The organism is Streptomyces sp. NPDC093094, assembly GCF_044754345.1.
Classification (GTDB): Bacteria; Actinomycetota; Actinomycetes; order Streptomycetales; family Streptomycetaceae; genus Streptomyces.
This window is the reverse complement of the sequence record NZ_JBIVOX010000016.1, coordinates 113,824-164,385: the sequence shown is the minus strand read 5'-3', so window position 1 is coordinate 164,385 and position 50,562 is coordinate 113,824. Positions and strand designations below refer to the sequence as shown.

Below are 50,562 nucleotides of genomic sequence, written 5' to 3'. Positions count from 1 at the left end.
GCGGAGTCCAGGCCCGCCTTCACGCACTCGTCCAGGAAGACCGAGTTCAGCAGGATCCGGGCGGCCGGGTTCAGCCCGAAGGAGATGTTCGACAGACCCAGGGTGGTCTGCACGTCGGGGTGGCGGCGCTTGAGCTCGCGGATCGCCCCGATGGTGGCGATGCCGTCCTTGCGGGACTCCTCCTGCCCGGTGCAGATGGTGAACGTCAGGGTGTCGATGAGGATGTCCTCCTCACGGATGCCCCAGTTGCCGGTCAGGTCCTCGATCAGCCGCTCGGCGATGGCGACCTTGTGCCCGACGGTGCGGGCCTGGCCCTCCTCGTCGATGGTCAGCGCGATCAGCGCCGCCCCGTGCTCGCGGGCCAGCGCGGTGACCCGGGCGAAACGGGAGTCGGGGCCGTCACCGTCCTCGTAGTTCACCGAGTTGATCACCGCACGGCCGCCCAGCTTCTGCAGGCCGGCCTCGATCACGTCGACCTCGGTGGAGTCCAGCACGATCGGCAGGGTGGAGGCGGTGGCGAACCGGCCGGCGAGTTCCTCCATGTCCGCGACACCGTCACGGCCCACGTAGTCCACGCACAGGTCCAGCATGTGCGCGCCCTCACGGATCTGGTCCCGGGCCATCTCCACACAGTCGTCCCAGCGGGCCGCCAGCATCGCCTCACGGAACTTCTTCGACCCGTTGGCGTTGGTGCGCTCACCGATCGCCAGGTAGGAGGTGTCCTGACGGAACGGCACCGTCTGGTACAGGGACGCGGCACCCGGCTCGGGACGCGGACTGCGCTCGGCGGGGGCGAGGTCACGGACGCGTTCGACGACCTGCCGCAGGTGCTCGGGGGTGGTGCCGCAGCAGCCGCCGACCAGCGACAGCCCGTAGTCCCGGACGAAGTTCTCCTGCGCGTCGGCGAGCTCGGGCGCGGTGAGCGGGTAGTGGGCGCCGTCGGAGGTGAGCACGGGCAGGCCCGCGTTGGGCATGCAGGACAGCGGGATGCGCGCGTTGCGGGCGAGATAGCGCAGGTGCTCGCTCATCTCGGCGGGGCCGGTGGCGCAGTTCAGGCCGATCATGTCGATGCCGAGCGGCTCCAGGGCCGTCAGGGCGGCGCCGATCTCGGAGCCGAGCAGCATGGTGCCGGTGGTCTCGACGGTGACGGAGACGATCAGCGGCACGTCGTAGCCGGCGGTGGCCATGGCGCGGCGGGCGGCGACGACCGATGCCTTGGTCTGGAGGAGGTCCTGGGTGGTCTCCACCAGCAGGGCGTCGGCACCGCCGGCGAGGAGGCCCTCGGCGTTCTTCTGGTAGGCGTCGCGGATCGCGGTGAAGGTGGTGTGGCCGAGGGTGGGCAGCTTGGTGCCCGGGCCGATCGAGCCGAGGACCCAGCGCTGCCGGCCGGTGCGCGCGGTGACGTCGTCGGCGGTCTCGCGGGCGATGCGGGCACCCGCCTCGGACAGCTCGTGGACGCGGTCGGCGATGTCGTACTCGCCCAGCGCGCTGAGGTTGGCGCCGAAGGTGTTGGTCTCCACGCAGTCCACGCCGACGTCGAAGTACGCCTCGTGCACGGAGCGCACGATGTCGGGGCGGGTGACGTTGAGGACCTCGTTGCAGCCCTCCAGGTTCTGGAAGTCCTCCAGAGTGGGGTCCTGGGCCTGGAGCATCGTGCCCATGGCTCCGTCGGCGACCACCACACGGGTGGCGAGTGCCTCGCGGAGCGCGGACGCGCGGGTCCGGCTGTCGGCGGAAGGGGTCGGCGGCACAGAGGCCATGAAGGGCTCCCTCGGATGCGACGGCTGTCGGCTTCGCGCCCTTACTAGGGCCTGACGGACCAGGCCATAGCGGTGAAGCCCATGGGGAGCTTCCCGAGGAGGGCGCACGCCGTCAGGGTAGCCGGGAGCGTGCGCCTGTGTTCAGGGGCGTCCACCACCCGGACGAGCCGGTACGGCCGATCGACGGGGCCGGACGGGTGACGAGCGGGGGGCGCGTGGCTCACCATGTGGCGACCGGAATGACGACGGACCATTAGCGGTGGGTCGGCATGGACCGGTAGTGTTCGACATTGCCGAACGATGAGCAATGTTGAGGAATGACAGCCGAGACGACGACGGCAGCGTCGCGGCGCCGAGCCCGGCGCCCACGTCACGGATCGGCGGTCGAAGGGGACGGAGGCAGGACGGCGATGTCACGGAACATCCAGTCGCTGGAGCGGGCTGCGGCGATGCTGCGCCTGCTCGGAGGCGGCGAGCGGCGGCTGGGCCTGTCGGACATCGCCTCCTCGCTGGGCCTCGCCAAGGGCACCGCGCACGGCATCCTGCGCACCCTTCAGCAGGAGGGGTTCGTCGAGCAGGACGAGGCGTCGGGCCGCTATCAGCTGGGCGCGGAGCTGCTGCGTCTGGGCACGACCTATCTGGACGTGCACGAGCTGCGCGCGCGGGCCCTGGTGTGGACGGACGACCTGGCCCGCTCCAGCGGGGAGAGCGTGTATCTGGGGGTCCTGCACCAGCAGGGCGTGCTGATCGTGCACCACGTCTTCCGGCCCGACGACAGCCGTCAAGTGCTGGAGATCGGGGCGATGCAGCCCCTTCACTCCACGGCGCTGGGCAAGGTGCTGTCGGCGTACGACCCGGTGGCGCACAGCGAGGCCGTGGAGGCCGACCGCAAGGCGTTCACGGACCGCACGGTGTGCGATCTGGAGTCCTTCGAGCGGATCCTCGACGTGACACGCGCGCGCGGCTACGCGGCGGACGTGGAGGAGACATGGGAGGGCGTGGCGTCGGTGGCCGCGCCGATCCACGACCGGCGGCGCATGCCGGTGGGGGCGGTGGGCATCACGGGCGCGGTGGAGCGGCTGGGGCGCGACGGCGAGCTGCGTCCCGAACTGATCGCCGCCGTCCGGGACTGCGCCCGCGCCGTGTCGCGCGATCTGGGCGGCGGGCGCTTCTGAGCCGCGCGCGACAGGGCGCGCAAAAGACCTGATCAGGGCCGGGACACCGTTCGGCGTCCCGGCCTTCGGCATACCCTGAAACGGGCATAGCGCCCGAAGTCGCGCAGATTGAGTACAGACAAGGGCACACCATCGATAAGCCCAGTCGATCAATAACGATCCCGCTTTCGATAACAGAACCCTTGACGGGCGCCTTATGCCGGGACAAGACTCCCGTCCATCGGTCGGCAATGCCGAACACCTACCGGCAATACGCGTTAGAGTGTGGCAACGCCAAGGGACCGGCACAGCTCTCACCCCCGAGGGCGCAGCACCCCCGAAGGGACTCGGGGATCTGCTTCCCCTGGACGAAGGACAAAGGAGTCGCGGGTGTCCAGCTCCGACATCTTCATCGGCGAGACCATCGGTACCGCCATACTCATCCTGCTCGGCGGTGGCGTGTGCGCCGCCGTGACGCTGAAGGCCTCCAAGGCCCGTAACGCCGGCTGGCTCGCCATCACCTTCGGGTGGGGCTTCGCCGTGCTGACGGCGGTCTACACCTCGGCGCCGCTGTCCGGCGCCCACCTCAACCCGGCGGTCACGCTCGCACTCGCGATCAAGGACAACGTCTGGAACAACGTCGCCACCTACATGGGCGGCCAGCTCCTCGGCGCCATGATCGGTGCCACCCTGGTCTGGGTCGCCTACTACGGCCAGTTCCAGGCGCACCTGACCGACAAGGAGATCGTCGGCGGTCCGGGCGCGCAGGCCACGGCCACCAAGGCCGTCGAGGCCCAGGAGAAGGGCGCGGGCCCGGTCCTGGGCGTGTTCTCCACCGGTCCCGAGATCCGGAACGTGGTGCAGAACCTCGCCACCGAGATCATCGGCACGATCGTGCTGGTGCTCGCCATCCTCACGCAGGGCCTGAACGACAACGGCAACGGCCTCGGCGTCCTTGGTGCTCTGATCGTCGCCCTGGTGGTCGTCAGTATCGGTCTGTCGCTGGGCGGCCCGACCGGCTACGCGATCAACCCGGCCCGTGACCTCGGTCCGCGCATCGTGCACTCCCTCCTGCCCCTGCCCAACAAGGGCGGCTCGGACTGGAGCTACGCCTGGATCCCCGTCGTCGGTCCGCTGATCGGCGCGGCGATCGCCGCAGGCATCTACAACGTCGCCTTCGCCTAAAAGGGCCGCTGCGAGAGCAAGGCTTCTTCGACAAGCACATTCGAGAACAAGCACTTCGAGCTCGACAGCACGCGCCGTACGTACAGCCCCGTATCCAAGGACTCCCAGGAGTACACAGTGACCGACGCACACGCCGGCCCCTTCATCGCCGCCATCGACCAGGGCACGACCTCCAGCCGCTGCATCGTCTTCGACCGGGACGGCCGTATCGTCTCCGTCGACCAGAAGGAGCACGAGCAGATCTTCCCGAAGCCGGGCTGGGTCGAGCACGACGCCACCGAGATCTGGACCAACGTCCAGGAGGTCGTCGCCGGAGCGGTCGAGAAGGCCGGCATCACCCGTGACGACATCAAGGCCATCGGCATCACCAACCAGCGCGAGACCACCGTGCTGTGGGACAAGAACACCGGTGAGCCCGTCCACAACGCCATCGTCTGGCAGGACACCCGCACCGACGCCCTGTGCAAGGACCTGGGCCGCAACGTCGGCCAGGACCGCTTCCGCCGCGAGACCGGCCTGCCGCTGGCGTCCTACTTCGCCGGCCCCAAGGCCCGCTGGCTGCTCGACAACGTCGAGGGACTGCGCGAGCGCGCCGAGGCCGGGGACATCCTCTTCGGCACCATGGACACCTGGGTCATCTGGAACCTGACCGGCGGTGTCGACGGCGGCAAGCACTACACCGACGTCACCAACGCCTCCCGCACCATGCTGATGAACCTGCACACGCTGGAGTGGGACGAGAAGATCGCCGAGTCGATCGGCGTGCCGCTGGCCATGCTCCCGGAGATCCGTTCCTCCGCCGAGGTCTACGGCGAGATCACCGGCGGCAAGCTGGGCGACCTGCTCGGCGGCATCCCGGTCGCCTCCGCGCTGGGCGACCAGCAGGCGGCCCTGTTCGGCCAGACCTGTTTCGCCGAGGGCGAGGCCAAGTCCACGTACGGCACCGGCACGTTCATGCTGATGAACACCGGCGAGAAGATCATCAACTCCTACTCCGGACTGCTGACCACCGTCGGCTACCGGATCGGCGACCAGGCTCCGGTCTACGCCCTGGAGGGCTCGATCGCCGTCACCGGTTCGCTGGTGCAGTGGATGCGCGACCAGATGGGCCTGATCTCCACGGCCGCCGAGATCGAGACGCTCGCGCTCTCGGTGGAGGACAACGGCGGCGCGTACTTCGTGCCGGCCTTCTCCGGCCTGTTCGCCCCGCACTGGCGCTCCGACGCCCGCGGCGTCATCGCCGGCCTGACCCGGTACGTCACCAAGGCGCACCTCGCGCGCGCCGTCCTGGAGGCGACCGCCTGGCAGACCCGTGAGATCACCGACGCCATGACCAAGGACTCCGGCGTCGAGCTGGCGGCCCTCAAGGTCGACGGCGGCATGACCTCCAACAACCTGCTGATGCAGACGCTCTCGGACTTCCTGGACGCCCCCGTGGTGCGCCCCATGGTCGCCGAGACCACCTGCCTCGGCGCCGCCTACGCCGCCGGTCTCGCCGTCGGCTTCTGGACCAGCACCGACGACCTGCGCGCCAACTGGCGCCGGGCCGCCGAGTGGACCCCCCGCATGGACGCGGATTCCCGCGACCGTGAGTACAAGACCTGGCTCAAGGCCGTCGAGCGGACCATGGGCTGGATCGAGGACGAGGAGTAAGAAACCACATGACCACGCAGTCCACCCTGCAGTCCGTGCCTGCCCTGGGATCGCGCCCGGCCTCCGGCTCCCGCCCGAGCCGCGCCGAGACCCGGGAGCAACTCTCCAAGGCGTCGTACGACCTTCTCGTCATCGGCGGCGGCATCCTGGGCATCTCCACCGCCTGGCACGCCGCGCAGTCCGGCCTCAGGGTGGCTCTGGTCGACGCCGGCGACTTCGCCGGCGCCACCTCCTCCGCCTCCTCCAAGCTTCTCCACGGCGGTCTGCGCTACCTGCAGACCGGCGCGGTGAAGCTGGTGGCGGAGAACCACTTCGAGCGCCGTGCGGTCTCCCGTCAGGTGGCCCCCCACCTGGCGAACCCGCTCACGTTCTACCTCCCTGTGTACAAGGGCGGGCCGCACGGCGCCGCGAAGCTCGGGGCGGGCGTCTTCGCCTACTCCGCGCTCTCCGCGTTCGGTGACGGCGTCGGTCACCTCCTGTCCCCCGCGAAGGCGGCGCAGGACGTGCCGGAGCTGCGTACCGACAACCTCAAGGCCGTCGCCGTGTACGGCGACGACCAGATGAACGACTCGCGCATGGCGCTGATGACGGTCCGCGCGGCCGTCGAGGCGGGCGCGGTCGTGCTCAACCACGCCGAGGTCACCGGCCTGCGCTTCACCAAGGGCCGGGTGACCGGCGCGGAGCTCAGGGACCGGCTGTCCGGTGACGAGTTCGGTGTCGGCGCCCGTCTGGTGCTGAACGCGACCGGCCCGTGGGTCGATCACCTGCGCCGCATGGAGGACCCGGACGCCGCGCCGTCGATCCGTCTGTCGAAGGGCGCGCATCTGGTCCTGAAGCGCACCGCGCCGTGGAAGGCCGCGCTGGCCACCCCGATCGACAAGTACCGCATCACCTTCGCCCTCCCCTGGGAGGACATGCTGCTGCTCGGCACGACCGACGAGGAGTACGAGGGCGACCCGGGCGAGGTCGCGGTCAACGACAAGGACATAGCGCAGATCCTGGACGAGGCCGCGTTCTCCATCCGCGACCAGCAGCTCGACCGTGATCTGATCACCTACTCCTTCGCGGGTCTCCGGGTGCTTCCTGGCGGTCCCGGTGACACCGCGAAGGCCAAGCGGGAGACGGTGGTGACCGAGGGCCGGGGCGGGATGCTGTCCATCGCGGGCGGCAAGTGGACGACGTTCCGGCACATCGGCCGTACGGTGATGCAGAAGCTGGAGACGCTGCCGGGCCGTCCGCTGGGCGAGGACTTCGAGCCGATCTCCTCGCTGCCGAAGAAGCTGCCGCTGCCGGGTGTCGCCAACCCGCGCGCGGTCGCCCACCGGCTGCTGACGGACCGTCCGGCACCGGGTCCGCGGATGGCGGCGGACACCGCCCGGCATCTGGCCACGCACTACGGTTCGCTGGCCTTCGACATCGCCCGTGTGGCGAACGAGAACCCCGAGCTGGCCGCGCGCGTCCACCCCGACGCGCCGGAGATCTGGGCGCAGGTCGTCTGGGCCCGTGACCACGAGTGGGCCGAGACCGCGGACGACGTGCTGCGCCGCCGCACCACCCTGACCATCCGCGGCCTGGCCACGGACGAGGTGCGCGGCAAGGTCCAGGACCTGCTCGACAAGAAGTAGGGCCGGTACAGGATCGACGGCCGGACGGTCCTACGTCATGAAGGGGGCGGCTCCCCGCACGGAGCCGCCCCCTTCCCGTGCCCTACGGCTGTGCGGGGCCGCCGGCCTTCAGGAGGACCTCGGCCAGCAGCCGCCAGGAGGGCATCGAGGTGCCGCCCGGCCGGGTGCCGACGACCTGGACGGCGACATGGTCGGCGCCCGCCTCCAGATGACCGCGCAGCCGGGCGGCGACGCTCTCCGGGTCGCCCCAGAGGACCAGGTCGTCGACGAGGCGGTCGCTGCCGCCGCCGCTCAGGTCGTCCTCGCCGTAGCCGAGCCTGCGGAACTTGGCGAGGTTGTACGGGGTGTCGAGGTACGGCACGAGGTGCTCGCGGGCGATCGCACGGGCCGTGCCCGGGTCGGTCTCCAGCAGCACGGCGTGCTCGACGCCGAGGAACGCGTCCGGCCCGAGGATCTGCCGGGCCTCGGCGGTGTGGGCCACGTTGACGTGGTAGGTGTGCGCGCCGGCCGTGCGGTCGCGGGCGAGCGCCAGCATCTTGGGCCCGTAGGCGGCCAGCAGCCGGCGTGCCGGGGACTTCAGGGGCGCGGAGGGCGGCGCCTGGAGGGTGTCCATCTCGTCGAGGTACGCGGCCATCGCCGCCAGTGGCTTCACCCCGGCGTGGGGGCTGCCGCCGTAACCGAGGCCGAGCACATGCCGGTCGGGGAAGGCGTCGGCCAGGAACAGCGCCGCGCCCTGCGCGCTGTGGGCCTGCCGGGTCCAGATCTGCGCGATGCCGTTGATCACGTGCAGCCGCTCGGTGGCCGCGAGGAGCCGGCCGGCCAGGGTGAGCGGCTCACGCCCGCCCACTTCGGGGAACCAGACGGCTTGCCAGCCGAGTTCCTCCAGTTCCCGCGCCGACTCGGCGATCTGCGCGGCCGGTTGGTGCTCGAAGTCGAAGGTGTAGATGCCGAAGGATCCGGGGTTCAGTCCGTCGATCGTCGCCATGCATCGAAATATCGCAGATTCTCGATTCGAACGGCAACGGGAACGCCGCCACGGCTGGGGCGAGTTGCCCTACAGGGTCCGTCCGAGCTCCGCGACCAGCGCGGCTATGCGCTGCTCGTCGCGCTTGTAGTGGGTCCACTTGCCCACCCTGGTGGCCCGTACCAGTCCGGCCCGCTGGAGTTCGGCCAGATACGCGGAGACGGTGGACTGGGCCAGCCCGGCCTTCTCCTGGATGTGGCTCACGCACACGCCGACCTCCGCGAGGTCGGCGGCGGAACGGCCCACCGGGAAGTGCCGCTCGGGTTCGCGCAGCCACTGGAGCAACTGGAGCCGCACCGGGTTGGACAGCGCCCGCAGGGCACCGACCAGCTCCGGGTCCGGTGTGCTCGCAGGGTCCGCCATGGCTGTGGAGTATAGGTCGCGGCCCCGCACGGGCCGGTCGCAGGCTTGGGGATCCTGTGATCGTCCCGGGGTGTCCGGGCGTGACGAACGGGGCAGTGATCCGTTCACTCCCCTGTGCAAGGGGGCTGCGGGCGCCCCCGCCGAACGCCGTAAGGTTGGGACGACAAGCGAGGGCACGTCGGAAGGAGGCACTGGGTGATCGAGCTCGAGGGGGTTCCCGAGCTGATCGACCCGGTCATGGTGGCCGCGTTCGAGGGCTGGAACGATGCCGGCGACGCCGCTTCCACCGCGGTCGCGCATCTGGAGAAGGAGTGGAAGGGCGAGGTGTTCGCGGCGCTGGACGCCGAGGACTACTACGACTTCCAGGTGAACCGCCCCACGGTGTTCATGGACGGCGGCGTACGCAAGATCACCTGGCCGACGACCCGGCTGTCGGTGGTGCGGGTCGGCGGGGACAAGCCGCGCGACCTGGTTCTGGTGCGCGGTATCGAACCGTCCATGCGCTGGCGGTCGTTCTGCAACGAACTGCTCGGCTTCGCCCACGAACTGGGTGTGGAACTGGTCGTCGTCCTGGGCGCCCTGCTCGGTGACACCCCGCACACCCGTCCGGTCCCGATCAGCGGGACCACCTCCGACCCCGACCTGGCCCGCCGGATGGACCTGGAGGAGACCAAGTACGAGGGTCCGACGGGCATCGTCGGCGTGCTCCAGGAAGCCTGCACGCACGCGGGCGTCCCGGCGGTGTCGCTGTGGGCGGCCGTACCGCACTACGTGTCGCAGCCGCCCAACCCGAAGGCCACGCTGGCGCTGCTGAACCGCCTGGAGGACCTGATCGACGTGCGCATCCCGCTGGGCGAACTGCCCGAGGACGCGCGCGCCTGGCAGGTCGGTGTGGACCAGCTGGCCGCGGAGGACAGCGAGGTCGCCGAGTACGTGCAGACGCTGGAGGAGGCCCGGGACACCGCGGAGCTTCCGGAGGCGTCGGGCGAGGCGATCGCCCGTGAGTTCGAGCGGTATCTGCGGCGCCGGGACGGCGGCGCACCGGGCGGGCACGCCACGGACGGCGAGAGCTCGCCGTACCGGCGGGACAGCTCCGGGGACCGGACACGGCCGCCGAAGCCGCCGAAGCCGGGTACGGACGACGGGGACTCGCCGGAGGACTGAGGACGCACGGCAGGAGGGGCGGCGCTTCACGCGCCGCCCCTCCTGCCGTGCGTCGTTCCCGTCCGCCGTCCTTACAGGGCCACGCCCAGCAGCGCGTCCACCGCACGCGAGACGACCCCGGGGGCGCCGAGGTCGGTACCGCCCCCGGACTGCTGGAGAGCCGCCCAGCGGTCGACCGCGGCGAGCGCGGCCGGGGCGTCGAGGTCGTTCGCGAGGGCCTCGCGGATCTCCTCGACGAGGGCCTCGGCGGCCGGGCCGTCGGGCCGGGAGACGGCGGCACGCCAGCGGCCGAGCCGGTCCACGGCGTCCTGGAGGACCTGGTCGGTCCACTCCCAGTCGGCACGGTAGTGGTGGGCGAGCAGCGCGAGCCGGATGGCGGCGGGGTCGACGCCCTCACGGCGCAGCGCCGAGACGAAGACCAGGTTGCCCTTGGACTTCGACATCTTCTCGCCGTGCAGGGCGACCATGCCGGCGTGGACGTACGCCTTGGCCATGGGGAACTCGCCGGTGAGCACCTGGGCGTGCGAGGCGCCCATCTCGTGGTGCGGGAAGGCGAGGTCGGAGCCGCCGCCCTGGACGTCGAAGCCCATGCCGAGGTGGTCCAGGGCGATGGCGACGCACTCGATGTGCCAGCCGGGCCGGCCTGGGCCGAGGGAGGCGCCGTCCCAGCTGGGCTCGCCCTCGCGGGCGGCCATCCACAGCATCGGGTCCAGCGGGTTCTTCTTGCCGGGCCGGTCGGGGTCGCCGCCGCGCTCGGCGGACAGCAGCCGCATGGCGGCGGCGTCGAGGCCGGAGACCTGGCCGAAGTGCGCGTCGGCCTCGACGGAGAAGTAGACGTCACCCTCCAGCTCGTAGGCGGCGCCCATGTCCCGCAGCCGCTCGACGAGCGGCACGATGCCGGGTATGGCCTCGACGGCGCCTATGTAGTGCTGCGGCGGGAGCATCCGCAGGGCGGTCATGTCCTCGCGGAAGAGGGCCGTCTCCTTCTCGGCGAGGGCGACCCAGTCGATGTCGTCGCGCGCGGCCCGCTCCAGGAGCGGGTCGTCGACGTCGGTGACGTTCTGGACGTACTGAACCTGCCGCTTGGTGTCCAGCCAGACGCGCTGGACGAGGTCGAACGCGTTGTAGGTCGCCGCGTGCCCCATGTGGGTGGCGTCGTACGGCGTGATGCCGCAGACGTAGATGCGGGCGACGGGACCGGGCTCGAGAGGGACGAGCCCACCGGTCGCGGTGTCGTGGATCCTCAGGTCGCGGCCCTGACCAGGCAGGGCGGGGACCTCGGAAGCGGGCCAGGCATGCATGTCATGAGCGTAACCGGACTGCAGTTCCGTCTACGAACCGGATGGCGCCGGTTGGCCGGGAAGGCGTTCTTGTCATGTGCGGCCGGATGTGCCTACACGGGCGGCCAGGGGATCGCGGGCCATTCGCCCCCGGGCTCGGGGTGTCTTCCGGAGGCGAGCAGGGCGTCGACACGCGCGCGTGCCGCGTCGGTCTCGGCGGGGGTGATCAGGCCGGAGAGACGCGCGGCGAGGGCGCCGCCCGGGGCCATGGCCTTCTGGAGGCCCTCAAGGACCTCGACCGCGTCCCCGGGCAGGGGATCCCCCGCCCAGCCCCACAGCAGGGTGCGGAGCTTGTCCTCGACGTGGAAGGAGACCCCGTGGTCGATGCCGTAGAGCCGGCCGTCGGGGGCGGGGAGCAGATGGCCGCCCTTGCGGTCGGCGTTGTTGATCACCGCGTCGAGCACCGCCAGCCGGCGCAGCCGCTCGTCGTCGGCGTGCACCAGCAGGGCGGTGCGCCCCTCCCCCACCTCGGCGAAGCCGATGGCCTTCCAGCCCGGCTCGGGCTCCTCGCCGTCGACCAGGGCGAGCAGCTCGGCGTCGGCCGTGGCCTCGATCCACAGCTGGACCATGCCCTCGCCGTACGGGCCGTCGCGCAGCACGGTGGGCGGGACCAGCTGCCAGCCGGTCGCCTCGGAGACCTCGTAGGCGGCCAGCTCGCGCTGGGCGAGGGTGCCGTCGGGGAAGTCCCACAGCGGGCGTTCCCCGGCGACGGGTTTGTAGACGCAGGCGACTTCCTGACCTTCACGGGCGACGGTGCAGTACAGCACCGCGTTGGATGCCTCGCGCAGGCGTCCGCGTACGGTCAGCTCGCCCTCGGCGAGCAGCTCCGCCGCGGTCATGCTCCGCGGCGGTATCCGTTCTGGCGCGGACATACGTGTCCTTCCGGGTCGAGCGGCAGGCTGCACAGCGGGCAGGGCGGCCGGCCGGCGTTGACGACGTCGAGGGCACGCTTGGCGAAGGCGCGGGCCTGCGTCCCGGTGAGTCTGACCCGCAGCATCGGGGGGCCGTTCTCCTCGTCCTGGAGAAGCCTCTCCTCCGCCTCGGCGAGGTCCTCGTCGGTGTCGGCGTCCAGCTCCACGAGGGCCTGCGCCTCGACGATCATGCGCTGCTCCTCGCCGTCCCAGGCGAGGGCCATGGTGCCGACCCGGAACTCCTCCTCGATGGGGGTGTCCAGAGGGCCGGTGTCGGAGATCTCCGTGGGGGCCATCGCGGGGACGGCCGCGTTTCCCCCGGTGCGCCGTACGACCTCGTCGAGCAGCTCGTCCATGCGTTCGGCGAGCGCTGCGACCTGGGTCTTCTCCAGGGCCACGCTGGTCACCCGGGGGCCTGACGTGGCCTGGAGGAAGAACGTACGGCGCCCGGGCAGTCCGACCGTGCCGGCCACGAAGCGGTCCGGGGGGTCGTAGAGGAACACCTGACGGGACACGTCCAGCTCCAAGAATCGTGAAGGCGGGCAATCACGGCGCTACTGCGGTCGCTTCACCCTACTGCGGGCGACGATCACGGTGCGCCCGCACCGCCCCCGACCGTGGCCTGGTCGCTCGGAGGTTCCGCGCGCGGCGCCAGGGAGGCGAGGTCGCCGGTGTCCCCGAGACGGACGAGAAACGGCCGCAGCCGGGTGTAACGGATCGCGGTGATGGAACACGGTTCGACGGAGATCCGTTGGAAGAGGTCGAGATGAAGTCCGAGTGCGTCGGCGACGAGCGACTTGATGATGTCGCCGTGGGAGCACATCAGATAGACGGCGTCGGCGCCGTGGTCGCGCTCCACGCGCGCGTTCCACTCGCGTACGGCCTCGGCGGCGCGGGTCTGCATGGCGCGCATGGACTCCCCTCCGGGGAAGGCCGCGGCGGAGGGGTGCGCCTGGACGACCTCCATGAGAGGTTCGTCCTTGAGCTCGGCGAGTTTACGGCCGGACCAGTCGCCGTAGTGGCACTCGCCGATGCGTTCCTCGGTGTGGGCGGTGAGTTCCGGGCGGGCGTCGAGCAGCGGCCGGATCGTCTCCCGGCAGCGCTGCAGGGGGCTGGTGACGATCTCGTGGACCGGCAGACCGGCGAGCCGTCCGGGCAGGGCGGCGGCCTGGGCGAGGCCGCGCTCGTCGAGGGCGACGCCGGGCGTCCAGCCGGCGAGCAGTCCCGCGGTGTTGGCGGTGGAGCGTCCGTGCCGGACCAGAAGCAGCGTGGGCATGCCGCCCAGAGTAGGCATACGAACGGGTGCGACGGTGGGCGCCCGGAAGGAGAATTCGCTGCGTGATCGTCGACTGTGCCGTCTACCGGGACGGCAGGCGCACCGGGGGACCGTCGGACCTGTCCGACGCGCTGGACGAGGCGCGGGCGGCGGGCGGGTTCGTGTGGATCGGTCTGCACGAGCCGTCGCCGGAGGAGTTCGCCCTGGTCAGCGAGGAGTTCGGGCTGCATCCACTGGCGGTGGAGGACGCGCTGAAGGCGCACCAGCGGCCGAAGCTGGAGGTCTACGAGGACTCGCTGTTCATGGTGCTGAAGCCGGTCTTCTACGAGCCGGAGGGCGACACCGTGTCCTCGGGCGAGGTGATGATCTTCCTCGGTGACGCGTTCGTGGTCACCGTCCGTCATGGCGCGGGTTCGCCGCTCGCGGCCGTGCGGCGGCGGCTGGAGGACGAGCCGCAGATCCTGGCCAAGGGGCCCACGGCGGTGCTGTACGCGGTCACCGACGCGACCGTGGACGACTATCTGGACGTGGCGGGCGAGCTCCAGACCGACCTGGAGGAGCTGGAGACGGAGGTCTTCTCCGCCGAGGGCGGCGGCTCGCGGAACACGGCCTCGCGGATCTACACCTTCAAGCGCCAGGTGCTGGAGTTCCGCCGTGCGACGGGCCCGCTGACAGCGCCGCTGGCCCGGCTCGCGGGCACGGGTCCGACCGGCGTGGCGGTGCCGTTCGCGGACGCCGGGTCCCGGCCGTACTTCCAGGACGTCGGCGACCATCTGACGCGGGTGAACGAGTCGGTGGAGGGCCTGGACCGGCTGGTGTCGGACATCCTGTCGGCGCATCTGGCGCAGACGAGCGTCCGGCAGAACGACGACATGCGGAAGATCTCCGCGTGGGCGGCCATGGCCGCGGTCCCCACGATGCTCGCGGGGATCTACGGCATGAACTTCGACCACATGCCCGAGCTGCACTGGGCGTGGTCGTATCCGGCGCTGATCGCGCTCATGGCCGCCCTGGAGGTGCTGCTGTACCGGCTGTTCAAGCACCGCGGCTGGCTCTAGGGCGGCGGATCAGGCGAACTCGGGGGCGCCGGTGGCCGGGCCGCCGAGCGCGTCACGGCGTTCGGGCATCTCCAGGGAGACCATGCGGCGCCAGCCCGCGAGGCGCTCCCAGGCGTACACGGCGTGGATGCCGGCCGCGAGGACGCCCGCCCTGGCCCTGGACCAGCCGAGGACCCGGCCCATGTGGTCCATGACCGCGAGACTGACGTCGCGGTAGACGCGGATCTCGGCGAGCGCGCAGGAGCGCAGGGTGGCCTGGATGGCGCGGCCGTGGCCGGCCCGGGCGAGGCGCAGGAGTTCCTCGTGGCAGTAGGCGAGGTGGTTGTCCTCGTCGTGGGAGATCATCCGCACCGCGCGGCCGATGTCGGGGTGGTCGGCGAAGTGCTTGCGCAGCAGATCCATCTGCTCGGAGGCGCGCTGTTCGGTGACGCGGCTGTGCGCGAGGTAGGTGACGATGTCCGCCACGGTCAGCGGCTCGTCGCCCTTGAGCTTGTCGTGCGCGAGGCCGATGCCGCTCTTCTCCAGCAGCATCGTGTAGTCGGTCTCGGGGGGCACGGGGACGGGCCGCAGGCCGCGCTTCTTCAGCAGGGCGTTGAAGATCCGGCCGTGTTTGTCCTCGTCGGCCCCGTGCCGGGTGATCTTGGGAGCGAGGTCGCGCGCGCTCTCGGGGACGAGCGCGGCGATGCGGGCGTTCTCCCAGCCGCCCTGCGACTCGCCGCTGGCGGCGATCGAGCAGAACAGCCGGAAGGACTCGTCGTTGTCGAGGATCTCCTGGAAAAGACTCTTGGCCGAAAGCATCTGAGGCACCTCTCCGCTCTCTGCGGTGCTCCACAGGGTCCGCAAAGAACGAGTGAAATGCGCCATGAGAGGTGCCGCAACACCTGTGTCGGACAACTGGGCCGAAAGAAGGACGCGACGAGTCGCGCCGGAGGCGTAACCGCGTGCGGTCCGGCGCGTTGTTCTCCGTGACGGCCGTGGCGGGGAAGACCCCCGAGCCCCCACCACGGCCGCTGGAATTTCCTCCCCCTGGGGCCTGTCCGACCATTCGCGTCGTCGCCCGAAGGGCGGCCGCGCGCCGTCAGGTGCGTGCTCTCGGCGTGCCGGCTCCAGGCCCTCGTACCGGACGTACCCGGGTCCGGAGCCGGTGCGGCGAGAGTGCGTGCACGGCGTCGCTCTGCAGACGGGAACGGTCGGACAGGCCCTACGCCAGTCCGGCGCGCTCCATGGCCTCGACGCCGGCGCGCAGGGAGGCGAGCCGGTCGTCCAGGGTGAAGCCCGCCGGAGCGAGGGTGAGCGTGGTGACGCCTGCGGCGGCGTACGCCTTCATGCGGTCGGCGATGCGGTCGACGGAGCCGAGCAGTGCGGTGCGGTCGATCAGGTCGTGCGGCACGGCGGCCGCGGCGCCCTGCTTGTCGCCGGCGAGGTACTTGTCCTGGATCTCGGCGGCGGCCTGCTCGTAGCCCATGCGCCGGGCGAGCTGGTTGTAGAAGTTCTGCTTGCGGCTGCCCATGCCGCCGACGTACAGGGCGGTGTAGGGGCGGAAGAAGTCGGCGAGCGCGGGGACGTCCTTGTCCTCGCCGACGGCGAGCGGCAGGGTCGGGCAGACGTCGAAGCCGTCGAGGGTCTTGCCCGCCTTCTCGCGTCCGGCGCGCAGGTGGCGGATCGCGGTGTCCTCCAGGTGCTCCGCGGAGGGGAAGATCAGCAGGGCGCCGTCGGCGATCTCGCCGGTCTGCTCCAGGTTCTTCGGGCCGATCGCAGCGATGTACAGCGGGATGTGCTCGCGCTCCGGGTGCACGGTCAGCTTGATCGGCTTGCCGGGGCCGCCGGGCAGCGGCAGCGTCCAGTGCTCGCCCTCGTAGGACAGCCGCTCGCGGGTCATGGCCTTGCGGACGATCTCGACGTACTCGCGCGTGCGGGCCAGCGGCTTGTCGAACTTGACGCCGTACCAGCCCTCGGAGACCTGGGGTCCGGAGACGCCGAGGCCGAGGCGGAAGCGGCCGCCGGAGAGCGAGTCCAGGGTGGCGGCGGTCATCGCGGTCATGGCGGGCTGCCGGGCGGGGATCTGGAAGATGGCCGAGCCGACGTCGATGCGCTCGGTCTGGGCGGCGACCCAGGTGAGCACGGTGGCGGCGTCGGATCCGTACGCCTCGGCGGCCCAGCAGACCGCGTAGCCGAGCCGGTCGGCCTCCTTGGCGACCGCGAGGTTGTCGGCGTCCATTCCGGCACCCCAGTAGCCGAGGTTGATCCCGAGCTGCATGCCAGATCCCCTTACTGATGAGTAACGTCCCTGTTCCGGAGACCCTAGCGGACCGGCGCGGCCCCGGGCAGGGGTGTGATCGGCGCGCCGGGGACCGCTGTTGCGATCATCGGAAACGCTCGGCCGCGGAACCCCACGTGACAGGCTCTGGCCAGTACTCTCGGCGTCCATGGAGCAGAGGCATCTCGGCCGCACCGGCCTGCGTGTGTCCCGTATCGGTCTCGGCACCCTGACCTGGGGCAGGGACACCGACGAGCACGACGCGGCGGACCTCTTGAAGACGTTCTGGGAGGCGGGCGGGAACCTCGTCGACACAGCGGACGTGTACGGCGACGGAGAGGCCGAGTATCTGCTGGGGCAGCTGATGGAGGGCCTCGTGCCGCGCCGGGATCTGGTCATCTCGACCAAGGCGGGCAGCGTCCCGGATCCGGACCGCCGCTTCGACGGCTCGCGCGGCCATCTGCTCGCCGCGCTCGACGCCTCCCTGGCCCGGCTGGGCACCGACTACGTCGACGTCTGGCACGTGCACGCGTTCGACCCCTCGACCCCGCTGGAGGAGACGCTCCAGGCGCTCGACCTCGCGGTCGCCAGCGGACGTGCCCGGTACGCGGGCGTGTCCAACTTCTGCGGCTGGCAGCTCGCCAAGGCGGCCACCTGGCAGCTGGCGGCCCCGGGGGCGCGTACCCGGCTGGCCAGTACGCAGATGGAGTACTCCCTGCTCCAGCGGGGCGTGGAGCGCGAGGTGCTGCCGGCCGCGCTCGACCTCGGGCTCGGGCTGCTGCCCTCCTCTCCGCTGGGGCGCGGCGTGCTCACCGGAAAGTACCGGGGCGCGGCGCTGCCGCCGGACTCCCGGGGGGCCTCGGAGCATCTGGCCCCCTTCGTGGAGCCGTACCTCGACGACACCGCGAGCCGGATCGTGGACGCGGTGACGACCGCCGCGGACGGGCTCGCGGTGACACCGCTCCAGGTGGCCCTCGCCTGGGTGCGCGACCGGCCCGGGGTGGCCGCCCCGGTGATCGGCGCGCGCAACGCGCAGCAGCTCACGGCGGCGTTGTCAGTGGAGGCGCTTAGTCTTCCTGACGAGATCTGCCGGGCGCTCGACGATGTGTCGGCACCCGTGCACCGCTATCCCGATCACGACTGGAGCACGCTGTGAGCACGGAGCCGGAGACCGCCGAGGACACCACGCCGGAGACACCGTCCGCCGCGGAGGGCTCCGCCGTCGAGGAGGCCGCCGGGAAGCCTTCGTCCTCCGGCGAGGACGCCGCCGAAGCCGCTGACGGGACCGCCGGGGACGTCGGCGGGGACACCGGCGCCGAGGAGGCGGCCGAGAGCACCGGGGCGGGCTCCTCGGCGAGCGCGGAGGCCGCCGGTGAGGTGTCCGAGGCCCAGGCCGAGCTGGCCGCGCAGCGGCTGGAGCGGGAGCGGATCGAGCGGCGCAGAGCCGAGAGGCAGGGGCCGGTCGACAGCGGGGCGAAGCTGAGCGGCAGGGCGGCCGACCTGCTCGCGGCCGTGCGTGCCGTGGAGGGCGGCTCCAGGCCCTCGGCCGGTGTCTTCGGCGCGCCCGAACCGCCGCGCCGGCCTGCCGCGCCGGAGCCGGTACGACGGCCGCAGCCGGACCCGGCCGGACCCGGTGCCCGGCCGGCCGCGCCCGCCCGGGAGACGGTCGAGGCCGTGGCGGCCGTGCTGCGCGAGGGCGGCGCTCCCCCGGACCTGGCCGCGCAGACCGCCGCCGCGCTCGGCGAGGGGGCCGGGGACGGGCTCCGCGAGGACCCCTGGCAGCTGCTGCGGGTCGCCGGGGTGCGGCCCGAGCAGGCCGACGGGTTCGCACGGGCCCTGCTCGGCGCGGAATGCGCGCCGGACGACGAGCGGCGCGGCCGGGCGCTCACCGGCTGGCTGCTGGAGCAGGCCGCGGTGGCCGGGCACACCGCCCTGGAGCTGCCCGCGCTCACCGCAGCCCTCGGCCGGTACACCGTGCCCGGCCCTGACGCGGCCGTGCAGAGCGCCCTCACCGAGGGAGACGCCCTGGCCTTCCAGGACGCCCCGGACGAGCCGGGCGCGACACCGGCCGGCACCGGGGAGGGGGAGGACGAGAGCCGCCCGGTGCGCGTCCTCGTCGGCCTGGAGCGGTACGCGCTCGCGGAGGAGAGCCTCGCCGACGGCCTGGGCCGGCTGATCAACTCGGCGCCCGAGGAGGGCGGTTCGGCCGAGGAGTGGGAGGAGGCCGCCGCCTCGGCGCAGGGATCCGCCGCCGAGCTGATCCGCGCGGTCGCGGCGCACGGCCTGGTCCTGCACACCGGCGCGGACGCCTCCCTCGCCGAACCCGCGCAGCTGCTCCACCGCGCGGACGCCCTCGGCCTGCGCGCCTGGGCGGTCACCCACGGCCCGCTCGGCCGCGACCGCTTCGGCGCCCTGCTGCGGACGTCCCGCTCCGAAGCGGCCGCCGGCCGCGCCCTGCCGGACGGTCCGGGCGTCGGCACCGTCGCCGGGCTGCTCTCCGGTGCCGAGGGACCGGGGCGGGACGCCGACGGTGCGCTGGATCTCGACGTCCTCGTCGTGCTCGACTCACCGCAGCTCGACGTCGAGACGGCGGCGCTGCTCGTGGAGTCGCTGCCGGACGGGGCGCGGCTGGTGCTGGCCGGGGACCCGGGCGTGCTGTGGTCCGCGGGGCCGGGCCGGGTGTTCGCCGACCTGCTCGTCGCGCGGGTCTGCCCCCAGATCGCCTCGCGCCGCCCCGATCCCGGCCCGCTGGGCGAGCTGGTCTCCGGCATCGGCGTCGGCGAGCTGGGCCGGGTGGACGCGCCCGGCAAGGAGGTAGTCGTCGTGCCCGTGCGGGATGCCGGCGAGGCCGTGCACCGCACCGTGCAGCTCGTCGCGGACTCCGTGCCCCGGGCGATCGGCGTGCCCGCCGAGCAGACCGTGGTGATCACACCCGGCCACGGCGGCGCCGCGGGCACCCGGGCCCTCAACGCGGCCCTCAAGGAACGGCTCAACCCCGGGCCGGGCCGCTTCGGCGGCTTCGACCCCGGCGACCGCGTCGCCTACTCCCCCGCGCCCGGCCGCACCCTGCCCGGCCAGGTGGTGAAGGCCGACGCCGACGGACTGCACCTGTCCTGCTCCGGCGACGCCGTCGTCGTCGCGAGGGAGCGGGTGGAGCGGACCGTGCGGCACGGGTGGGCGCTCACCGCGCACCAGGCGGTCGGTGGCCGCTGGCCCGCCGCCGTGGTGGTGCTGCCGGGCGACGCCGCGCAGTCGCTGAGCAGGCCCTGGGTGTACACGGCGTTCGGCCGGGCCGAGCGGCATCTGTCGGTGGTCCACGGCGTGGAGCAGGCGCTGCCGCGGGCGGTCGCGGAGGTCCCGGCCAAGCCGCGTACGACCCGTCTGCCGGTGCTGCTCGCCGCCCAGGCGGCCGCGCGGGACTGAACGGCCGGCCGCGCCGGGGAGGGCAGGGCGCGGGAAGGGCCGGACACGGCGCACGGCGGCCGCGGGACGGATGCCCCGCGGCCGCCGTGCGCTCACTCGCCGCCCGTCCGCCGCTCACTCAGCGGTCCGCCTCCAGCCGTTCCAGCTCTTCGGCCTCGCCGGCGTCCTCGGCGTCGTACTCGAAGTCCTCGTCCTCGGCCCCGTCGGCGTCCTCGGCGTCGTGCGTCTCGTCGAGGTCGTCGGCCTCCTCGTCGTCGACGTCGTCGCCGTCCTCCTCGTCGAACATCGCGCTGGCGTCGAAGCGGCACACCACGTGCTCGGGGTCGACCTGGTCGAAGGGTGCCTCCAGCCATTCGCCCGCCTCGGCCGGCTCGTCCGCGGCGGTCACCCAGAGTGTGGAGTCGCCCTCCTCCAGACCGAACTCCTTGTGCCGGGTCGCGATCTCGTCCGGTTCGTACTCGCCGAACAGGATGCCCAGCGCGCCGTGCACCGTACCGGCGGCGTCCGCGTCGTCGTAGTCCGCGGCCTCGACCCGCTGGGCCTGGGCGAGCAGTCGCTGCGGCTCCACCACTGCGTAGTCACGACGGATCAGCACGCTCAGCGCGTTCGGCTCCTCGGGGCCCGTGTAGGGCGGCGTGGAGTCGGCACCGGGGATCTCGAAGGGGGTGACCTCGTCGTAGCGGTCGTAGAGAAGCTCGTCGTACGCCTCCGCGGCCGCGGCCAGCTGGTTGAACGCCTCGTAGACGGCCGGGTCCTCGTCCCCCGACCGGCGTTCGACCGCGGCCAGGTGGCGGTCGAGCGCGGTCTTGACCGCCTCGGCGGCGGCGCGTACCTCGGCAGCGGTGGGCTGCGCAGCATCAGACATAGTGCAGACGCTATCCGTACCGGGCCCCAGCCCGCACAATAGATGCGATGCCGGAATACGAATTTGTCGACGTGTACGTACCGCGCGGGGTGTCCCGCAAGGAGACGGCACGTCTGCTGACGGACCATGCAGAGTACGGACACTGGGAGTTGTACCGCCTGAGCCTGATGCGCGACGGAAGCCGCAGGGTGCGGCTGCGACGGAGGATCATCCGTCAGGTACGCGCCACCTGGTGAGCGGAAAAAGGCGGAAACGGAGCGGGCCCCGCAGTCGCGGGGCCCGCTCCGTCGTGAGGGATGTGAAGAGTGCTACGCCGAGGCGCGCGCCCTGCGGTAGAGGAGCGCGCCGCCGAGGACCGCTCCGACGCCGAGGGCGCCGGCCGCGCCGAGCGGGAGTTCGCTGCCGGTGGAGGCGAGCTGTGTGCCGCTGCGGGGGTGCGGAACCGTGGGGGTCGCGGGCCGGTCGTGGTCCGGGGTGCGGTCGCCGGGGACCGGCGGCCGGTCGTCCGGCGGCTGCGGGAGGGGCGGGACGTTCCGGTCGACGGGGGTGCCGGGCGGGGTGCCGTAGCCGTCGTCCTCCGGCGGGGCGGCCTGATACCCGGAACCGCAGTCGTTGCCCATGGCCGGGTTGAGGACGCCGACGACGTCGACGGTGTTGCCGCAGACGTTCACCGGCGCGTCGACGGGGGCCTGGACGTGGTTGCCGGAGCCGACGCCGGGTGAGCCGGTGGTGCTGCCGTGGGCGCCGGAGCCGCCATGGCCGCCGGAGTCCCCGTAGCCGCTGTGGCCTCCGTGACCACCATGACCACCGGAGTTCCCGTGGCCGTTGTGGCCGCCGCCCTGGTGGCCGGCGCCGCCGGGGGAACCGCTGCGGTTGGCGCACGAGTTGCCCATGGCCGGGTTGAGGACGCCGACGACGTCGACGGTGTTGCCGCAGACGTTCACCGGCGCGTGCACCGGCGCCTGCACCGAGTTTCCGGACAGCACGCCGGGGGAGTTCGAGGCGGAGCCGCTCGCGCCGGACGACGCCTGAGCCGTACCGCCGGCGGCCGCGATCACTCCGGTCGCCGCGGCCACCGTCATGAGGCCCTTGCGGGTGACCTGTCGCATGTACGTACTTCCCTGCCTTTCGTGAAAGACGCTTTCGTGAAAAGACGCGGAGAAAGACCGGTCGGCCCCGGAGCGCATGGCGCGCACTCCGGGGCCGATCGAGGTGGGGCGCCCCTCAGAGGGCGAGCCTCACTGGTTGACGCAGGTGTTGCCGAAGGCGGGGTTCAGCAGCCCGATCACCGAGATCGTGTTGCCGCAGACGTTCACCGGGATGTGCACCGGAACCTGAACGACATTGCCGGACAGGACACCCGGGGAGTGCACCGCGGCACCCTGGGCACCCGAGTCGGCGACAGCCATGCCCGCACCCGCGAGAACCAGGCCACCCGTGGCAGCCGCAGCAGCGACGACCTTCTTGATCATTATTCCTCCTAGTAGGCAAAGCGATCCCGACCGCGGATCGCATCACCAGTAACGAGGAGGCGCGATTAGGGCTACGACCCTATGAGCGCATTCACCCTTCCCGGTCAATGCCGTACAGGCGGACGAATAATGAAGTGTCGTTTCAGTGGGTGAATTCAGGACGCATCGAGGAACCGGTCGAGCACCCGTACGCCGAACTTGAGGCCCTCCACCGGCACCCGCTCGTCCACGCCGTGGAACATTCCGGCGAAGTCCAGCTCCGGCGGCAACTGGAGCGGGGCGAAGCCGAAGCAGCGGATGCCGAGGTCGTCGAAGGACTTGGCGTCGGTGCCGCCGGAGAGCATGTAGGGCACGGCGCGCGCGATGGGGTCCTCGGCGCTGAGGGCGGTCTGCATGGCGTCGACGAGCCTGCCGTCGAAGTCGGTCTCCAGCGCCTTGTCGCCGTGCACGTCCTCGCGCCTCACGCGCGGGCCGAGGATCCGGTCGAGGTCGGCGAGGAACTCCTCCTCGTAGCCGGGCAGGAAGCGGCCGTCGACGTGCGCGGTGGCCTGACCGGGGATGACGTTGACCTTGTAGCCGGCGCCGAGCATGGTGGGCGCCGCCGAGTTGCGCAGGGTGGCGCCGACCATCTTGGCGATGCCGCCGAGCTTGGCGAGGGTCTCGTCCATGTTCTCCGGGTCGAGCTCGGTGCCGAGCGCGTCGGAGAGCTCGTCCAGGAAGGACCGCACGGTCTTGGTGACCCGCACCGGCCAGGTGTGGCGGCCGAGCCGGCCGACGGCCTCGCACAGCTCGGTGATGGCGTTGTCGGTGTTGGTCATCGAGCCGTGGCCGGCGGTGCCGTCGACGGTGAGCCGCATCCAGTGCATGCCCTTCTGGGCGGTCTCGACGAGGTAGAGGCGCAGCTTCTCGTTGACGGTGAAGGAGAAGCCGCCGACCTCGCCGATCGCCTCGGTGACGCCCTCGAACAGGTCGGGGTGCTTGTCGACGAGGTACCGGGCGCCGTACGTGCCGCCCGCCTCCTCGTCGGCGAGGAAGGCGAGGACGATGTCGCGCGGGGGTTTGCGGCCGCTGCGCAGCCGGTCGCGGACGACCGCCAGGGTCATCGCGTCCATGTCCTTCATGTCGACGGCGCCCCGGCCCCACACGCAGCCGTCGGCGATCTCGCCGGAGAAGGGGTGGTGGGTCCAGTCGTCCGCGTTGGCCGGGACGACGTCGGTGTGGCCGTGGATGAGCAGCGCCGGCCGGGACGGGTCCTCGCCCTCGATGCGCGCGACCGTGGAGGCGCGTCCCTGGTGCGACTCGATGATCTGCGGTTCGAGACCCACCTCCGCGAGCTTCTCGGCGACGTACTCGGCCGCCTTGCGCTCGCCGGGGCCGGAATGGTCGCCGTAGTTGCTGGTGTCGATCCGGATCAGCTCGCGGCAGAGGTCGACGACCTCGTCCTCGCCGGTGACGCCGCCGGCCGTGCCCGTCTGGCTCACGCTGGTTCCTCCCGCTGTCACTGCTGGTGGTCCATCACTGCTGGTGGTCTCTCTCATCCTCCACCCCGTCCGGCCGCACCCCAAGACCGGTCCCGGCCCGACACACACCGTTCACGCGGCGGAGGCCGGTGCACGGAGGCGAACGGCGGCGAACGGCGGTGAGGACCCTCACCCCCGGGCTGTGATCGGGCTCCCCGGAAAGCCTGGTAATGTTTACGACGTCGCCGCGGGGGAAACCCCGCCCGACAGACACCTTGTCCGGGTGGCGGAATGGCAGACGCGCTAGCTTGAGGTGCTAGTGCCCTTTATCGGGCGTGGGGGTTCAAGTCCCCCCTCGGACACCAGCTGAGACCCCTGTAGATCAGGGGTCTTCTGCTTTTGCGGAGGATTTCCGGCCATGACCACGCGTGCGTGCCCGTGCGGGCTGCCCGAGCCCTACGAGACGTGCTGCGGCCGCTGTCACTCCGGGGCCGCGGCCGCGCCCACCGCGGAGGCCCTCATGCGGTCGCGGTACAGCGCCTTCGTGCAGCGGGACGCGGGGTACCTGCTGCGGACCTGGCATCCGCGCACCCGGCCGGCCCGGATCGACCTCGACCCCGCGATGCGCTGGACCGGTCTGGAGATCCTGGAGACCGGCGCCGGGTCGGCCTTCCACACCACCGGCACCGTGACCTTCCGGGCGTCGTACCGCGGCGGCTCGCTGCACGAGCGCAGCCGGTTCGAGCGGGTCGACGGGGCGTGGGTGTACGTCGACGGGGACTTCCTGGACTGACGGGGGCCTCCTGGACCGACAGGGGCTTCCCGGGCCGGCGGGGGCTTCCCGGGTCGGCGGGGACGGACCCCCCTGCCGGGAGCCCGCCGGGTGTCCCGGCCGGGGCTACGGCGCCAGGATGTCCAGTTCCTGGAGGGCGCCGACCGTGATCTGGCGGGTGAGTTCCTCGGCGCGGGCCGCGTCACGGGCGCGCACCGCCTCGGCGACCCGCACATGGAGGGTGACGGCCGCGGGGTCGGGGTCCTCGAACATGACCTCGTGATGGGTGCGGCCGGTCAGGACCTCCGCGACGACGTCACCGAGGCGGGCGAACATCTCGTTGCCCGACGCCGCGAGGATCACGCGGTGGAAGGCGATGTCATGGATCAGATAGCCCTCCAGCTGGTGGCCGCGTGAGTTGGCGACCATGCCGAGCGCACACTCGGTGAGCTCGGCGCACTGCTCGGCGGAGGCGTTGCGGGCGGCGAGACCCGCGGCGACGGGTTCGACCGCGGAACGCAGCACGGTGAGCGAGCGCAGCTGCCGGGCGCGGTCGGCGCCGGCCAGACGCCAGCGGATGACCTGCGGGTCGTAGACGTTCCACTCGCACTCGGGGAGCACGGTCACGCCCACACGGCGGCGGGACTCCACCAGATGCATCGTCTCCAGGACACGCACGGCCTCGCGCATGACCGAGCGGGAGACGTCGAAGCGCTGGGCCAGTTCGTCGGTGCGCAGAACACTGCCCTGCGGGTAGTCACCCGCGGTGATCTCGGGGCCGAGGGTGTCGAGTACACGGCCGTGCAGCCCGCGGCCCGGTGTGGTCATGCACTCAGGGTACGAGGCCCCCACAGGAACAAAAAGTCAGACTTATTTGTCACAGCGTCTTGAATTCGTCGTACCTAATGAGTTTCAGTATGGCGACGTCAGGCGCCGGAGGCCGGCGTCGCGTGTCGAGGAAGACAGCGAGGCAGTCATGCGTACCCCCCACGTGGTCGTGGTGATGGGCGTCGCCGGGACGGGCAAGACCACGATCGGTCCTCTGCTCGCCGCCCGGCTCGGCGTCCCCTATGCCGAGGGCGACGACTTCCATCCGCAGACCAACATCGACAGGATGTCGGCCGGTGTCCCGCTGGACGACGACGACAGATGGCCGTGGCTCGACGCCATCGGCGTCTGGGCCCACGGCCGGGCCGGGCTCGGCGGCGTGGTGAGCAGCTCGGCCCTGAAGCGGGTGTACCGCGACCGGCTCCGGGCGGCCGCCCCCGGCATCGTCTTCGTGCATCTCACCGGCGACCGCGCGCTGATCGAGGACCGCATGTCGCACCGCACGGGGCACTTCATGCCCACCGCGCTGCTCGACTCGCAGTTCGCCACGCTCCAGCCGCTGGAGGCGGACGAGGCCGGTGTGGCCGTCGACGTCCGCGGCGGCCCGGAGCAGATCACCGAACGGGCCGTGGCCGCCCTCCGCGCGCTTCCCTGACCGGCGCGGTGACGTCCCGCGCCTCCCCGTAGCACCCCTCCCCCTCCCCCGTCCCCCGTACCTGCAAGGGAATCCCCGTGACCAGACTCAGCGTCGAGATGCTGGCAGCGGACACCGTCGAGCCGATCACCTCGGCCGGCCACGCCCAGCTGGGCATCGCCGTGCTGGGCGGTATCGCCGTCATCGTCCTGCTCATCACCAAGTTCAAGCTCCACGCCTTCCTGGCGCTGACCGTCGGGGCGCTCGCGCTGGGCGCGTTCGCCGGGGCGCCGCTGGACAAGGTGATCGTCAGCTTCACCACCGGCCTCGGCACCACCGTCGCCGGTGTGGGCGTGCTGATCGCGCTCGGCGCGATCCTCGGCAAGCTGCTCGCCGACTCCGGAGGCGCCGACCAGATCGTCGACACGATCCTCGCCCGCGCGAAGGGCCGTTCGATGCCGTGGGCGATGGTGCTGATCGCCTCCGTGATCGGTCTGCCGCTGTTCTTCGAGGTCGGCGTCGTGCTGCTGATCCCGGTCGTGCTGATGGTCGCCAAGCGCGGCAACTACTCGCTGATGCGCATCGGCATCCCGGCGCTCGCCGGCCTGTCCGTGATGCACGGCCTGGTGCCGCCGCACCCCGGTCCGCTGGTGGCGATCGACGCGGTGGGGGCCAACCTGGGTGTGACGCTGGCGCTCGGTGTGCTCGTCGCCGTCCCGACCGTCGTCATCGCCGGGCCGGTGTTCTCCCGGTACGCCGCGCGCTGGGTGGACGTCCCGGCTCCCGAACGCATGGTCCCCCCGCGTGCCTCCGAGGACCTGGAGCACCGTCCGGGCTTCGCGGCCACGCTGGCGACGATCCTGCTGCCGGTCGTCCTGATGCTGTCCAAGGCGCTGGTCGACATCGTCGTGGACGACCCAGAGCACTCCGTGCAGCGGGTGTTCGACGTCGTCGGCTCCCCGCTGATCGCGCTGCTCGCCGCGGTGTTCGTCGGGTTCTTCACGCTGGGCCGGCCCGCCGGGTTCAGCAAGGAGCGTCTGTCGCGGACGGTGGAGAAGGGCCTGGCGCCCATCGCCGGCATCCTGCTGATCGTCGGCGCGGGCGGCGGCTTCAAGCAGACGCTGATCGACTCCGGCGTGGGCCGGATGATCCTGGAGATCTCCGAGGACTGGTCGATCCCGGCCCTGCTGCTGGCCTGGCTCATCGCGGTGGCGATCCGGCTCGCGACGGGCTCGGCGACGGTGGCGACCGTCTCGGCGGCCGGTCTGGTCGCACCGCTCGCGGCCGACATGTCGACCACGCACACGGCCCTGCTGGTCCTGGCCATCGGCGCCGGCTCGCTGTTCTTCAGCCACGTCAACGACGCCGGGTTCTGGCTGGTGAAGGAGTACTTCGGCCTGACGGTCGGGCAGACCGTCAAGACGTGGTCGGTGATGGAGACGATCATCTCGGTCGTCGCCGGTGCCCTGGTGCTGCTGCTGTCGCTGGTCATATAGCCGGGGTCACACAGCCGGCACCGGCCGGTGCACCCGAGCCCGCGCAGAGCCGCCGGGCCCCCCGAGGGGGTCCGGCGGCTTCGTGCGTGGGCCCTCCGCCCCGGCGGTCACGGCGGTCACGGCGGTCACGGCGGTCACGGCCGCCACAGCGAGTGCTCGCGCCGTGCCCATTCCCGGCTCACCTTCCCCGTGCGCAGCCCCCGGCGGGCCTCCGGGTCGGCGAGGGCCATGCCGATGTGGCCGGCGAGGACGACACCCGCGGTGAGGGCGAGCCAGTCGTGCACGAACGTCGCGCTGGTGCGCCACCGCAGGGGGGTGAGATGGGTGAACCACATGAGCAGGCCGGTGCCGAGCATGACCAGGACGGCTCCCGCGATCCAGGCGGCGTAGATCTTCTGTCCGGCGTTGAACTTGCCCGCCGGACGGGCCGAGGGGCGTCTGTCCCGCCGCAGTACGGCACGCAGCCAGAGCCGGTCGTGCGGGCCGAAGCGGTTGAGCCGGCCGAGGTCGGCCCGCAGGGCGCGGGAGGCGAGACCGGCCAGCAGCGGCACCGGCAGGGCGAGGCCCGCCCACTCGTGGAGCCGGACCACGAGGGCACGGCGGCCGACGAGCTGGGCGAGCTCCGGAATGTAGAGGCAGGCGGCCGTCGCCACGCAGACGCCCATGAGCAGGGCCGTCGTACGGTGCACCCAGCGCTCGGCCGGTGTGAAGCGCGGGAGGCCGTCGCGGTCAGCTCGTGGGCTCATCGTCGCGTCCGTTCGAACGGCCGACCCATGCGTCGACGTCGTAGCCGAGCTCCTCCCAGTAGCCGGGGCGGACACGGTCGGTGACGGTGATGCCCGAGAGCCACTTGGCGGACTTGTAGAAGTACATGGGGGCCACGTAGAGGCGGGCCGGACCGCCGTGGGCGTGGCCCAGGTCCTCGCCGGCCATGCGCAGGGCGACCAGGACGTCGGCACGGCGGGCCTGGGCGAGGGTGAGGCTCTCGGAGTAGGTGCCGTCGAAGCAGGTGAAGCGCACGGCGCGGGCCTCGGGGCGCACTCGGGCGGCGTCCAGCAGCCGCGACAGCCGTACGCCCTCGAAGAGGGTCTCCGGGACCCGCCAGCCCGTGACGCACTGCACGTCCCGCACCAGGCGGGTCGGGGGCATGGCTCTGAGGTCGGACAGGGTGTAGGTGGCGGGGCGGTCGACCAGTCCGTCGACGGTGAGGCGGTAGTCGCGGGAGGACCTGCGGGGGACGGAGGAGGCGACCGAGTAGTAGCGGAAGCCGCCGCCGTTGGGGAGCAGGTCGGTCAGGCCGGTGGGGTCCTTGTCGGCCACACCCCCCAGGAAGGCTTCCAGGGTGCGCTGGAGCGGCGGAGCGGCGACGACGCCGAGCGCGCCCAGACCGAGCGTGCCGAGGAAGACGCGGCGGCCCACGGGGGTGCCGCGCGGTTCCTCGGGTTCGGGGTCGGGGTCGGGGTCGGGCCCGCGGCCGGATGCGGGGTCGGGTTCGGGGGCTGGTGCGGGGGTCACCTCTTCATTCGAACACCCGCGTCCCCTGCGGGACCAGGGGAGGCGGGTGCTCGTCAGAATTCCGTCATCAGCAGGGCGGTGTTCGTCGCGCTGCGGTGACGGTGATCCGTCGTGGGTGCGGCGGCGGTGATCCGTCGTGGGTGCGGCGGCCGGGCCGGCGGCCGCCGGTGGGCCGGCCGGTGGATCAGTCGGTGGACCCGGCCGCCTTCTCCAGCTGGAACGCCTCGTTCCCGAGGCCGATGCGGGCGTGCGCCTCGGGGGCGCGGGAGCGCATCAGCAGACCGTGGACGAGGCCGGCGAGGAGGGCGAGGCCGATGACACCGGGCAGGATCCAGCTCAGGGAGGAGCCGGGTCCGGCGCCGATCAGGACGTCGATGTCCTTGATCGTGTATCCGGCGATCACCAGCAGGACCACGCCGGACAGGGACGAGGCGGCCAGCCGCCATGCCTGGGCACCCGCGGCGCCACGGCGTACGAAGAAGGCGACGACGGAGAAGGACGCCGCCGCCATCAGCAGGATCACACCGAGCGCGCCGGTGTTGCCGCCCCAGGTGAACAGGTGCAGCACGGGCGCGGTGGGGTCGCCGGCCGGTCCGTCGTCGGCGATCGCGAAGCCGGCGACGACGACGAGGGAGATCACCGTCTGGAGCAGGGAGCCGGTGCCGGGCGCGCCGCTGCTGCCGGTGGTGCGGCCGAACGCGGCCGGGAGCAGGCCCTCGCGGCCCATGGCGAAGGCGTAGCGGGCGACGACGTTGTGGAAGCTGAGCAGGGCGGCGAACATGCCGGTCACGAACAGGACGTGCATGACGTCGGTGAAGGTGCCGCCGAGCCGGGACTCGCTGAGGAAGAACAGCAGTCCGGCGCTCTGTTCCTGTGCGGTCGGCACGATCTTGTCCGGGCCGGTGGCGACGGTCAGCGCCCAGGAGCTGAGGGCGAAGAAGACGGCGACGAAGCCGACGGCGAGGAACATCACCCGCGGCACGAGGACATGCGGACGGCTGGTCTCCTCGGCGTAGACAGGAGCCTGCTCGAAGCCGGTGAAGGCGGCGATGCAGAAGCACAGCGCGGTGCCCACGCCCGCGCCGGTGAGGGTGCCGGGGTCGAAGGCGTGCAGGGACAGGCCCTCGGCACCGGGGTCGGCGACGACGGCGATGTCGAAGACCACGACCAGGACCAGCTCGATCAGCAGCAGGACACCCAGCAGCCGGGCGTTGACGTCGATCTTCATCCAGCCCAGCGCGCCGACGACGGCGACGGCCAGCAGGGCCGGTATCCACCAGGCCACCTCGGTCTCGGCGTAGGTGGCGAGCAGTCCGGAGACCTCGAAGCCGAAGATGCCGTAGATGCCGACCTGGAGGGCGCTGTAGGCGACGAGGGCGACGAACGAGGCGCCCGCGCCCGCGGTGCCGCCGAGGCCGCGGGAGATGTAGGCGTAGAACGCGCCGGCGTTGTGGACGTGCCGGCTCATCTCGGCGTAGCCGACGCTGAACAGCACCAGCGTCACGCCGAGCACGACGAAGAGCAGCGGCTGGCCGACGACACCCATCACCGCGAATGCCGTGGGCATGACACCCGCGACGACCATGAGGGGCGCGGTCGCGGCGAGGACGGACAGCAGCAGGCCGCCCGTGCCGAGGCGGTCGGCGCGCAGCGCGCGCTCCTGCCCCTTGAAGGTGCTGATGCCTTCGGGGGCGCCGGAGGGAGTCCCGGCGGGGGTCGTTCTCGGACTGTCCGTCGTCATCGGGGATGGTCCTTTCGGGGACGGTTCGGGGGACCGGGGAAAGGGTGCTCGGGTGGTGCGGATGGAGCGGGTGGAGCGGGTGGAGCGGGTGGAGCGGGTGGTGCGGGTGGTTCAGCCCATGCCGAGCGCGGCGGCGCGCGCGGCCTGGAAGGCGGCGTGCGGGTCGCGGTCGGGGTAGGACCACGGCTGGGGGGTGAGGTGCTCCCCGATGCGGTGGAACAGGGCGGCGGCCTCGGCCCCCCGGCCCTCGCAGGACTTGGCGTGGGCGAGGAAGTTGAGGTCCACCAGCCGGCGCGGATGGTCCTCGTGCTCCCACTCCAGCCACCAGTCGAAGGCGGCCTTCATCACCTGGCGGGCGCGGCGGCCGGCCCAGTGGCCGGAGGCGGCCGGGTCCGTGCTCTCGTGCCCCGCGGCGGCGAGCACGCGGTAGCGCTCGGCGTGCGCGACGACGGGCAGGATCGCGAGGGGGGAGTCGGCGGGCGCCTGCTCGGCGGACCAGTTGGCGAAGTCGTAGACCTCGTGCAGCGGGTCGGGCCCGTCCTCGGCGCGGACCTCGGCGAGACGGGCGACCATCAGATGGTGGGCGTGGTGATGGTCGGCGTGCCGGTGGCGGACCTCGTCGAAGGCGCGTGCGGTGTCCTGGTCGCCGCCGTGGTCGCGCTCCAGCATCAGCAGCCCGAGCCAGGGGGTGGGGTCGGCCGGCACCAGGCCGGCGGCGGCCCGGCACGCCTCGCGGGCGCTGTCCGGCTTCTCCTTGCCGTCCAGGGCGCGATGCACGAGCGACAGGGCGAGCAGCACGGAGGCGTCGGTGGACTCGGGTTCGGCGAGCCGCCACTCACGGGCCCAGGCGGCGCTGTACTTCTCCGTCGCGAGGACGGTGACGCGGTGACCGCGGCGGTCCCAGTCGTCGCCCGTGTGGGCGAGCAGGGAGCGGACGGCCTGCCAGCGGCCCTGGGCCAGCGCGGCGCGGGCGGTCACGAGGTCGGTGTCGTCGAGGGCCGCGTCGAACGTCTGGGGAGAGCGCTTGCGGGCGCGGCCCAGGGGTGGCGGGGGTGGTGACACCGAGGGGACTTCCTCAGACGGCTGCGTGGGGAGGGTGGGGGGTGGTGCGGAAGGTCGGAACAGGGCAGGGATCCGGCATGGTCATCGGTTGATCACACACAGCCAACCGGGAGCGGGCGGCCGACGTCAAGTGGAGCCGCCCGCGTGACACGCGTCAACTCATGTGACCAGGGGGACAGTTGTGACACATGAGGTTGCCTGGAGGGATCCGTTCCGTTTTTGGCCCGATTTCGGGATAGTGTGACGTACGCCATAGCGCCGGTCCGTCCGGCGTCGGACCATGGGCAGGACGGTCGCGCCGGCGCCGGGGGTCCACGGACCTCTCCGCGAGGGCGACCCGATCGGCGCCCGCCCCGGCATCCGCCGGGAGCGCGTCCGGGCGCTCCCGGGAGCACACCGGCTTCCGGGGACCCTACCGACCGGCCCCGCCCGTCCCCGCGGCCCGGCCGGACGAATCCCGAGGTACTTCTGCGTGTCGGTTCTGATTCTGCTTCTCGCCGTCGGTGCCGCCTGCTGCCTGGGGTTCGGGTTCGTCCTCCAGCAGAACGTCGCCCACCGTGCGCCGCGCGCGGACTTCCTGTCCCCGCGGCTGCTGCTCGACCTGGTGAAGGTGCCGCGCTGGCTGGGCGGCATCGCGCTGATGGTCGTCGGCATGGCGCTCGGGGCGGCCGCTCTCGGCCAGGGCGAGATCTCCTTCGTGGAACCGCTGCTCGCCACCAACCTCCTCTTCGCCCTCGCCCTCTCCCGCAAGCAGACCAAGCAGCCGCTGGGCCGCCAGGGCTGGTCGGGCCTTCTGCTGCTCGCGGGCGGGGTGACCGCGTTCATCGTGGCGGGCCAGCCGCGCGGCGGCGAGGCCGTCTCCGACCCGACGCGCCCCTGGCTGATCATCGGCGCGATGGTGGGCCTGGCCCTGCTGCTCACGGGCTGGGCCCGGCGCACCCGGCTCGGCTCCGGCCCGACCCTGCTCGCGCTGGCCGCCGGACTGCTCTACGGCGTCCAGGACGCGCTCACCCGGGTCAGCGGGGAGCGCTTCTCGGCGGGCGGCTTCGCCGAGCTGCTGACCGGCTGGCAGCCCTACGCCGTGCTGCTGCTGGGCGTCTCGGGGCTGCTGCTGGTGCAGTCCGCCTTCGAGGCGGCCTCGCTGCGGGCCTCCCTGCCCGCCCTCACCGCGGCCCAGCCGCTGGCCGGCATCCTCTGCGGCGTCGGCTTCCTCGGCGACCGGCTGCGCGCCGACGCCGGCGCCCTCGCCTGGGAGGCGGCCGGCCTCGCGGCCGTCGTCACCGGCATCGTCCTGCTGGGGATGCACCCGGCGATGCCGCGGGGAGCCGTGGCACCTGCGCGGGTGGCGCTGCAGACGTCCTGACCCGGGGACGGGGCCCTGCTGCTTGGATGGGCCCATGAGCTCCGCTGACGAGATACTCGACATCGTCGACGAACACGACCGGGTCGTCGGACGCAGGCCGCGCGGTGAGGTCTACGCCGAGGGGCTGCGCCACCGGTGCGTGTTCGTCCAGGCCCGCGACGCGCAGGGCCGGATCTTCGTCCACCGGCGGACGGCGGACAAGCTGGTGTTCCCGTCGCTGTACGACATGTTCGTCGGCGGCGTCGTCGGGGCGGGCGAGACCTACGACGACGCCGCGCTGCGCGAGGCGGAGGAGGAACTGGGGGTGAGCGGGCTGCCGCGGCCCGAGTTCCTGTTCAAGTTCCTCTACGACGACGGAGCCGGGGGCGGCTGGTGGTCGGCCGTGTACGAGGTGCGCTGCGAACTGCCGGTGCGGCCGCAGGCCGAGGAGGTCGCCTGGCACGCGTTCGTCACGGAGGAGGAGCTGCGGGCGCGGCTGCCCGAGTGGGAGTGGGTGCCGGACGGGCTGGACGCGCACCGGCGGCTGGCGGCCCACCACGAGGCGCGCTGAGCGGGCGGTGCCCGCGGTGAGGGCGGCCGCGCCCGGGGCGGCGGAGACCGCCACCGGCGGAGCCTGCGGCCCGGCCTGCGGATAGGCTCGTTCACATGATCGACCTCGTGCGGAACGTCCGGCTGTGGTTCGCGCCCGAGCGGGTCCGCACGGAGGGCGACACTCCCGACTACCGCTTCTCCCTGGCCAACGAGCGCACGTTCCTCGCCTGGCTGCGTACCGCGCTCGCGCTGATCGGCGGCGGATTCGCGGTGGACCAGTTCCTGCCGGACCTGCGGTGGGGGTGGCGGGTCGGTCTGGCGCTGGCGCTGCTCGCGGCGGGCGTGCTGTGCTCGCTGCGGGCGATGAACCACTGGGTGCGCTGCGAGCGGGCCATGCGGCGGGGCGAGGACCTGCCGGTCTCACGCTTCCCGGCGCTGCTGAGCCTGGTCGTCGCGGTCGTCGCGGTCGCCATGGTGGTCGTCGTGCTCGTCGGATGGGACGGATGAGCGCGGCGCCCCAGGACCGCGACCCGGGGCTCCAGCCCGAGCGGACGCGCCTCGCGTGGCGGCGTACGACCCTGGCGTCCACGGTGACCGCCGTGCTCGCCGTACGCATGACCCTGCGCGGCAGCGTCTCGGCCGCCTCGGCCCTCGCCTGCGCCCTGTGCTGTCTGCTGTGGCTCGGCTTCCTGCTGGTCGCCCATCTCCGCATCCGTGCCCTGTCGGAGTCCGGCCGGCCCCGTGCCCTGAGCGCCCGGCGGGCCGTCGTCGCGACGCTGTGCACGGTGGCGCTGGCGCTGTGCGCGACGACCCTGGTGTTCCAGGGCGCCTGACGGCCGGCACCCCCGGTCCACCGGGCCCTCGGCCTCCCGGCCTCCCACGTGTCGCCCCACCGGCCCACCGGTGCGCCCCGCCCACCGGCCCGCAGGCCCGCAGGCCGATCGGCCGATCGGCCTGCGGGTCCGCCTGCCCGTCGCCGCACCGGCTCACCGGTCCGTGGGACCCTCGGCCGCCCGTCCGGCCCCCGACCGCCCGTCGCCTCCTCGGCCCACCCGGCCGGCCGCCTGTCGGCCGGCTCGTGGGCCCGTCGGCTCACTGCGGCCGCAGGCTCCTCGACCTCCCACCCGTCACCCCCGTCACCCCCTCGGCCCCCCGACCGCCCGGCGGTCCGTCGCCCCGCAGGCCGGAAAGGGGCGGCCCGCGGCTCGCCCGCAGGGTGGGGCGCCCACTGATGCGGCCGCCCCCGGCCTATCGTGGCCCTGATCACGTTCGCTCCCCGCACTGGACGGCATACCGACCGGTCGGCATCATAAGTCGCGACCCGTTCACCGGCATGCAGGAGCGACGATGGCATCCGACCACCCTCCCGGACTCGACCTCGACCGGCTGCGCGGCCTGTTCGACCGCGAGCGCCCCGGACTCGCGCAGGGGCCCCTGACCGGCAGGCTGATCGAGGGCGGACGGTCGAACCTGACGTACGAGGTCTCGGACGGCACGTCGAAGTGGGTCGTCCGCCGGCCGCCGCTCGGCCACGTCCTGGCGACCGCTCACGACATGAAGCGCGAGCACCGGGTGATCAGCGCCCTGCACCCGACGGACGTGCCGGTGCCCGCCCCGGTGCTGCTGTGCGAGGACGAGGAGGTGCTGGGGGCGCCGTTCTACGTCATGAAGTTCGTGGCCGGCACGCCCTACCGCACCGCCGAACAGCTCGCCCCGCTGGGTCCGCAGCGCACCCGGGACGCCGTGCTGTCGCTGGTGGACACCCTCGTCGAGCTGCACGCCGTCGACCCGGGCGCGGTGGGCCTGGGGGACTTCGGGCGGCCCGAGGGCTTCCTGGACCGGCAGCTGCGCCGCTGGGGCAAGCAGCTGGACGCCTCCCGCAACCGCGACCTCGCCGGGATCGACGAGCTGCACGCGTCGCTCGGCCGGGAGCTGCCCGGCTCCCCCGCCCCCACGGTGGTGCACGGCGACTACCGGCTCGACAACGTCCTGATCGGCCCCGACGACCGGATCAGGGCGATCCTCGACTGGGAGATGTCGACGCTCGGCGATCCGCTGACCGACCTCGGTCTGCTGGTGATGTACAGCGAGCCGCTGGAGCTGCCCGACTCGCCCGTGAGCACCACCGCGGCCGCCGCCGGGCACCCCTCCCCCGCCGAGCTGATCGAGCGTTACGCCGCCCGCTCGGGCCGTGACGTCTCCGCGGTCTCCTGGTACACGGCGTTCGCCTGGTTCAAGCTCGCCGTGATCCTGGAGGGCATCCACTACCGCTACACGCTGGGCCAGACGGTCGGCCGCGGCTTCGACCGCATCGGCGATCTGGTGCCGGTCTTCATCGAGCACGGTCTGACCACTCTCCAGGAAGGCTGACGGGACATGGACTTCGCGTTCGACGCGCGCACCGAGGAGCTGCGCGCCAGGCTGCTGGCCTTCATGGACGAGCACGTGTACCCGGCCGAGCCGGTGGCCGAGGAGCAGCGTGCCGCGCTGGCCTCGCCGTGGGACACCCCGGCGGTGGTGGAGGAGCTGAAGGCCGAGGCCCGTCGGCAGGGGCTGTGGAACCTCTTCCTGCCGGACGCCGGGTACGGGGCGGGCCTGACCAACCTCCAGTACGCGCCGCTGGCCGAGATCACCGGCCGGTCCCCGCAGCTCGCGCCGACCGCGCTGAACTGTTCCGCGCCCGACACGGGCAACATGGAGGTGCTGCACCAGTTCGGCAGCGAGGAGCAGAAGAAGCAGTGGCTGGAGCCGCTGCTGGCCGGTGAGATCCGCTCGGCGTTCGCGATGACCGAGCCGGAGGTGGCCTCCTCGGACGCCACCAACATCACCACGCACATCGAGCGGGACGGCGACGAGTACGTCGTCACCGGCCGCAAGTGGTACATCTCCGGGGCGATGGACCCGAACTGCTCGATCTTCATCGTGATGGGCAAGACGGACCCGGACGGGCCGGACATCCGGCGCCAGCAGTCCATGGTGCTGGTCCCGCGGGACACGCCCGGTGTGACGGTGAAGCGGGCCATGCGGGTGTTCGGCTACGAGGACCACTACCACGGCGGCCACGCCGAGGTGGTCTTCGACCACGCACGGGTGCCGGTGTCGAACCTGATCGGCGAGGAGGGCGGCGGCTTCGCCATCGCCCAGGCCCGTCTCGGCCCGGGCCGCATCCACCACTGCATGCGGCTGATCGGCATGGCGGAGCGGGCGATCGAGCTGATGTGCCGGCGGGCCGTGTCGCGTACGGCGTTCGGCAAGGCGCTGGCCCAGCAGGGGGTGGTGCACAACTGGATCGCCGACGCGCGGGTGACCGTCGAGCAGCTGCGGCTGCTGGTGCTGAAGACGGCCTGGCTGATGGACACCGTGGGCAACAGGGGCGCGCACACGGAGATCCAGTCCATCAAGATCGCCACGCCGCGCGCGGTGGTGGACATCATCGACCGGGCGATCCAGCTGCACGGCGCGGGCGGGGTGAGCCAGGACTTCCCGCTGGCCGAGCTGTACGCGGGCGCGCGCACGCTGATGATCGCCGACGGGCCGGACGAGGTGCACCAGCGGTCGCTGGCGCGGCGGGAGCTGAAGAAGTACCTGTGACGTCGTGCGCAAGGGGCGGCCACCCACGGGTGGCCGCCCCTTGCGCGTGTCCTCGGGACCAGGCCCGTCCCCCGCTACGGGCGCAGGGCGCGCAGCAGCAGGTCGGCCAGGTGGTCGGCGAGCTCCTGGGGGCTCATCGGGCCGTCCGGGCGGTACCACGTCGACAGATGGTGGACGGAGCCGAAGTGGTAGTCGACCACCAGATCGGCCGGGGTCGCCCTGGAGAAGACGCCCGCCTCCTGTCCCTCCTCGATCAGGGCCCGGAAGCGCTCGTGGTAGCGCCGGCGCTCGGCACGCACCTGCTTGTTCTTCTCCGGGCTGAGGTGGTGCATCGACCGGAAGAAGATCGACGCGTCGTCGAGGTTCTCGATGGTCGTGACGACGACGTCGGCCGCCGCGCCCCGCAGACGCTTCTCGATCGGCTCGTCGGCGTTCGCGTAGGCGTCGAGGCGCTCCTGCTGGACGCGCAGCACGCGCGCGTACACCTCGTGCAGAAGGTCGTCCTTGGAGCCGAAGTAGTGGTACAGCGCGCCCTTGGTGACGCCGGCCGCCTCCACGATCTCCTGCACGGAGGTGCGGTCGTACCCCTGCTCGGCGAAGAGGCGGGTGGCGGCGGCCAGGAGCCGCTGCGGCACAGGCGTACCGTCCCCGTCCGTCGTCCTGGCCACTGCCGCCACCCGCCCTTCTGTTCGTGTCTCCCGCGGGTCCGTGCCGCGGGAAGCGTCTCCTGCCGGGAGATCTTCCCACGGACCGTTCAGGCCCCGGACTCCCATGTGCGCTGGACCCGGTTCATCCCGCCCAGCCAGCGGTCGGGCTCGGCGGCCCTGGCCTGGTAGAAGCCGGCCACCTCCGGGTGCGGCAGGATGAGGAAGCGGTCGTCCTCCATGCCCTTGAACAGGGCGTCGGCCACGTCGTCCGGTTCGATCGCGGTGGGCGCGAGCACCAGGTCACCGGCGGTGCCGGTGGCGGACAGCATGTCGGTGCGCACGCCCTGCGGACAGATGGCGTGGACCTTCAGACCTCGGTGGCGATAGGTGAGCGACAGCCACTCGGCGAAGGCGTAGGCGCCGTGCTTGGTGACGCTGTAGGGGGCGGCTCCGATCATGGTGAGCAGACCGGCGGCCGAGACGGTGGAGACGAAACGGCCGTGACCGCGCTCCAGCCAGTCCGGGAGCAGGGCGCGCGCCGCGCGGACGTGGGCCATGACGTTGACGTCCCAGGCGAGCGCCCAGACGTCCTCGGCGGCCGCCTCCGAGCCGCCCGAGCCGACGCCGGCGTTGGCGCAGTAGACGTCGACGGCGCCGCCGAGCGCGTCGCGGGCCTCCTCGACGATCAGGGAGGCGTCGCCCGGCACCGCGACACCGCCGATCTCCGCGGCGACGGCCTCGGCCCGGGCGGGGTCCAGGTCGTTGACCACGACACGGGCGCCCCCGGCGGCGAAGCGGCGGGCCAGGGCGGCCCCGATGCCGCCTCCCGCCCCGGTGACGACCACTCGGGCATCCTGCACGGCTTCCACCATCGGTCTCCTTCGGCACACGGCGTCGACGACGACTGCGACGCCCGGCTGCGGCACACGGCTCTGACTGCGGACTCTGATCTGACTGCGGACTCTGATCGCGCACTCCGCGCAGCGACAGACTAACCGGTCGGTATGTCGTGCGGAAGGCTTTCGGGGGACGGCCGCGGTCGGCCTCGTTCCACGCGGCCCGGGTGCGCGCTAGCGTGCGTGGGCATGACACCCGCCGCGATCACGGAGGTCACCGCATGAAGCTGTCCAGACGAAGCCTGCTCGCCACGACGGCCGCGGTCGCGGCGACGACCGCACCCGCGGCCGCGGCGCCCTCCGGCGGCAGGCACCGGCTGCGGACCGGGTTCGAGCGACTGGCCGCCGACGGCTACGCCCTGCTGGACGGGCAGAAGGTCGGCATGGTCACCAACCCCACCGGCGTCACCCGGGACGCGCGCCACATCGTCGACGTCATGCACGCCGACGACCGGGTGGACCTGACCGCGGTCTTCGGCCCCGAGCACGGGTTCCGCGGCACCGCGCAGGCGGGCGGCTCCGAGGGCCGCCACGACGACCCGGCGACCGGGCTGCCGGTCTACGACACCTATCTCAAGAGCGGGCAGCCGCTGGCCGACGTCTTCACCGCGTCCGGTGTGGACACGGTCGTCTTCGACATCCAGGACGTGGGCGCGCGTTTCTACACGTACATCTGGACCCTGTACGACTGCATGGACGCGGCCCGGCTCGCGGGGAAACGGTTCGTCGTGCTGGACCGGCCCAACCCGGTGAGCGGGCGGTCCGCCGAAGGGCCGGTGCTGCACAAGGAGTTCGCGACCTTCGTCGGGCGCGAGCCCGTCTCCCAGGCCCACGGGATGACCGTCGCCGAGCTGGCCCTGCTGTTCAACGGCGAGTTCCTGGCCGCCCCCGTACCGCTGGAGACGGTGGAGATGACGGGCTGGCGGCGGTCGGAGTTCCACGACGGCTCCGGGCTGCCCTGGGTACCGCCGAGCCCCAACATGCCGACGCCGGAGACCGCGCTGGTGTACTCGGGGACCTGCCTGTTCGAGGGCACCAACCTCTCCGAGGGGCGCGGGACGACCCGGCCGTTCGAGCTGCTGGGCGCGGAGGGCCTGGACGGGCGCTGGGCGGCCGCGGCGAACGAACTGGGGCTGCCCGGCGTGCGGTTCAGGGAGGCGTACTTCGCGCCCACGTTCTCCAAGTTCCAGGGCAGGACCGTGGGCGGGGTGCAGATCCACGTCCACGACCGGGCCGCCTACGAGCCCGTGCGCACCGGGATCGCGCTGCTGGTGACCGCCCGGCGGGCCTGGAGCGGGTTCGCCTGGCGCCCGGACAACTGGATCGACAAGCTGACCGGCTCCACCTGGGTGCGTACCGCGATCGACTCGGGGGCGGACACCGGCGAGGTGGTGGCGGGCTGGCAGGAGGAACTGGCGGCCTTCCGGCGGGTGCGGCGGGAGTACCTGCTGTACCGCTGAGCGGGCGGGGACTCCGGCCCCGGCACGCCGAGCGGCGCGCGCGCGGGGCCGGTGGCCGTCCGACGACGACCGTCCGGTGGGCCGGTGGCCGTCCGGTGAGCCGGTGGCCGTCCGGTGAGCCGTGACGTATGGCCAAGTGCCCCCGTTGGCAGGACGATGCGCCACACCGCGCGGCGTCCGGGGGACGAGGGGGCTTGTCATGGCAGAGACGGCAGTGAGCGTCGCTCCCTACTGGGAGCTCACCTTCGACGCGGACGGCGACGCCGATCCACGGCGCCGGGAACGGTTCCTCGCCGAGGCGGTGCGGCGCGGGGTGCGGGATCTGGTGGTCTTCGCGCACGGCTGGAACAGCGACCGTTCGGCGGCGACCCGGCTCTACAGCCGTTTCCTGGAGCCGTTCCCCGGCCTCGCCCCGGACGCGGTGCTCGGGTACGCGGGCGTGGTGTGGCCGTCGATGCGGTTCTCGGACGAGCCGATCCCGGACTTCCCGCGTGCGCTCGCCGCCGACGGGCCCGCTCGTCCCGCGCTCGGCAAGGACACCCGGCACGCCCTGCTGGAGACGTTCCCGGGGCGGGCCACCGTCGTGGAGCAACTGGCCCGGCTGCTCGACCGGCAGTCGCGCGAGGAGGCGGAACTGGAGGAGTTCGGCCGGCTGGTGCGGCTGCTGGTCGAGGTCGTGCCGCCGGGGCCGCAGGGCCCGTTCGCCGCCGACACCGAGGCGGAGGGGGTGCCGCAGAGCGAGCCCGGCATGTTCTCGGCGCCCGTGGCGGAGGTCTGCGAGGACTTCGCACGGGCCCTCGCCCTGTGCGGCACCCCGCCGGGGGCCGCCTCCTTCTCGGTCCCGAACCCCTGGGACGGGGCGCACGAACTCCTGCGGCAGGCGACGTACTACGCCATGAAACGCCGGGCCGGCACGGTCGGCGAGCGCGGACTCGGCCGGCTGATCGGACAGCTCGCGGCGGTGGCGCCCGGGGTGCGGGTGCATCTCGTGGGGCACAGTTTCGGCGCCCGGCTGGTGTCGTTCGCCCTGCGCGGACTGCCGAAGGGGGTGCACTCGGTCAAGTCGGTGACGCTGCTCCAGGGCGCCTTCTCGCACTACGCCTTCGCGGCGCGGCTGCCCCACGACCCCCGTGCTGGCGGTGTGCTGCACGGCCAGGACAAGCGGGTGGACGGCCCGCTGGTGTGCTGCCACTCCCGGCACGACTCGGCGCTCGGCACGATCTACCCGCTGGCCTCGCGGATGGCGGGCCACGACCGCGAGGTCACCGGGTTCGACCTCGGCCGCTCGCTCGGCCCCCGGTGGGGCGCCCTCGGCCACGACGGGATCCAGGCCGTGCCCGGCACGCGCGTGTGCACGCTCGACGACGCGGTGGCGGGCCGGATCCCGGCCTCCGGCTGCGTGAACGTCGACGTGGCCTCCGTGGTGCGGCGCGGCGGACCGCCGGCCGGGGCGCACAGCGACATCGTGCACCGGGAACTCGCCCAGGTCGTGGTGGCGGCCGGCCGCATCCGGTGACCCGCGCGCCGTCCCCCGCGGCGGCGGGCCGTCACCTCCCGGGTACGGCCCGCCGCTCCGGACACGGCTCACGGGCCGGTCCGGCGAGGACGCCTCAGCGGTGCGAGGTGAACTCCACGACCTGCTGGTACGTCGGCCGGTTCTGCCAGCCGATCCTGTCGTGCCTGATGCCGCCGAGCGTGCGGTGGACGATCGCGTCGGCGCACCACTGGTCGCCCGCCGCGCACTGGTCGTCACCGGGATACACCTGGGCCGCCGTCCTGCCCGCCGCGTCCTTGAGGGTGGTCAGCAGCATGTCGCGGCAGGCGCTCGGGCTGCCGCCGCCGCAGTACGGACGGGCCAGCGGTCCGCGCACCGGCTCACCGAGCACCGACCGGATGTCCTTGTCGACATAGCTCCACCAGCCGTACTGGAAGGAGCTGCCCGCGTGGGCCCCGGTCGGTCCGTGCGCGGCCGAAGGTGCCTCGTCGACCGGCAGGTTCGCGGTGAAGGCGCTGTACAGGCCGCTGCCGAGGCCGGGTTCGAACTCGGCCCTGACCAGCAGCGGCCACCAGGCGTCCAGGACGCGGATCGCGTCGGCGTGCGCGTAGGTGCGCGAACCCGCCGAGGTCTCCGCGCGCCGCCCGCTGGCCGCCAGCCACGCCTGGAGCCTGGACACCGCCGTGGCGGTCGCCGGATCCGTCACCGGCGCCGTGGCGATCACCTTGAGCAGGTCCGGCAGGACGTCCTCCGCGCGCAGGTCGGTGAGCCCCGCCTCCGCCATCGCCCTGACCAGCGAGGCCCGGGTCACCCCGCCCGCGTCCACCAGCCGGCGCACCCGGTCGTCGAGGAGGTCGCCCCGGTGGACCGACCCCTCGCCCCAGGGGGCGGCCGCGTAGTCGTTCGCCTGCTTGTTGTTCCAGGAGATGTAGTAGTCCTGGTCCGTGGAGTTCGGGTGGGCCGACGGCGGGGTGTACTCGGCGGTGTTCGGCGCGGGGTCCCAGCCGCGCCACTCGTACGCCGCACGCGCCCACACCGGGAACTCGGCGTCCACGTCCTGGGCGCGCACCGGGTTGTCGCCGCTGTTGTGGTACGCGGTGCGCCCGGCGTCGGCGTAGAACCAGTTGAAGGTGTAGTTGATCCGCCGCACCGCGCTCTGGAACGAGGCGGGATCCTTCACATGGCCCGGGTCGTTCAGCATCTGGAAGCCGATGATGGAGTCGGCCTCGTGCAGGAAGGAGGTGCGCAGGGTGGTGTAGGCGACCTTCTTGCCGCCCACGGTCGCGCGGTACTCGACGGGGCCGTACGCGGTGCGCCAGACCCGCATGGTGTAGGAACCGGCGGCGGTGCCGTCGGCGGTGGTGGGCTTCCAGGAGTTCTTGCGCTCGACCTTCTCCATGGGCGTGCACACGCCGCGCAGGAGGTAGTGGTGGTCGTCCTGGCACAGCTCGACGGCGTAGGTGTCGATGATGTCCTGGCCGGAGGTGGTGGCGCTCCACGCGTAGTCCTGGCCGCGGCCCAGTTCGACGTACATGCTCAGGCCCGCGAAGGAGGCGCCGCGGGCGCTCAGGCCCGGTCCCTGGATCTCCTGGAGCATCAGCAGCTGGGGCGCGAAGTAGCCGGTCTGGGGGCCGAACACCGCTATGGGGTGGCCGCTCGCGGTGTGCTCGCCGCTGACGACGAGGGCGTTGGACATGCCGCGCCGGGCCGAGCTGACGGCGGCCTTCGCCGCGGACGCGGAGGAGCCGGTCGCGGCGGGCGTGGCCGCGCTGCCGGTGCGGTCGTGCACCAGCGGCTCCCGGACCACGGAGCCCGCGTCGGGCAGCGCGCGGCCCTGCGGGGTCCCGGGCCGGCCGGCGTAGGGGAAGCTGCCCTCGTGGACGGTGAGCACGGCCTCGGGGTCGTTGCGCATCCGGAAGGACTCCCACACCTCGGTGCCCTCGGCCACGCCGTAGCGGGCCTGCGCGGCCAGCAGGGACAGGGCGTTGTTCACCTCGCCGCCGCCCCCGGAGCCGAAGAGGGCGCCGATGACGGAGGCCAGGGCGACCAGGTCGGTCGAGGTGAAGTGCGCGATGGTGCCGGCGTTGGTGATCGAGTCCTTGTGGCCGGTCAGGACGTACTCCCCGGGGAAGTACCGGCCGCTGTCGGAGGCGTCGATGTAGGCGTTGACGCCGTCGAGGTAGGCGTTCACATCGGCGAGGGCCTGGCTGCCGCGTTCCCCGTTGCGGGCGACCACGCTGTCGATCTGGGCCTGGAGCTCGGCCTCGGTGTAGGGCGCATTGCGCCAGAACTCCTGCTCCAGACCCTGGTTGGCCGGGGCGCCGCCGGCGAAGGAGGTCAACTGGCCGCGTCCGACGTGCCGGAAGACGTCCATCAGCCACAGCCGGTCCTCGGCGGCCGCGTACCCGGCGCCGAACTCGGTGCCGTAGCGGGTGGTGCCGGTGATGTGCGGCACACCGGTCTTCTTGTCGCGGACGATCGTGACGTCCGTGCGTCCGGCGGGGCGGACGGTGGAGGCGACCTGGTCGGCGGGCACGCCGAAGGAGGCGTCGTTGAAGAAGGTGTTGAGGGTGGCCTCGGTGAGGGCGGGGTAGCCGGTGGCGAGCCGGGCATAGGGGCCGAGCTGGTCCGCCGCGTGCGCGGGCTTGGTGCCGAAAGCCTGGTTGAGCAGGATCTGGGCGAGCGTGGCGTTGCCGTTCTGGCCGGGCGGCAGGACGTCCGAGCATCGGCCGCCGCAGTGGTCGGCGGCGGCCGCGGACACGGCCGCCGGGGCGGCGGGGGCGGCGAGGGCCGGGGAAAGCGGAGACAAAAGACCGGCAATGAGGGTGCATACGGATGCTGTCTTCAGGAACCCGGGGAACACGCGGGGAGTTCTCGTTCTGTCGAGCAGGTTGCGTGGGGTGAGCCGTGGCATGGCTGCTCCTACCGACGGGACGGGGCCGGACGTTACCGGCGGTATCCCCGGGTTCGAAGGTGAACATGCGTCAGTTTCCGGGTCGGACGGACCGCCGTCGGACACGGGGGAAGGACCGGACCGGGGTCGGGATCGCGTCAAGGCGGCACCGGAACGGGACCGGGAGGGAGCCGAATCGCGTGTCGACACGTCTACTCGACGACGTCCGTACGACGGGTTGTACGGCGACGCCGAAGTGACCGAAGTACAGGTGCAGATGTGACGGAGGTGCAGGGCGATGGCCGGATTCCGGAGTCTCGCGAGACAGGTGCGCGATCCGCGGTGCGATCTGGCGCTGCGGCGCTACTCGCTGCGCAAGTGCCTGGAGCGGTTCGCCCCCTACGGGCACAGGGCGACCTGGGACCATCTGTGCGACCGGGCCGGTTTCGGCCCGGAGGACCGGTCCCCCGACCCGGCGCGGCTCGTGGCCGCGCTGGAGGAGCTGGAGGAGGCGCGGGCGGTGTGGCTGGCCTACGAGGTCGAGTTCGCCGAGCGCCGCAGGAAGGAGAAGCACGACGGGCTGCGCCGCCCGGGCAGTGTGGACGACTGGCACCGGCTGACCTGGGGCGGCTTCGGGGTCGCCTGGTGCGACGACCCCCGGGTCCACCCCGGTGAGCCGCTGGCCGAGGTGCTGCGCAGGATCATCGCCGCGCTGGAGCGCGAGCCGGGGGTCTCGTGCCCGGTGTGCGACGGGGAGCGGCTCGTCTGGCGGTACGGCCTGGCCCATGAGCCGTCCTCCGGCCCGGTCTGCGTCCACTGCGGCATCCTCGTGCCGCGCCCCGTGCTGACGCCGGAGGCCCTCGCGGGAACCCGGCGGGAGAGGCTGCTGATCTCCGCCTGACAGGGGGGCACACGGCGGTACGGGGGCCGCAACGGGCGACGCCTGCACGGGGGTCGGCCGGGATCCGGGTCCGGGGGGCCGGGGTCCAGGGGGACAGGAGCGACGGGGGCCGGAGGCCGGGGGCGCGTCGGGAGTGCCGCGCCCCCGGTCCGGCCGGCGGCTGCCGCCCGCGGGGGCGCGGACACGGTTTTCGGCCAGGCGGTGCGACGCCGGGTCCAGGAAGGCGGGACCCGGACACCGGAGCGTTTTCAGCCGACCGGGCCGAGGTCCGGGAACGGAGAGCCGGACCGCCGGACCGCGGGTCGGGATGCGGGGGCGCGGACCGGGACGCGGGGCCACGGGCCGGGATGCGGGACCGCGAGCCGGGACACGGGGCCACGGGCCGGGACACGGGGCCACGGGCCGGGATGCGGGACCGCGAGCCGGGATGCGGGGCCACGGGCCGGGACACGGGGCCACGGGCCGGGATGCGGGGCCACGGGCCGGGACACGGGGCCACGGGCCGGGATGCGGGGCCACGGGCCGGGATGCGGGGCCACGGGCCGGATGCGGGGCCACGGGCCGGGACACGAAAACGCGGGCCGGAATGCGGGACCGCAGGCCGGGACACGGGGCCACGGGCCGGGATGCGGGACCGCAGGCCGGATGCGGGGGCGCGGGCCGGATGCGGGGCCACGGGCCGGGACACGAAAACGCGGGCCGGAATGCGGGACCGCAGGCCGGGACACGGGGCCACGGGCCGGGATGCGGGACCGCAGGCCGGATGCGGGGACGCGGGCCGGATGCGGGGACGCGGGCCGGATGCGGGGCCGCGGGCCGGATGCGGGGGCGTGTCGAGAGCCGTGCCGCCCTCGGCAGGTCACCGGCCGGCACCCCTGGAAGCGCCGGCCGAGGAGCGCGGCGCTACCGGAGACGGACCCGCCCCGTTGGTGCGACGGCAGCCCCTAGCAGCACTGGTCCTCCCGGGGGGCCGGGGTGGTGGCGGTACGGCCGGAGCGGGGGCGTTCGGCCATCAGGCGGGAGCCGGTGAGGCGGTCGCCGAAGGCGTCGTCCGGGTTGGACAGGGCGCAGGTGTCGAGCGACAGACAGCCGCAGCCGATGCAGTCGGTGAGATGGTCGCGCAGCCGGTTGAGCTGCTTGATGCGCTCGTCCAGCTCGGAGCGCCACGCCTCGGACAGACGGGCCCAGTCCTCGCGGGTGGGTGTGCGCTCCTCGGGGAGTTCGGCGAGGGCGTCCCTGATCGTGGCCAGCGGGATGCCCACACGCTGGGCGGCCCGGACGAAGGCGACGCGGCGCAGGGCGTCACGGGTGTAGCGGCGCTGGTTGCCCGATGTGCGCCGACTGGTGATCAGGCCCTTGGCCTCGTAGAAGTGCAGGGCGGAGACGGCGGCACCGCTGCGTGCGGCGAGCTGGCCGACCGTGAGCTCGTGGATCTTCTCGGGAATCTGGGGCACCCCTCGAACCCTACAGAGCCCGCGCGCCGGACCGTCCGTTGACAGAGGCCCCCGGCACGAGCATGCTAAGCAGTTGCTTAGACATGGTGACCGTGTGATGCACAGGGAAGGCCAGGAACGACATGGCAGAGCCGAGGATCTTCACGTCGGTGGACGAGCTCAAGGCGGCGGTGGGCGAGCAGCTCGGGTACACCGACTGGGTGGAGGTCGACCAGAAGCGGATCGACCTGTTCGCCGAGGCCACGGGTGACCATCAGTGGATCCACGTCGACCCGGAGAGGGCCGCGTCGGGCCCCTTCGGCACGACCATCGCGCACGGGTATCTGACCCTGTCGCTGCTGCCGCTGTTCGGGCCGCAGCTGATCGGCGTGCAGGGCGTGAAGATGGGTGTCAACTACGGCACGAACAAGGTCCGTTTCCCCTCGCCCGTGCCGGTCGGCTCCCGGCTGCGCTCCACCGCGACGATCACCGGCGTGGAGGACGTGCCGGGCGGCGTCCAGGTCTCCGTGGCCTTCACCGTGGAGCGGGAGGGCGGCGACAAGCCGGTGTGCGTGGCGGAGTCCGTGTCCCGCTACTACGTCTGAGCGGGACCGGCTCCGGGCGGGGCGGGCGGGTTCACCTGCCCGCCCCGACCATCCTCAGCACGAGGTCGGCGTACAGCGCGCCGACCTCGTCGGGCGTGCGCGGGCCGTCCAGGCTGAACCAGCGGGCCACGTCGATGCACAGGGAGAGCACGGCCAGGGTCGTGCCCTTGACGTCGGGCACGTCGAACTCGCCGGAGGCGACGCCCTCCTCGATGACGGCGCGCACCTCGGCGTCGACCTGGCGGCGCAGATCGAGGATCTCGGCGCGGGCGTCCGGGCCGAGGGAGTCCAGCTCGTACTGGACGACCCGGGCGGTGGTGCGTCCGCCCGCGTGCCAGCGCACGAAGGAGCTGACGGCGTCGGCGAGCCGCTCGGTGGGGGTGCCCTCGCGCCGGGCCGCCGTGCGCAGGATGTCCAGCGCCTTCTCGTGGCCGATGCGGCTGATGCGGTGGAGCAGCTCTTCCTTGGTCTTGTAGTGGATGTAGAGCGCGGCCGGGCTCATCCCGGCGCGGCCGGCGATGTCACGGGTGGTCGTGGCGTGGTAGCCGCGCTCGGCGAAGGCCTCCACCGCGGCCACGAGCAGTCGCCGGGCCGCGTCGGGCGTGACCTGGTCCCACGCCTGCGGCTCGCCGCCGGTCGTCTCCTCCGCCGTACTCATCGCTGGTTCGCCCCTCTCGCCGACAGGGGCACCACCATACCCTTGAGGGTGAGCGGGCGCTTAGAGCAGCCGCCCCGCACTGCGCCGAACGGCGTCCGCGCCGCTCGCGGCGTCGCCTTCCTCCCGGCGCCGCCCCCTCCGGGCGTCAGTGCCTCTCCCGCCGGCGTCAGTGCCTCTCCAGCGGGTGGTACGACCGGCGCTCGGCGTCCTGGCGGTCGCGGATGACCTTGGCCAGGGTGAAGGCGGAGGTGACGAGGTACAGCACGGCGATGCCCAGGAACGCCCGCACCCAGGCGTCCGCCTCCAGTTTGAAGATCCCGATGGCGGTGGCCGCCATGGCGACGGCGAAGGAGGCGACGGCCTGTCCGTAGAAGGCCGCGGTGTTCTGGGACTTGTCCGATGCGTCACTCATGGGGACAAGCATCGGCGGACGTGGCCCGCGCCACATCCGCTCGGATACTCAGCCGGTACTCAGAACGCCGAGACTCCCGTCAGCGCACGCCCGATGAGCAGCTTCTGGATCTGGCTGGTGCCCTCGTAGAGGGTCATCACCCGGGCGTCGCGCAGGAGTTTGCCGGCCGGGTACTCGTCGATGTAGCCGTAGCCGCCGAAGACCTGGAGGGCGTTGTTGGCGGCGCGTACCGCGGCCTCGGAGGCGAACAGCTTGGCCTTGGAGGACTCCAGCGCGAAGGGCTGCCCGCGGTCGACGAGGTCGGCGACGCGCCAGGTGAGCAGCCGGGCGGCGTCGACGTCGAGCGCGATGTCGCTGATCAGCTCCTGCACCAGCTGGTGATGGGCGATGGACCTGCCGAACTGCTCGCGCTCGTCCGCGTACCGCAGGGCCGCGTCGAGAGCGGCCTGGGCTATGCCGACACAGCCCGCCGCCACCGACATCCGGCCCTTGGCCAGGGCCGACATCGCGACGGAGAAGCCCTTGCCCTCCTCACCGAGCATCGCGGAGGCGGGCACACGGACGTCCTCCAGCACCAGTTCCGCGGTCGCCTGGCCGCGCAGGCCGAGTTTGCCGTGGATCTCCCTGCGGGTCAGGCCGGGGGTGCCGGCGGGGACGAGGAAGGCGGTGACGCCCTTGTGGCCGGGGGCGTCGGTGGAGCGGGCGAAGAGCAGGACGACATCGGCCCAGGTGCCGTTGGTGATGAACATCTTGCTGCCGTTGATCACGTAGTCGTCGCCGTCGCGGACGGCGCGCGTGGTGAGATTGCCGGCGTCCGAGCCGGTGCCCGGTTCGGTGAGGCCGAAGCAGCCCACGTACTCGCCGGAGGTCAGTCCGGGCAGCCACCGCCGCTTGTGCTCCTCGCTCCCCCACGCGGCGATCGTCTTGGCGACCAGGCCGAGGGAGACCGAGACGATGCCGCGGACCGAGGAGTCGCCGCGGCCCAGCTCCTCGGTGACGAGGCAGTACGCGAGATGGTCTCCGCCCGAGCCGCCGTACTCCTCGTCGACCGTCAGGCCCAGGAAGCCGACCTCGCCGAGCTTCTTGACGATGCCGCGGTCGACCTCCTCGGCACGGTCCCAGGCAACGGCGTGCGGGGCGATCTCCCGCTCCACGAAGTCCCGGGCCAGCCGCCGGACGGCGGTCTGCTCCTCGCTGAGCTCCAGATTCACGGCGCCTCACCCCTCGGAGAACGGATCTTGAAAACCGAACCTTTAAATTAGCACTGCTAGTTTCTGGTTGCAGCCCTACTATGTGCGCCATGGCCCGACCGCGCAAGCCCCTTCTCAGTACCGACCGGATCATCGCCACGGCACGGGAACTCGTGGACGCGGAAGGGCTGGCCGCGGTGTCCACCCGCCGCCTGGCCTCCGAGCTGGGAGTGAGCGGCCCCTCGCTCTACAACCACTTCCGCACCAAGGACGAGATCCTGGAGGCGGTCGCCGACGCGGTCAGCGCCCAGGTCGACCTGTCGATGTTCGAGGACGGCCGGAACTGGCGCACCGCGCTGCACGACTGGGCCGTCTCCTACCGCACCGCCCTGCGCGACCATCCGAACATCGTCCCGGTCCTCGCCCAGGGCCCCGGCCGCCGCCCCGCG

General features: G+C 72.5%; 48 protein-coding genes and 1 tRNA gene (1 of these 49 only partly in view). 24 read left to right on the top strand and 25 right to left on the bottom strand.

Annotation, left to right across the window (positions count from 1 at the left end; all coding sequences use genetic code 11):
* Positions 1-1,760, bottom strand: a 1,760-nt coding sequence (locus ACIQGV_RS30000) for a homocysteine S-methyltransferase family protein (protein WP_402499820.1), incomplete at its 3' end; no start/stop codon positions are given.
* A 410-nt stretch (positions 1,761-2,170) separates the two neighbouring features.
* Here ACIQGV_RS30000 and ACIQGV_RS29995 point away from each other — a divergent pair.
* From ACIQGV_RS29995 to ACIQGV_RS29980, 4 genes are all read left to right on the top strand, one after another.
* Positions 2,171-2,935: an IclR family transcriptional regulator gene (locus ACIQGV_RS29995; protein WP_402499818.1), complete on the top strand. Its 765-nt coding sequence runs from the start codon at positions 2,171-2,173 to the stop codon at positions 2,933-2,935.
* A gap of 369 nt (positions 2,936-3,304) precedes the next feature.
* Positions 3,305-4,099, top strand: coding sequence for an MIP/aquaporin family protein (locus tag ACIQGV_RS29990; protein ID WP_402499816.1), 795 nt, complete (start codon positions 3,305-3,307; stop codon positions 4,097-4,099).
* Positions 4,100-4,216: 117 nt separating this feature from the next.
* Positions 4,217-5,752 (top strand): glycerol kinase GlpK, encoded by a 1,536-nt coding sequence (gene glpK, locus ACIQGV_RS29985; RefSeq protein WP_402499814.1) that lies wholly within the window; start codon positions 4,217-4,219, stop codon positions 5,750-5,752.
* 8 nt (positions 5,753-5,760) lie between these two features.
* Positions 5,761-7,377: an FAD-dependent oxidoreductase gene (locus ACIQGV_RS29980; RefSeq protein WP_402499811.1), complete on the top strand. Its 1,617-nt coding sequence runs from the start codon at positions 5,761-5,763 to the stop codon at positions 7,375-7,377.
* 82 nt (positions 7,378-7,459) lie between these two features.
* Here the strand turns inward: ACIQGV_RS29980 and ACIQGV_RS29975 are convergent, their stop codons facing one another.
* On the bottom strand, positions 7,460-8,362 hold the full coding sequence (locus ACIQGV_RS29975; protein WP_402499809.1) for a TIGR03620 family F420-dependent LLM class oxidoreductase: 903 nt from the start codon (positions 8,360-8,362) through the stop codon (positions 7,460-7,462).
* A 69-nt stretch (positions 8,363-8,431) separates the two neighbouring features.
* Positions 8,432-8,764, bottom strand: a complete 333-nt coding sequence (locus tag ACIQGV_RS29970; protein ID WP_402499806.1) for an ArsR/SmtB family transcription factor — start codon at positions 8,762-8,764, stop codon at positions 8,432-8,434.
* Between the two features lie 195 nt (positions 8,765-8,959).
* Between ACIQGV_RS29970 and ACIQGV_RS29965 the strand changes: the two genes are divergently transcribed.
* A complete protein-coding gene (locus tag ACIQGV_RS29965) occupies positions 8,960-9,928 on the top strand; it encodes a PAC2 family protein (RefSeq protein WP_402499804.1) in 969 nt (322 codons plus the stop codon).
* A 71-nt stretch (positions 9,929-9,999) separates the two neighbouring features.
* Here the strand turns inward: ACIQGV_RS29965 and mshC are convergent, their stop codons facing one another.
* The 4 genes from mshC to ACIQGV_RS29945 form a co-directional block, all read right to left on the bottom strand.
* Positions 10,000-11,229: a cysteine--1-D-myo-inosityl 2-amino-2-deoxy-alpha-D-glucopyranoside ligase gene (gene mshC, locus ACIQGV_RS29960; RefSeq protein ID WP_402499802.1), complete on the bottom strand. Its 1,230-nt coding sequence runs from the start codon at positions 11,227-11,229 to the stop codon at positions 10,000-10,002.
* A gap of 92 nt (positions 11,230-11,321) precedes the next feature.
* Entirely contained in the window at positions 11,322-12,140 is an 819-nt protein-coding gene (locus ACIQGV_RS29955) for an SCO1664 family protein (RefSeq protein ID WP_402499800.1), read from the bottom strand.
* Positions 12,104-12,694, bottom strand: a complete 591-nt coding sequence (locus ACIQGV_RS29950; RefSeq protein WP_402499797.1) for a DUF3090 domain-containing protein — start codon at positions 12,692-12,694, stop codon at positions 12,104-12,106. Before ACIQGV_RS29950 ends, ACIQGV_RS29955 begins: the two co-directional genes overlap by 37 nt.
* A 74-nt stretch (positions 12,695-12,768) precedes the next feature.
* Positions 12,769-13,455 (bottom strand): histidine phosphatase family protein, encoded by a 687-nt coding sequence (locus ACIQGV_RS29945; RefSeq protein ID WP_402499795.1) that lies wholly within the window; start codon positions 13,453-13,455, stop codon positions 12,769-12,771.
* A 62-nt stretch (positions 13,456-13,517) separates the two neighbouring features.
* Here ACIQGV_RS29945 and corA point away from each other — a divergent pair, with 62 nt between their 5' ends.
* Positions 13,518-14,513, top strand: coding sequence for a magnesium/cobalt transporter CorA (corA, locus tag ACIQGV_RS29940; RefSeq protein WP_402499793.1), 996 nt, complete (start codon positions 13,518-13,520; stop codon positions 14,511-14,513).
* 9 nt (positions 14,514-14,522) lie between these two features.
* Here the strand turns inward: corA and ACIQGV_RS29935 are convergent, their stop codons facing one another.
* A complete protein-coding gene (locus ACIQGV_RS29935) occupies positions 14,523-15,311 on the bottom strand; it encodes a ferritin-like domain-containing protein (RefSeq protein ID WP_402499791.1) in 789 nt (262 codons plus the stop codon).
* 403 nt (positions 15,312-15,714) lie between these two features.
* A complete protein-coding gene (locus tag ACIQGV_RS29930; protein WP_402499788.1) occupies positions 15,715-16,770 on the bottom strand; it encodes an LLM class F420-dependent oxidoreductase in 1,056 nt (351 codons plus the stop codon).
* Positions 16,771-16,939: 169 nt separating this feature from the next.
* Here ACIQGV_RS29930 and ACIQGV_RS29925 point away from each other — a divergent pair, with 169 nt between their 5' ends.
* Both ACIQGV_RS29925 and ACIQGV_RS29920 read left to right on the top strand, forming a co-directional pair.
* On the top strand, positions 16,940-17,926 hold the full coding sequence (locus ACIQGV_RS29925; RefSeq protein WP_402499786.1) for an aldo/keto reductase: 987 nt from the start codon (positions 16,940-16,942) through the stop codon (positions 17,924-17,926).
* Entirely contained in the window at positions 17,923-20,193 is a 2,271-nt protein-coding gene (locus ACIQGV_RS29920; protein WP_402499783.1) for a helix-hairpin-helix domain-containing protein, read from the top strand. Before ACIQGV_RS29925 ends, ACIQGV_RS29920 begins: the two co-directional genes overlap by 4 nt.
* 118 nt (positions 20,194-20,311) lie before the next feature.
* Here ACIQGV_RS29920 and ACIQGV_RS29915 read toward each other — a convergent pair whose 3' ends face one another.
* On the bottom strand, positions 20,312-21,058 hold the full coding sequence (locus tag ACIQGV_RS29915; protein ID WP_402499780.1) for a hypothetical protein: 747 nt from the start codon (positions 21,056-21,058) through the stop codon (positions 20,312-20,314).
* A 47-nt stretch (positions 21,059-21,105) separates the two neighbouring features.
* Between ACIQGV_RS29915 and ACIQGV_RS29910 the strand changes: the two genes are divergently transcribed.
* Complete coding sequence (locus tag ACIQGV_RS29910; RefSeq protein ID WP_402499778.1) at positions 21,106-21,294, top strand: DUF5703 family protein; 189 nt, start codon at positions 21,106-21,108, stop codon at positions 21,292-21,294.
* 72 nt (positions 21,295-21,366) lie between these two features.
* On the opposite strand, the gene ACIQGV_RS29905 is transcribed toward ACIQGV_RS29910, so the two are convergent.
* The 3 genes from ACIQGV_RS29905 to ACIQGV_RS29895 all read right to left on the bottom strand — a co-directional run bounded on the left by ACIQGV_RS29905 (position 21,367) and on the right by ACIQGV_RS29895 (position 24,011).
* Entirely contained in the window at positions 21,367-22,167 is an 801-nt protein-coding gene (locus ACIQGV_RS29905; RefSeq protein WP_402499776.1) for a chaplin, read from the bottom strand.
* A 129-nt stretch (positions 22,168-22,296) separates the two neighbouring features.
* Positions 22,297-22,530 (bottom strand): chaplin ChpH, encoded by a 234-nt coding sequence (chpH, locus tag ACIQGV_RS29900; RefSeq protein WP_402499774.1) that lies wholly within the window; start codon positions 22,528-22,530, stop codon positions 22,297-22,299.
* A 155-nt stretch (positions 22,531-22,685) separates the two neighbouring features.
* Entirely contained in the window at positions 22,686-24,011 is a 1,326-nt protein-coding gene (locus tag ACIQGV_RS29895) for a M20/M25/M40 family metallo-hydrolase (RefSeq protein ID WP_402499771.1), read from the bottom strand.
* A gap of 256 nt (positions 24,012-24,267) precedes the next feature.
* Between ACIQGV_RS29895 and ACIQGV_RS29890 the strand changes: the two genes are divergently transcribed.
* Together ACIQGV_RS29890 and ACIQGV_RS29885 are read left to right on the top strand one after the other, a co-directional pair.
* Positions 24,268-24,355 (top strand) — tRNA-Leu (locus tag ACIQGV_RS29890).
* A 53-nt stretch (positions 24,356-24,408) separates the two neighbouring features.
* Entirely contained in the window at positions 24,409-24,783 is a 375-nt protein-coding gene (locus tag ACIQGV_RS29885) for a YchJ family protein (protein ID WP_402499769.1), read from the top strand.
* Between the two features lie 105 nt (positions 24,784-24,888).
* On the opposite strand, the gene ACIQGV_RS29880 is transcribed toward ACIQGV_RS29885, so the two are convergent.
* Positions 24,889-25,590 (bottom strand): FadR/GntR family transcriptional regulator, encoded by a 702-nt coding sequence (locus ACIQGV_RS29880; RefSeq protein ID WP_402499766.1) that lies wholly within the window; start codon positions 25,588-25,590, stop codon positions 24,889-24,891.
* A 148-nt stretch (positions 25,591-25,738) separates the two neighbouring features.
* Here ACIQGV_RS29880 and ACIQGV_RS29875 point away from each other — a divergent pair, with 148 nt between their 5' ends.
* Positions 25,739-26,245 carry a gluconokinase gene (locus ACIQGV_RS29875; RefSeq protein WP_402499763.1) on the top strand — a complete coding sequence of 169 codons (507 nt, stop codon included), beginning with the start codon at positions 25,739-25,741 and terminating at the stop codon, positions 26,243-26,245.
* 77 nt (positions 26,246-26,322) lie between these two features.
* Positions 26,323-27,720 (top strand): GntP family permease, encoded by a 1,398-nt coding sequence (locus tag ACIQGV_RS29870; protein ID WP_402499760.1) that lies wholly within the window; start codon positions 26,323-26,325, stop codon positions 27,718-27,720.
* A gap of 134 nt (positions 27,721-27,854) precedes the next feature.
* Here ACIQGV_RS29870 and ACIQGV_RS29865 read toward each other — a convergent pair whose 3' ends face one another.
* The 4 genes from ACIQGV_RS29865 to ACIQGV_RS29850 all read right to left on the bottom strand — a co-directional run bounded on the left by ACIQGV_RS29865 (position 27,855) and on the right by ACIQGV_RS29850 (position 32,038).
* Positions 27,855-28,466 carry a cytochrome b/b6 domain-containing protein gene (locus ACIQGV_RS29865; RefSeq protein WP_402499758.1) on the bottom strand — a complete coding sequence of 204 codons (612 nt, stop codon included), beginning with the start codon at positions 28,464-28,466 and terminating at the stop codon, positions 27,855-27,857.
* A complete protein-coding gene (locus ACIQGV_RS29860; protein WP_402499831.1) occupies positions 28,450-29,139 on the bottom strand; it encodes a molybdopterin-dependent oxidoreductase in 690 nt (229 codons plus the stop codon). The genes ACIQGV_RS29865 and ACIQGV_RS29860 overlap by 17 nt, the downstream gene beginning before the upstream one ends.
* A 280-nt stretch (positions 29,140-29,419) precedes the next feature.
* Complete coding sequence (locus ACIQGV_RS29855) at positions 29,420-30,976, bottom strand: APC family permease (RefSeq protein WP_402499756.1); 1,557 nt, start codon at positions 30,974-30,976, stop codon at positions 29,420-29,422.
* Between the two features lie 111 nt (positions 30,977-31,087).
* The gene (locus ACIQGV_RS29850) at positions 31,088-32,038 is read right to left on the bottom strand and encodes a hypothetical protein (RefSeq protein ID WP_402499753.1); all 951 of its coding nucleotides are present in this window, start codon (positions 32,036-32,038) and stop codon (positions 31,088-31,090) included.
* 472 nt (positions 32,039-32,510) lie between these two features.
* On the opposite strand from ACIQGV_RS29850, the gene ACIQGV_RS29845 reads away from it, so the two are divergent.
* The 6 genes from ACIQGV_RS29845 to ACIQGV_RS29820 all read left to right on the top strand — a co-directional run bounded on the left by ACIQGV_RS29845 (position 32,511) and on the right by ACIQGV_RS29820 (position 37,523).
* Entirely contained in the window at positions 32,511-33,401 is an 891-nt protein-coding gene (locus ACIQGV_RS29845) for a DMT family transporter (RefSeq protein ID WP_402499750.1), read from the top strand.
* A 34-nt stretch (positions 33,402-33,435) separates the two neighbouring features.
* Positions 33,436-33,951, top strand: coding sequence for an NUDIX hydrolase (locus tag ACIQGV_RS29840; RefSeq protein WP_402499749.1), 516 nt, complete (start codon positions 33,436-33,438; stop codon positions 33,949-33,951).
* A gap of 95 nt (positions 33,952-34,046) precedes the next feature.
* Positions 34,047-34,439, top strand: a complete 393-nt coding sequence (locus tag ACIQGV_RS29835; protein WP_402499746.1) for a YidH family protein — start codon at positions 34,047-34,049, stop codon at positions 34,437-34,439.
* On the top strand, positions 34,436-34,765 hold the full coding sequence (locus tag ACIQGV_RS29830) for a DUF202 domain-containing protein (RefSeq protein WP_402499743.1): 330 nt from the start codon (positions 34,436-34,438) through the stop codon (positions 34,763-34,765). The genes ACIQGV_RS29835 and ACIQGV_RS29830 overlap by 4 nt, the downstream gene beginning before the upstream one ends.
* Before the next feature lie 514 nt (positions 34,766-35,279).
* Complete coding sequence (locus ACIQGV_RS29825; RefSeq protein WP_402499740.1) at positions 35,280-36,302, top strand: phosphotransferase family protein; 1,023 nt, start codon at positions 35,280-35,282, stop codon at positions 36,300-36,302.
* A 6-nt stretch (positions 36,303-36,308) separates the two neighbouring features.
* Positions 36,309-37,523, top strand: coding sequence for an acyl-CoA dehydrogenase (locus tag ACIQGV_RS29820; protein ID WP_402499737.1), 1,215 nt, complete (start codon positions 36,309-36,311; stop codon positions 37,521-37,523).
* 74 nt (positions 37,524-37,597) lie between these two features.
* On the opposite strand, the gene ACIQGV_RS29815 is transcribed toward ACIQGV_RS29820, so the two are convergent.
* Positions 37,598-38,191 (bottom strand): TetR/AcrR family transcriptional regulator, encoded by a 594-nt coding sequence (locus ACIQGV_RS29815; protein ID WP_402499734.1) that lies wholly within the window; start codon positions 38,189-38,191, stop codon positions 37,598-37,600.
* An 86-nt stretch (positions 38,192-38,277) separates the two neighbouring features.
* The gene (locus tag ACIQGV_RS29810; RefSeq protein WP_402499731.1) at positions 38,278-39,042 is read right to left on the bottom strand and encodes an SDR family oxidoreductase; all 765 of its coding nucleotides are present in this window, start codon (positions 39,040-39,042) and stop codon (positions 38,278-38,280) included.
* Between the two features lie 245 nt (positions 39,043-39,287).
* Here ACIQGV_RS29810 and ACIQGV_RS29805 point away from each other — a divergent pair, with 245 nt between their 5' ends.
* On the top strand, positions 39,288-40,526 hold the full coding sequence (locus tag ACIQGV_RS29805) for an exo-beta-N-acetylmuramidase NamZ domain-containing protein (RefSeq protein WP_402499728.1): 1,239 nt from the start codon (positions 39,288-39,290) through the stop codon (positions 40,524-40,526).
* A 199-nt stretch (positions 40,527-40,725) separates the two neighbouring features.
* The gene (locus ACIQGV_RS29800; RefSeq protein ID WP_402499725.1) at positions 40,726-42,042 is read left to right on the top strand and encodes a serine-threonine protein kinase; all 1,317 of its coding nucleotides are present in this window, start codon (positions 40,726-40,728) and stop codon (positions 42,040-42,042) included.
* Between the two features lie 94 nt (positions 42,043-42,136).
* Here the strand turns inward: ACIQGV_RS29800 and ACIQGV_RS29795 are convergent, their stop codons facing one another.
* A complete protein-coding gene (locus ACIQGV_RS29795; protein ID WP_402499722.1) occupies positions 42,137-44,935 on the bottom strand; it encodes a penicillin acylase family protein in 2,799 nt (932 codons plus the stop codon).
* 277 nt (positions 44,936-45,212) lie between these two features.
* Here ACIQGV_RS29795 and ACIQGV_RS29790 point away from each other — a divergent pair, with 277 nt between their 5' ends.
* Positions 45,213-45,815, top strand: a complete 603-nt coding sequence (locus tag ACIQGV_RS29790) for a hypothetical protein (protein ID WP_402499719.1) — start codon at positions 45,213-45,215, stop codon at positions 45,813-45,815.
* A gap of 944 nt (positions 45,816-46,759) precedes the next feature.
* Here the strand turns inward: ACIQGV_RS29790 and soxR are convergent.
* On the bottom strand, positions 46,760-47,269 hold the full coding sequence (soxR, locus tag ACIQGV_RS29785) for a redox-sensitive transcriptional activator SoxR (protein WP_402499716.1): 510 nt from the start codon (positions 47,267-47,269) through the stop codon (positions 46,760-46,762).
* A gap of 122 nt (positions 47,270-47,391) precedes the next feature.
* On the opposite strand from soxR, the gene ACIQGV_RS29780 reads away from it, so the two are divergent.
* Positions 47,392-47,853 (top strand): MaoC family dehydratase, encoded by a 462-nt coding sequence (locus ACIQGV_RS29780; protein WP_402499713.1) that lies wholly within the window; start codon positions 47,392-47,394, stop codon positions 47,851-47,853.
* Between the two features lie 31 nt (positions 47,854-47,884).
* Here ACIQGV_RS29780 and ACIQGV_RS29775 read toward each other — a convergent pair whose 3' ends face one another.
* From ACIQGV_RS29775 to ACIQGV_RS29765, 3 genes are all read right to left on the bottom strand, one after another.
* Positions 47,885-48,511, bottom strand: a complete 627-nt coding sequence (locus ACIQGV_RS29775) for a TetR/AcrR family transcriptional regulator (protein ID WP_402499710.1) — start codon at positions 48,509-48,511, stop codon at positions 47,885-47,887.
* Positions 48,512-48,677: 166 nt separating this feature from the next.
* Complete coding sequence (locus ACIQGV_RS29770; protein ID WP_402499707.1) at positions 48,678-48,923, bottom strand: YiaA/YiaB family inner membrane protein; 246 nt, start codon at positions 48,921-48,923, stop codon at positions 48,678-48,680.
* Positions 48,924-48,982: 59 nt separating this feature from the next.
* Positions 48,983-50,134 (bottom strand): acyl-CoA dehydrogenase family protein, encoded by a 1,152-nt coding sequence (locus tag ACIQGV_RS29765; RefSeq protein WP_402499704.1) that lies wholly within the window; start codon positions 50,132-50,134, stop codon positions 48,983-48,985.
* A gap of 89 nt (positions 50,135-50,223) precedes the next feature.
* Between ACIQGV_RS29765 and ACIQGV_RS29760 the strand changes: the two genes are divergently transcribed.
* On the top strand, positions 50,224-50,562 hold the 5' portion of the coding sequence (locus tag ACIQGV_RS29760; RefSeq protein ID WP_402499701.1) for a TetR/AcrR family transcriptional regulator. The gene runs 303 nt beyond the window's last position; only the first 339 of its 642 coding nucleotides appear in the window; it begins with the start codon at positions 50,224-50,226; its stop codon lies off the right edge, out of view.

Bases quoted from the DNA above. Each gene is read 5' to 3' on its own strand.
- ACIQGV_RS29805 (WP_402499728.1), top strand. From the start codon at position 39,288: ATGAAGCTGTCCAGACGAAGCCTGCTCGCCACGACGGCCGCGGTCGCG.
- ACIQGV_RS29875 (WP_402499763.1), top strand. From the start codon at position 25,739: ATGCGTACCCCCCACGTGGTCGTGGTGATGGGCGTCGCCGGGACGGGC.
- ACIQGV_RS29780 (WP_402499713.1), top strand. From the start codon at position 47,392: ATGGCAGAGCCGAGGATCTTCACGTCGGTGGACGAGCTCAAGGCGGCG.
- ACIQGV_RS29770 (WP_402499707.1), bottom strand. From the start codon at position 48,923: ATGAGTGACGCATCGGACAAGTCCCAGAACACCGCGGCCTTCTACGGA.
- ACIQGV_RS29910 (WP_402499778.1), top strand. From the start codon at position 21,106: ATGCCGGAATACGAATTTGTCGACGTGTACGTACCGCGCGGGGTGTCC.
- ACIQGV_RS29915 (WP_402499780.1), bottom strand. From the start codon at position 21,058: ATGTCTGATGCTGCGCAGCCCACCGCTGCCGAGGTACGCGCCGCCGCC.
- ACIQGV_RS29820 (WP_402499737.1), top strand. From the start codon at position 36,309: ATGGACTTCGCGTTCGACGCGCGCACCGAGGAGCTGCGCGCCAGGCTG.
- ACIQGV_RS29840 (WP_402499749.1), top strand. From the start codon at position 33,436: ATGAGCTCCGCTGACGAGATACTCGACATCGTCGACGAACACGACCGG.
- chpH (WP_402499774.1), bottom strand. From the start codon at position 22,530: ATGATCAAGAAGGTCGTCGCTGCTGCGGCTGCCACGGGTGGCCTGGTT.
- ACIQGV_RS29800 (WP_402499725.1), top strand. From the start codon at position 40,726: ATGGCAGAGACGGCAGTGAGCGTCGCTCCCTACTGGGAGCTCACCTTC.
- ACIQGV_RS29885 (WP_402499769.1), top strand. From the start codon at position 24,409: ATGACCACGCGTGCGTGCCCGTGCGGGCTGCCCGAGCCCTACGAGACG.
- ACIQGV_RS29975 (WP_402499809.1), bottom strand. From the start codon at position 8,362: ATGGCGACGATCGACGGACTGAACCCCGGATCCTTCGGCATCTACACC.
- ACIQGV_RS29795 (WP_402499722.1), bottom strand. From the start codon at position 44,935: ATGCCACGGCTCACCCCACGCAACCTGCTCGACAGAACGAGAACTCCC.
- ACIQGV_RS29955 (WP_402499800.1), bottom strand. From the start codon at position 12,140: ATGTCCGCGCCAGAACGGATACCGCCGCGGAGCATGACCGCGGCGGAG.
- ACIQGV_RS29880 (WP_402499766.1), bottom strand. From the start codon at position 25,590: ATGACCACACCGGGCCGCGGGCTGCACGGCCGTGTACTCGACACCCTC.
- ACIQGV_RS29930 (WP_402499788.1), bottom strand. From the start codon at position 16,770: ATGCAGCTCGGGATCAACCTCGGCTACTGGGGTGCCGGAATGGACGCC.
- mshC (WP_402499802.1), bottom strand. From the start codon at position 11,229: ATGCATGCCTGGCCCGCTTCCGAGGTCCCCGCCCTGCCTGGTCAGGGC.
- ACIQGV_RS29905 (WP_402499776.1), bottom strand. From the start codon at position 22,167: ATGCGACAGGTCACCCGCAAGGGCCTCATGACGGTGGCCGCGGCGACC.
- ACIQGV_RS29855 (WP_402499756.1), bottom strand. From the start codon at position 30,976: ATGACGACGGACAGTCCGAGAACGACCCCCGCCGGGACTCCCTCCGGC.
- ACIQGV_RS29970 (WP_402499806.1), bottom strand. From the start codon at position 8,764: ATGGCGGACCCTGCGAGCACACCGGACCCGGAGCTGGTCGGTGCCCTG.
- ACIQGV_RS29935 (WP_402499791.1), bottom strand. From the start codon at position 15,311: ATGCTTTCGGCCAAGAGTCTTTTCCAGGAGATCCTCGACAACGACGAG.
- ACIQGV_RS29945 (WP_402499795.1), bottom strand. From the start codon at position 13,455: ATGCCCACGCTGCTTCTGGTCCGGCACGGACGCTCCACCGCCAACACC.
- ACIQGV_RS29830 (WP_402499743.1), top strand. From the start codon at position 34,436: ATGAGCGCGGCGCCCCAGGACCGCGACCCGGGGCTCCAGCCCGAGCGG.
- ACIQGV_RS29835 (WP_402499746.1), top strand. From the start codon at position 34,047: ATGATCGACCTCGTGCGGAACGTCCGGCTGTGGTTCGCGCCCGAGCGG.
- ACIQGV_RS29925 (WP_402499786.1), top strand. From the start codon at position 16,940: ATGGAGCAGAGGCATCTCGGCCGCACCGGCCTGCGTGTGTCCCGTATC.
- ACIQGV_RS29980 (WP_402499811.1), top strand. From the start codon at position 5,761: ATGACCACGCAGTCCACCCTGCAGTCCGTGCCTGCCCTGGGATCGCGC.
- ACIQGV_RS29775 (WP_402499710.1), bottom strand. From the start codon at position 48,511: ATGAGTACGGCGGAGGAGACGACCGGCGGCGAGCCGCAGGCGTGGGAC.
- ACIQGV_RS29995 (WP_402499818.1), top strand. From the start codon at position 2,171: ATGTCACGGAACATCCAGTCGCTGGAGCGGGCTGCGGCGATGCTGCGC.
- ACIQGV_RS29810 (WP_402499731.1), bottom strand. From the start codon at position 39,042: ATGGTGGAAGCCGTGCAGGATGCCCGAGTGGTCGTCACCGGGGCGGGA.
- ACIQGV_RS29825 (WP_402499740.1), top strand. From the start codon at position 35,280: ATGGCATCCGACCACCCTCCCGGACTCGACCTCGACCGGCTGCGCGGC.
- ACIQGV_RS29790 (WP_402499719.1), top strand. From the start codon at position 45,213: ATGGCCGGATTCCGGAGTCTCGCGAGACAGGTGCGCGATCCGCGGTGC.
- ACIQGV_RS29865 (WP_402499758.1), bottom strand. From the start codon at position 28,466: ATGAGCCCACGAGCTGACCGCGACGGCCTCCCGCGCTTCACACCGGCC.